The organism is Enterobacter sp. 198 (assembly GCF_009025585.1).
Classification (GTDB): Bacteria; Pseudomonadota; Gammaproteobacteria; order Enterobacterales; family Enterobacteriaceae; genus Enterobacter; species Enterobacter ludwigii.
The window spans coordinates 115,344-173,014 of record NZ_WCIM01000011.1 but is presented as its reverse complement, the minus strand read 5'-3'; the positions used below and the strand labels follow the sequence as shown (position 1 = coordinate 173,014).

Genomic DNA, 57,671 nt, shown 5'->3' with positions numbered 1-57,671 from the left:
TCTGTATCTGCGATATCTCGATGCCGGATCTCTCAGGACTCGAGCTGCTGAGCCAGTTGCCGAAAGGGATGGCGATCGTGATGCTCTCGGTCCATGACAGCCCGGCGCTGGTGGAGCAGGCACTGAACGCAGGCGCACGCGGATTTCTTTCCAAGCGCTGCAGCCCGGACGAACTGATCGCTGCCGTGCGCACGGTCTCCACCGGCGGGTGCTACCTGACGCCGGATATCGCCATCAAGCTGGCGGCAGGGCGACAAGACCCACTCACCCGACGCGAACGTCAGGTGGCAGAAAAACTGGCACAGGGGATGTCGGTGAAAGAGATTGCCGTGGACCTGGGGCTGTCGCCAAAAACCGTTCACGTTCACCGCGCTAATCTGATGGAAAAACTCGGCGTCAGTAATGACGTTGAGCTGGCGCGCCGCATGTTCGACAGCTGGCAATGAACCCGCTGTTTTCACGGCTGATCGCCGTTGCTGCCAGTTTTTCCATTTTCTCCGCCGCCTGGTTCTGCCTGTGGAGCATCAGCCTGCATCTGGTTGAACGCCCGGAGCTGGCGGTGCTGCTTTTCCCGTTTGGCCTGCGTCTGGGGCTGATGCTGCAATGCCCGCGCGGTTTCTGGCCGGTACTGCTGGGCGCCGAATGGCTGATGCTGGTCTGGCTGGCGCAGGAGGTGGCGCTGGCGCACTTGCCTTTACTGGTGACGGGCAGCGTACTCACGCTGATCCCGGTGGCGCTGATCTCCCGTTATCGTCACCAGCGCGACTGGCGCACGCTGCTGCGTCAGGGGGCTGCGCTGATTGCCGCCGCGCTGTTGCAGTCCCTGCCGTGGACCGGCGAGGAGGAGATGCTTAACGCCCTTCTGCTGACGCTGACCGGCGGTCTGACGCTGGCTCCCACCTGCCTGGTTATCTGGCACTACCTCACCAGTAACGTCTGGCAGCCGCTCGGACCGGCGCTGGTCTCTCAGCCGGTAAACTGGCGCGCCCGGCATCTTATCTGGTATCTGCTGCTGTTTGCGATCAGCCTGTGGCTGCAGCTTGGCCTGCCCGATGAGCTGTCGCGCTTTACCCCGTTTTGCCTGGCGTTGCCGATTATTGCCCTTGCGTGGCACTACGGCTGGCAGGGCGCGCTGATTGCCACCCTGATGAACGCTATCGCGCTGATTGCCAGCCAGACCTGGCACGATCACCCCGTCGATTTACTGCTCTCCCTGCTGGCCCAGAGCCTGACCGGGCTGCTGCTGGGGGCCGGGATTCAGCGCCTGCGTGAACTTAACCACTCATTACAAACCGAGCTGGCGCGTAATCGCCGTCTGGCAGAACGCCTGCTGGAAACGGAAGAGAGCGTCCGGCAGGAGGTGGCCCGCGAGTTGCACGATGACATCGGCCAGACCATTACCGCCATTCGCACTCAGGCGGGCATCGTTCAGCGTCTGGCGGCCGAAAACGCCGGCGTAAAGCAGGGCGGGGCACATATCGAACAGCTCTCTCTTGGCGTGTATGACTCGGTGCGGCGACTGCTTGGCAGGCTGCGACCGCGCCAGCTGGACGACCTTACGCTTGAGCAGGCGGTACGGTCTCTGATGCGCGAGATGGAGCTGGAAAGCCGCGGGATCGTCAGCCATCTTGACTGGCGCATCAATGAATCTTTGCTGAGCGAGGGTCAGCGCGTCACGCTGTTCCGCGTCTGTCAGGAAGGGCTGAATAATATTGTTAAGCACGCGAGCGCCAGCGCGGTAACGCTGCAGGGATGGCAACAGGATGAACGCCTGATGCTGGTGATTGAAGATGATGGCTGCGGTCTGCCGCCGGGCTCCGGCCAGCTGGGTTTTGGCCTGGCGGGCATGCGTGAGCGCGTTAAGGCGTTGGGCGGCACCCTGACGATCTCCTGCACCCACGGCACGCGCGTCAGCGTCAGTTTACCGCTGAGGAGTCAGCATGTTTAAAACCCCGGCGAATGCCGCCCCGCTAAACGATAAACGTGAAATTGACGCCCGCTATCGTTACTGGCGTCGCCATATCCTGATCACCATCTGGCTGGGGTATGCGCTTTTTTACTTTACCCGCAAAAGTTTCAACGCCGCCGCGCCGGAAATCCTCGCCAGCGGGGTGATGACACGCACCGATATTGGCCTGCTGGCGACGCTGTTTTACATCACCTACGGCCTGTCGAAGTTCTTCTCCGGTATCGTCAGCGACCGCTCGAATGCCCGTTATTTTATGGGCTCTGGACTCATTGCCACCGGCGTGGTGAACATTCTGTTTGGCTTCTCCACCTCGCTCTGGGCCTTTGCGCTGCTGTGGGCGTTGAACGCCTTTTTCCAGGGATGGGGCGCGCCGGTGTGTGCCCGTCTGCTTACCGCCTGGTACTCGCGCAACGAGCGTGGCGGCTGGTGGGCTATCTGGAACACGGCGCATAACGTCGGGGGGGCGCTTATTCCGATGGTGGTCGGGGCGGCGGCGCTGCACTACGGCTGGCGCACGGGAATGATGATTGCCGGCGGGCTGGCGATCGTTGCCGGGCTGTTTCTTTGCTGGCGACTGCGTGACAGGCCACAAACCGTGGGCCTGCCCGCGGTAGGCGACTGGCGGCACGACGAGATGGAAGTCGCTCAACAGCAGGAAGGTGCAGGGCTGACGCGTAAAGAGATCCTCACCAAATATGTGCTGTTAAATCCCTATATCTGGTTACTCTCCCTCTGCTACGTGCTGGTCTACGTGGTGCGTGCGGCGATCAACGACTGGGGCAATCTGTATATGTCCGAAACCCTGGGCGTCGATCTGGTGACCGCCAACTCGGCGGTGACGATGTTCGAGCTGGGCGGCTTTATCGGCGCGCTGGTGGCGGGATGGGGCTCGGATAAGCTCTTCAACGGTAACCGCGGGCCGATGAACCTGATCTTCGCCGCCGGGATTTTACTTTCCGTTGGTTCGCTATGGCTGATGCCGTTTGCCAGCTACGTGATGCAGGCGGCGTGTTTCTTCACCACCGGCTTTTTCGTCTTTGGCCCGCAGATGCTGATCGGCATGGCGGCGGCGGAGTGTTCACACAAAGACGCCGCGGGAGCAGCGACGGGCTTTGTCGGGCTGTTTGCTTACCTTGGCGCTTCGCTCTCCGGCTGGCCGCTGGCGCGGGTGATCGACGTCTGGCACTGGAGCGGTTTCTTCGCCGTGATCGCCATCGCGGCAGGAATTTCGGCCCTGCTGCTGCTGCCGTTCCTGCATGCGCAGGCACCGCGCGAGGCACACGAAGCGTGATGTGCTTCACCTTTTCATCCCGAATGGCGCAAAACTAAGAAATTTTCCTGGTTTCACCTGGACGCTGTCTCAGGCGTCGCTCCCGGCTGGTTTTTACAATGCTGCAAAAATCAGCTCAGGAGTAAACCAATCATGCTGGCCTTCTTAAATCAGGTGCGCAAACCGACCCTGGATCTGCCGCTCGATGTGCGGCGTAAAATGTGGTTCAAACCGTTCATGCAGTCTTACCTGGTGGTCTTTATCGGCTACCTGACCATGTACCTGATCCGCAAAAACTTTAACATCGCGCAGAACGACATGATCTCAACCTACGGGCTGAGCATGACGCAACTGGGGATGATTGGCCTGGGCTTCTCTATCACTTACGGCGTGGGTAAAACCGTCGTTTCCTACTACGCGGACGGCAAAAACACCAAGCAGTTCCTGCCGTTTATGCTGATCCTCTCCGCCATCTGTATGCTCGGCTTCAGCGCCAGCATGGGCGCGGGCTCCGTCAGCCTGTTCATGATGATCGCCTTCTACGCCCTGAGCGGTTTCTTCCAGAGTACCGGCGGGTCGTGCAGTTACTCCACCATCACCAAATGGACCCCTCGCCGCAAGCGTGGTTCGTACCTCGGCATGTGGAACATCTCCCACAACCTCGGTGGGGCAGGTGCGGCAGGCGTGGCGCTGTTCGGCGCAAACTACCTGTTCGACGGCCACGTGATCGGCATGTTTATCTTCCCGTCGATTATCGCCCTGATCGTCGGCTTTATTGGCCTGCGCTACGGCAGCGACTCACCGGAATCGTACGGCCTCGGCAAAGCCGAAGAGCTGTTCGGCGAGGAGATCAGCGAAGAGGACAAAGAGACCGAAGAAAACGAGATGTCCAAATGGCAGATCTTTGTTGAGTACGTGCTGAAAAACAAAGTGATCTGGCTGCTGTGCTTCTCAAACATTTTCCTGTACGTGGTGCGCATCGGCATCGACCAGTGGTCGACCGTGTATGCCTTCCAGGAGCTGAAGCTCTCCAAAGAAGTTGCGATTCAGGGCTTCACCCTGTTCGAAGTGGGCGCGCTGGTCGGCACGCTGCTGTGGGGCTGGCTCTCGGACCTCGCCAATGGTCGCCGCGCGCTGGTGGCCTGCGTCGCGCTGGCGCTGATTATCGCCACGCTCGGCGTCTACCAGCACGCCAGCAACCAGTACGTTTACCTGGCGTCCCTGTTCGCGCTCGGCTTCCTGGTGTTTGGTCCACAGCTGCTGATCGGCGTGGCAGCAGTCGGCTTCGTACCGAAAAAAGCGATCGGCGCTGCCGATGGAATTAAAGGCACCTTCGCCTACCTGATCGGTGACAGCTTCGCCAAGCTGGGTCTGGGTATGATCGCCGACGGTACGCCGATTTTCGGCCTCACCGGCTGGGCGGGCACCTTTGCCGCGCTGGATGCCGCCGCCATCGGCTGTATCGTCCTGATGGCGATGGTCGCGGTGCTGGAAGAACGTAAGATCCGCCGTGAAAATCGGATGCAGAAATTAAAAGTAGCCTGAGTGTGCAGGTAACTTCTTTGCCCGGTTGACCGCCGGGCTTTTTTTTACATTCCACCTTTACCCCCCTTTACAGACCCGCTCCCTGCAATGCTCTACATTTTAATTTTGCTGCCGCACCCCGCGGCTTTTGTCCGTTTTGTTATGGAGAGCTTGCATGGTAAACCGACGACTATCCTGTCTTGCGCTATTGGTGGCGCTTGCCTCCCCCGCTCTGGCGGCGGATGCGCCGACGTACGGCGAGAAGCTGGAGGGGTTTGATTACGCCTGGCCGGTTAAGCATTTCACCTTTACCTCGCAACATCAGCCGCTTGATATGGCCTATCTGGACGTTAAGCCAGAAAAACCCAACGGCCGCACCGTGGTGCTGATGCACGGTAAAAACTTCTGCGCCGGAACGTGGGAGGGGACTATCCGCGCACTTTCCGCCAGCGGATACCGCGTGGTGGCACCAGACCAGATTGGTTTTTGTAAATCCACCAAACCCGAGCATTACCAGTACACCTTCCAGCAGCTGGCGGATAACACCCACGCGTTGCTTAAGCAGCTCGGCGTCGATCGCGTGACGGTTATTGGGCACTCGACCGGCGGCATGCTGGCGACCCGCTACGCGCTGATGTGGCCGCAGGAAGTGGAACAGCTGGTGATGGTTAACCCGATTGGTTTAGAAGACTGGAAAGCCCGCGGCGTACCGCATATTACGGTCGATCAGTGGTATCAGCGTGAACTTAAAACCAGCGCCGATGGCATTCGTCAGTACGAGAAAAATACCTACTATGCCGGGGAGTGGAAGCCGGAGTATGAGCGTTGGGTGACGATGCTGGCCGGGCTGAACAATGGGCCGGGCAAAACGCGTGTCGCCTGGAACTCAGCCCTGCTCTACGACATGATTTATACCCAGCCGGTGATCTACGAATTTGGTGAACTGAAGATGCCGGTATTATTGATGATCGGCACCAAAGACAACACCGCCATCGGGAAAGACCTCGCCCCGCCGGCGATCCGCAAGACGCTGGGCAACTATGCAGTACTGGGTAAGGAGACGGAAAAACGCATTCCGCATGCGACGCTGGTTGAGTTTAACGACATGGGCCATGCGCCGCAGATGCAGGACCCTCAGCGCTTCCATGACGCGCTGCTGAAAGGGCTGCAGGCACGCTGACCGGTCTAAAGCAACAGCCCCGCAGCCCGTTCTGCGCGGGCTGTCTTCGGCGCACTACACGCCAGCATGCCAGGCGCTGCCCTCATAACGATTTTCCACCTTTTTTCACTGCACTATTATGGCCTTGACCGCTGTCGACGCCGCGCGTTTCCCGCTATGATGAGCGGCTGACGTAGAGGAGAACGCATGGTCTGGATAATGCTGGCAACGCTTGCCGTGGTGTTTGTGGTGGGATTTCGGGTCCTGACCTCAGATTCACGTCGCGCAATTAAACGCCTGAGCGAGCGGCTGGGGATCACCCCGGTTCCTGTAGAATCGATGATCGATCAGTTCGGTAAAACGCCCGGCAATGAGTTTATCCGCTACCTTGAACGCCCGGACGAGGCGCATCTGCAAAACGCGGCGCAGGTGCTGCTGATCTGGCAGGTCTGCATTGTTAATGGCAGTGAAGAGAATTTGCTTGCCTGGCACCGTATGCTGCGTAAAGCCCGTCTGGCCGCGCCGATCACGGACGCGCAGGTCCGTCTGACGCTGGGTTTTATGCGTGAAATGGAGCCCGATCCGCAGGAGCTAAACGCCTTCCAGTTACGCTATAACCAGCTTTTCCTGCCGGAAGAGGGCGTGTTTTACCTGCATTAAGCCGTTTTCCCGCATAACACATTCTGTGCGTTAAGAATCTCCTCTCTATTTTCATTGAGGCGAGTGGCGGCATAGATATCTATGTTTAACCTTTTTGCCTCGGCGTCCGTGAGTTCACGGTAGCAAAGTCCTTCCTGATTAAAGGTGCATTTCGACTGAGGCAGTAGCGCAAATCCTTTCCCTCTTGCGATACGGCTTAGCATCACAAGGGTATCATCCGGCTCTTTTATCCGCTTCAGAGGCGTTTTCAGCGTATCAAAGTAGCTTTCGCATTTGTCGTAAAATGACGGGTTGGCACTTCTGGAAAACCAGAAAATGGGAAGATCGCTAATATCCTCCAGCGCGACTTTCTCTTTCAGGCTGGCAGGGTGTAAAGAGGGCATTGCGATGAGCAACGGTTCCTGGCAGACCCAGCGGTATTGAACAATGTCTTCATGACCCGTTCCTTTTTCACCGGTCAGCACCAGATCCAGCATGTTTTTAGACAAGCTTTGCAGCAGTTGGGCTGACGTCAGGTCCGGCGTTTCGACATCATCTCCCGCGTTCATTTTGTGAAGCTGGGTATTCACGGGTTCAATATATTCAAAATTAAGGGTCCGTGTGAGTCCAATACGCAGGCTCGTTTCAGAAGAGAGAGGATCTTCTTTTAGGTTACTGATGTCTTTGAGTATTTTTTCAGCCTGAACAACCAGCGCACGGCCTGCTTCTGTGAGGCTAACGTCATGCGTGTTGCGGCTGAACAACTGACGTTTCAGAACCGCTTCAAGGCATTTTATCTGACGCGTCAATGGCGGTTGAGTCATGCGTAGGCGTTCGGCAGCCTTACGGAAGTTCAGTTCATGTGCGACAGCGAGAAAGCATTGTAATTGTTTGATACTGGGCAGGTTATTGCTGATTAAATGTTCTGCTGTGGCCATACGTGGGTCCTGAATGCGAAAAGGTATTTCGTCTTTTTTCCATTTCGATATTACACGCTAAATGCTGGCAGTAAACCCATTTCAACAGTAATACCAAAAATATATTACAAATTTAACAATTCCAATTGTTTCCTATATTGATAAATTTCTACCCGAATCCTCACTCAATCAATATTCGGAGTAATTATGTCGTCTAAATATGTACTGGTATCACGCTTCCCGTTAAAAAATACTTTTACAGAGAAAGATTTTACCTCCTTAAAAAGCAATGAAAACGTTCGCTAGTTTTCCTGTGAAGAAAACGGTGTTAATGAACTGCTGGAACTGCGCGCTTTCAATGACATTAAAGAAATTGCGTGTGCTGAGAGTGAAATGGAATCCATGTTCCATCGTTTCTCTGCTGTTCTTTCTGCCGATATTCGTCGCGAACTGCTTAAGTTTGTTGAATCCCCAATCGATAATAAAAAGAGTTTACCCGAATCTAATTATATTCAGTTTCGTCACGTTGAGGTGCCCGCCCATAACTATCAATAGTATCGTCAGTGGCGCGATGAAACCACGCCGCATTTTTTGACGTTGATGAGACGCTAATAAATATTAAAAGCATGTTTGATTTCTATGACTTCTGGTGCAGGGAAAATAATCAAAACGATCGTCTTCAACGCTATATGTCTCGTTTTCGCGTCGACGTAAAAAACGGTGTGCCAAGGGAGACGCTGAACAGAGAGTATTATCGCCAGTTTAAAGGTGTGTCTTGTCGTTATCTGGAAGAAATGGGCGATGAATGGTTCAGGCGTAAGCCAGAAAACGAATTTTTTATTGAGAGTGCCGTTTCAGCACTTAAAAGCCATCAGAGACAGAACATGTACATCGTATTTATATCGGGCTCTATGCTTCCGATTCTGTCACCCATTGCGAAATATCTTGGGGTAACGGACATACTCTGTGCTCCGTTAATAATAAATGACGCAGGCGAGTTGACGGGGGAAATCGGCCTGCCCGAAACAATTGGAGCGGGTAAAAAAGACGCCCTGATGACGTTTTGCCGGGATAAGGAGATTAATCCAGCGGATTGTTATGCCTAAGGTGACGATCTTTCGGATATTCCAATGCTCGAAGCCATTGGGCATCCCGTCTGTGTGGGAGAGCATTCCGCGCTTACCCGATATGCAGCAGAAAAAAATTGGCACATTATTTAAACCATTATTGAGGTAAGTAGTATGACTTCAGAACTCTCTCCGCAAAATATGATGTTAAGGTCATGGCTTGCGTTATTCATTCTGGCTATTTCAACGTTTACTATTGTCACTACCGAACTGGCGCCGGTCGGATTATTAACGCCAATCGCAGAGGGATTACGGTCTTCGGAATCCGCGGTGGGCATGACCGTGTCGCTTTATGCCTGGGTGGGGGCGTTGAGTGCGCTGTTTGCCTCCGTCTTTTTAGGCAATGTGGCTAAGAAGCGGCTTTTACTCGTGCTCACCGTGGTGCTTCTGATCTCTAACGTCATGGCCGCGACGGTAAACACCTACGGAATGCTGCTTAGTGCCCGCGTGCTGGGCGCGCTTGCTCACGGTGCATTCTGGGCGATGATCGGCGCAACGGCGGTTGCCGTGGTTCCTGCCAGATATATTGGTGCGGCGACGTCAATCGTATTTGGTGGCGTTTCCGCAGCAAGCGTTTTTGGCGTACCGGTTTCCAACTACATTGGTATCCACTTCGGCTGGCGGCAGGCATTTTGGCTGATGGCCGCGCTGAGCGTAATTGCCTTTGTGGGTATTAGCGTGCTTGTTCCCCAGATCGCCAGCAAAAGCGCGCTTGGCCTGGATGCGCTTAAGGGTGTGCTGAAATCGTCTACCCTGTGGAAAATTTACTCAGCAACCCTGCTGGCTGTTACGGCGCACTTTGCCGCCTTTACGTACATTGAACCCTGGCTTCACACGCAGAGTTTACTGTCCACCGCCTTTATTCCCGCCGTGCTTTTTGTTTACGGCATCGCGGGTCTGGCCGGTAATTTCCTGACCGGCGTGATGATTGATAAGTATCTCAAGCTGACGGTTTCGCTGTCTGTACTGCTGATCTGTGCAGTGCTGCTGTTTCTGGGCCTGTCAGGTTCCTCGCTCTCTGCTGCGCTGATATTCACCAGCATGATTATCTGGGGCGTTGCCGTGTCAGGAATATTTGTCGGCTTCCAGACGTGGGTTTTACGTATGGCTGAAGATAAAGCCTTCCCGGCCTCCGCAATCTACGTTTCGTTTTTCAATACCGCCATTGGTATCGGCGCGTCGGTCGGTGCCTGGATGGTTTCATCATTTTCAATGCCGCTCCTGTATATCGTCGCCGGCACGGCTATCGGCCTGTCCGTTCTGCTTGTCGCGGTTATTCCTGCAACCTTGACCGCAAAACAATCCCGTATGGAGAAATCTTATGAGTCAAATTAATGACCGCACGCGCTATGGCAGAGAGATCATGGACCGTCTTGAAGCAGGGCTCGCGGATAAAGTCACCCGCCGCCTGAGCGAACTGGACCCGGGCCTGCCCGCCCTGATAACCGACTATGCGTTCGGGGATGTGGTGGGACGTCCGGGACTGGAACTCAAAACGCGCGAAATGCTGACTGTCGCCTCGCTTGTGACGCTGGGTAATGCTATGCCGCAGCTGGAACTGCACATGAGAGGCGCGCTCAACACCGGCGTGACGCCGGAAGAGCTGCTTGAAATTGTGATACAGATGGCGGTGTATGCCGGCGTTCCCGCCTGTATGAACGGTCTTACCGCCTACCGCGCGGCAATCGCTGCGACGGGTCATACGTTGCCGGGACTGAAAGGGAGTCATGCATGAGCGAGGTTGTCATTATTGCAGCCCGCCGCACGGCGACGGGCGCATTTCTGGGCGCGCTTGCTGAGCATTCCGCCGCTGACCTGGGAAGCCGGGTCATTCAGGCGCTCCTGAAAGAATCTGGCGTAGAGGCCAGTAATATCTCTCAGGTCATTATGGGTCAGGTTCTTACGGCGGGGCAATCGCGCTTTGCCGGATTTTGGTGACGCTGGTTCATGCCCTGGTCCGTAATGACGGCAAGTGTGGCGTCGCCGCGCTGTGCGTAGGCGGTGGGGAAGGCGTCGCGTTGAGCGTTTATCGCTAACGGCACGGCGTATCCGATATAAAAAAACCGGGAAAACCCGGTTTTTTTTATTTTCATGATGAGGTATCAGGCGTTCACGCCCTTCATACCTTCGGCAGAATAGCGATCGCCTTTAATTGCTATCCGGCGATGCAGGTTGTTCAATGATTCAATATCGCTCTTCTCAAGCTCAATGTTGGCAGCGTGCGCGTTCTCGGCCAGATAGCCGGTGTGCTTAGTGCCCGGGATGGGAACCAGCCGATCGTATTGCGCTAACAGCCAGGCAAGGGCAATCTGACCCGCGGTACAGCCGTATTTCGCCGCCAGCGGGTGGATGACATCGAGCAGCTGGCGATTATGATCGAGGCTGGACTGCATAAAGCGCTCGTTATTTTTACGGAAATCACCCTCTGCAAATTCGCTATTGTTCAGGTATTTTCCCGTCAGGAAGCCTCTGCCAAGAGGCGAGTAGGGCACCAGACCAATGCCTAACGCTTTCACGACCGGCAGAATGCTTTCCTCGATATCGCGTGTCCACAGAGAATATTCCGTTTGCAGCGCGGTGACCGGATGTACCGCATGGGCCCGTTGCAGCGTTGACGCCGACACTTCGCAAAGGCCTATGTGGTTGATCTTACCCTCTTTCACAAGGGTGCGCAGACAATCCATACTCTCTTCGACCGGGGTGGTGTTACTCAGTCTGTGTAGATAAAAGAGGTCGATTCGCTCCACGCCAAGCCGCTTGAGGGACTCATTACAGCAGCGGATGATATAGTCAGGCGTATTGTTGATGGTGCGGGCATAAGACTCGTCGGGAGAGCGATCGATGCCGCATTTCGTGGCTATTTTGAACTGCTCGCGAGTGCTTTTATCCAGCCCGGCAAGAAAATGACCGATTAGTCTTTCATTATGACCACGGCCATATAAATTTGCGGTATCAATAAACGTCACGTTCAGATCGATGAGGCTATGCAATACCCGCAGCGAGGCGTTGTCATCAGTCTGGCCATAAAATTCACTCAGACCCATGGCACCGTAGCCGACGGCACTGACGGTAAGATTTTGAGATAAATTACGTGTTTTCATAGTTTCTCCTTTTCAGACGCTATGATTGTTTCACCTCAAATGTGGATACTGAATTTTCATTTTCGTTATGCAGAAAAGGTATCAGTCGACGACGCGCTCTCTTCAGGCTCATTAAAAACGACAAAAGTTGTCAAATCGTTAAATCCGTCACACTTTTGATGATAAACTGCGCGACTTTTCCGCACGTTTTTATCTCAGGTGACGCCATGACAGAACACATTCAGCCCACACCCAGACCGCAGACCCTGGAGGTCACTCGCCCCAACTGGTCGGCGGTTTTCTCCGTGGCATTTTGCGTTGCCTGCCTGATTACCGTTGAGTTTCTGCCGGTGAGCCTGCTGACGCCGATGGCGCAGGATCTGGGCATTTCCGAAGGGGTGGCGGGGCAGTCTGTTACCGTGACTGCGTTTGTGGCGATGTTCGCGAGCCTGTTTATTACCCAGGTGATCGGCACCATCGACCGCCGTAAAGTGGTCATTCTGTTCAGCGTGCTGCTGACGCTCTCCTGCCTGCTGGTCTCTTTTGCCAATAACTTCACCCTGCTGCTGCTGGGTCGCGCCTGTCTGGGGCTGGGATTAGGCGGCTTCTGGGCGATGTCGGCCTCGCTCACCATGCGTCTGGTTCCCGCGCGCACCGTGCCGAAAGCCCTCTCCGTGATCTTTGGTGCTGTTTCGATTGCGCTGGTCATTGCTGCGCCGTTGGGCAGTTTCCTTGGCGGGATCATCGGCTGGCGTAACGTCTTTAACGCTGCCGCGGTGATGGGGGTGCTTTGCATTCTCTGGGTCTGGAAAGCGCTGCCGTCCTTACCGGGGGAAGCGGCACACCATAAACAGAATATGTTCAGCCTGCTGAAGCGCCCGGGCGTGCTGGCGGGGATGACCGCCATCTTTATGGCATTTGCCGGACAGTTTGCCTTCTTCACCTATATCCGCCCGGTATTCATGAACATGGCCGGGTTTGATGTGGATGGCCTGACGCTGGTGCTCCTGAGCTTCGGTATCGCCAGCTTTGTCGGTACCTCGCTGTCGTCCCCGTTCCTGAAGCGTTCCCTGAAAGTGGCGCTGGCGGGTGCGCCGCTGGTGCTGGCAATTAGCGCTGCGGTGCTGGTGCTGTGGGGCAGCGATAAGTGGGTTGCGTCGGCGATTGCGATCATCTGGGGCTTTGCTTTTGCGCTGGTGCCGGTGGGCTGGTCGACGTGGATCACCCGCTCGCTCGCCGATCAGGCGGAAAAAGCCGGGTCGATTCAGGTCGCGGTGATCCAGCTGGCGAACACCTGCGGTGCGGCGATCGGCGGCGTTGCGCTGGACCATTTGGGGCTGACGTCACCGCTGGTGATTTCCGGTACGCTGATGCTGCTGACCGCGCTGCTGGTGGCGGGGAAGGTTAAGGCGAAGTAATGCTTTTCTCCCTCTCCCGTGGGAGAGGGATGGGGGGAGGGCATCAGGCTATGCCGATGTCTGAACCCGTCTTCTCGAATCCATCGAAATCAGCACCACCGACGACACAATCAACAGCGTGCCCAGCCAGTCCGGCAGCGTAAACGCCACCCCAAGCAAAATCACCGACAGCAGGGCGCTGCTCAGCGGCTCGGCACAGCTCAGAATGCTCGCCTTCGGCCCGCCAATCATCTGCGCGCCTTTCAGATACAGGCTGAACGTCAGCGCTGTGCCAATCACCACCAGATAGAAAAACGCCAGCAGCAGGCTGCCATCAATCACGAAGGTGGTCCCGCGTCCGGCGTAGAACGGCGTCAGCACGACCCCCGCGATTAACATACTCCAGCCAACAATCGGCAGCGTGCCGTAGCGGGCGATAAGCGTCGACGGGTAGGTTGTATAAAACGCGGCGGCAAAGGCCGAGGCGATACCGAAGAACAGGGCGGCAGGGGAGATGGAGAGCGAGGTCGGATCGCCGTGGGTGACCAGCAGGAAGGTGCCGACAAGTGACGTCAAAATGGCGGATAAAACAAACACGCCGGGACGTTTTTTCCTCGCCAGCGCGAACCAGGCGACGATGATCGTTGGCGAGAGAAACTGCAGCACGGTGGCCGTCGCCGCGTTGGATTTTTCAATCGTCAGCAGGAAGGTGAGCTGGACGGTGAGCGCACCAACCAGCGAGAAAAACAGCAGGCTGAGGGCGTCTTTACGATGTTTGATGACTGAGAAAATCTTGTCGCCATGAACGAAGGAGAGGGTCAGCAAGATGACGCCGGTAAACAGCAGGCGAATCATCGTCAGGTAAGGGGACGAGATCTGGCTTTTCTCCATGATGTACTGTGCGCAAACCCCTGAGCTGCCCCATAAAACGGCGGCGATCAGAACGTTGAGCATTCCTTTACGTGTGGAACCCATGTTCTCCCCTGTTATGTTGGTTTTTGTGTAGCATAACATGGGTCTTGCCGGGTGCGGTGTGGCCTGATGCCCTCACCCCGGCCCTCTCCCACAGGGAGAGGGTGCAAACACGAAAAACGGCAACGTGCGTTGCCGTTTTGCTTTTACCTTGCTTAGAACCACGCTTCCCACATCGCGCCGACGTTGAAATCATCCAGCGTCTCATCTTTTGTACCGTTCACACGGGCGGTGCGTTCGTTATCCACTTTGCCGCCGGTCACGTAGAAGCGCAGCATTGGGCGGAACTCTGGCCCCATGGCGATAGACATGTTCTGCGACAGGGTCAGCTTCCAGCCTTTGTTATCACCGCCATTGTCGTAATCCACGTGCTGCCAGCCCGCTTCCAGCCAGGTGGAGTGAACGTCGTTCCACCAGTGCATCGGGCGCACGATGGCGTTGTAGTTCTTACGGTTGTCGGTTTTATCGCGGCTGTTGTCGTAGTCGTGGAAGGCGAGGATGTACTCCACCTGCGTGGCCTGGGTGAATTTGTACAGCCCTTCGAAGCTGGCGTAGACCGTGGTCAGATCCTCGGTTTTGTTGAATACGCTGTTATCCGCGTTATCAGAATAACGGGCAATCACCTTATTCACGCCGCTGTCGTTGGTGTGGCTCAGCACCACGCCGCCCTGCCAGGCCTTCAGACGCTCTTCACTCTCAATGGCTTTGGAGTCAAAACCGTAGTTCGCGTACAGCTCCAGATCCAGCGGGCCGACTTTCATGCCGTGGATTTTTGAGGTCGCAGCGTAGTTACCTTTGTCGCCCGTGCCGGAACCGCCGGTACAGGTAATGCGCGACGGGTTCGCCTCATCTTCCATCACTTCCGGACTACAGGATTCCACCGCGGCCACCGCGGCAACGTCAAACTGCACGCCGCCGATGTCGAAGTTCTTCACCCCGGCACCCTGGCCGTCGTGGTTCATCCAGAAGTAATCGTTGATACCCTGCTGTGGACGCTGGTGGAAGTCACGGCCGGCCCAGAAGTAGGCGTTCGGGTTGGAGGCCATAATGTTGGTCACACCGGCATAGGCTTTTTTCAGGTTAACCTCGTCGCCCCAGTGGTCGATCATCACGTTGATGTCCCAGATGGCACCGTTGTCGCCCTTGAAGGCTTTGGAGAGCTGGAATTCACCGCCGTTGCCTTCGTTACCCAGACGACCGATTGCGGATGCACCGTTATAGGAACCGTCTACCGCCACGTATTTCTGATCGGCTGCCTGGAAGTGCGCGCCGTAGCGGGCATAGCCGGTAAATTTAACCCCAAACGGAATCGCGAGGTCCGGTGATTGCGCCGCGCTTTGCGGTTCGGTGACCACGTCCGCTTTTTTCGCGACGGCGGCGTCCATTTTGGCCTGCCGTTCGGCCAGCGCTTTGTCTACCGCTTTCGCCACGATGGCGTCGATTTGCTCTTGCGTAAATTCTTGTGCGAGTACAGAAATTGGGCAAAGCGCGGCGACAACCGCCATGGTTAATGGAAGTTTTTTAATATAATTCATGGTTATCTCAATATAGTTTAATTTTATTCAGACAATAACCATCCCGCTCCGATCTGACAGAGTTTGTCGCTATCATCAGAACAAGTGGATTTCTATTTTAGGTACAGAGTGATTACATTAACGTTTTTTCGCCATACATTATCTCTGATATAAATGGATTATTTCTTCGGATAATTCACGTGCCAGCAGGGAATTCATTAAATGATCCTGCGCGTGAACCATTATTAAGGTCATCGGCTGGCGGGCTTCGCCCGCATCCTGTTCGATCAGTTTGGTCTGCATTTTGTGCGCCTGGCGCGCGTAGCCATCGGCTTCGCGCAGCAGGCTTTTGGCTTCGTCAAGGTTGCCCTGACGCGCCGCGTGCAGGGCTTCAAAGCACAGGCTACGCGACTGACCGGCGTTGACGATAATTTCCATTACGGCTTCTTCTAATGCGATCATTACACTGACTCTCTGTCAAAACTGTTATTTAATGCGGTGGCGGCAAACCACTCGCCGCTTTTCTTGATGGTGCGCTGCTGGGTAGTTAAATCGAGCTGGATAAATCCGTAGCGATTTTTATACGCATTACACCACGACCAGTTATCAATAAAGGTCCACATATGGTAGCCAAGACACTGGCACCCTTCGCTAATACCTTTATGCAGCCAGGCCAAATGTTCGGAAATAAAATCGATGCGGTATTGATCGTTTATCTGACCATTCTCAATAAAGCGCTGTTCATTTTCGACACCCATACCGTTCTCAGAAATAAAACAGGGTGGGTTACCGTAATTGTCGCGCAGGTTAATCAGAATATCGTAAATACCCGGCTCATAAATTTCCCAGCCACGGTATGGATTCATCTTGCGGCCAGGCATTTCGTAATTATCAAAGAACCACTCCGGCATAAACGGTGCCTGTGGGTTCACCGCACTGTCACGGCATTTCACGCGACGCGGCTGATAATAGTTAATGCCGAGCAGGTCGATTTTTCCTTCCGCAATCAGGAAACTGTCTTCCGGTTTGCAGGCGGGGAGCTGATCGTAAGATTTCAGCAACGCCACCAGATCCGCCGGGTATTCACCGCGCAGGACGGGGTCAAGGAAGCTGCGGTTAAACATCAGGTCCGCAATGTGTGCCGCTTTGACGTCAGCCGGGTTTTGCGAGCGCGGATAGGACGGCGTCAGGTTCAGTACGATACCGATCTCCCCGGCGTAGTGCCCGGCACGGTAAGCGCGTACCGCCTGCGCATGCGCCAGCACGGTGTGATACGCCACGGTGGCCGCACGACGAAAATCCACCACGTTGGGATAGTGGAAATCGTACAGATAGCCGCCTTCCACCGGCACAATCGGCTCGTTGAAGGTAAACCAGTGCAGCACGCGATCGCCAAACAGATCGAAGCAAATCTGCGCATAACGGGCGTAAGCGTCCACCACGTTGCGGTTTTCCCAGCCGCCAATCTCCTGCATCGCCATCGGCATGTCGAAGTGGAACAGGGTGATAAACGGGGTAATACCCTGTTCAATCAGCTCATCAATGACCTGATGATAAAAATCGACCGCTTCCGGGTTCACTTCACCGATACCGTCGGGGATCAGGCGCGCCCAGCTAATCGAGGTGCGAAAGCTGTTGTGGTTCAGCTGCTTTAACAGCTGAATGTCCGTTTTCCAGTGTTGATAAAACGTGGAGGTGTGCTGCGGTCCCACGCCATTATGAAAACGGTTCGGCTCGCGGGCAAACCAGTAATCCCAGGTGGTTTCACCCTCTCGTGTCCCTTCGGTCTGGAGGGCGGAGCTTGCGCTGCCCCACCAGAAATTATCGGGAAATGCGTATTTCATGACCTTTCCTCTTTGACTTAATGACTTGCTGTTTCAGCGGCACCGACGGTTGCCTGGGCTTTCTGCTCTTCGTTTTTCATCAACGTACGCTCGTAAGCACGCAGGAACGGCAGGTACATCAGCGCTGACATCACCATACACACCAGACACATCACCACCGGGCTCAACGCCCAGTTTGCCGCCCACGATGCGCCAATAGGGGCCGGGGTCGTCCACGGGGTTAACGACACCACCTGTGCCAGCCAGCCCATTTTGGTGGCGCCGTACGCCAGGCAGGCGTTCACCAGCGGAACAAACACGAACGGGATAAACAGCATCGGGTTCATGATGATTGGCGCGCCGAACAGAATCGGTTCGTTGATGTTAAAGAAGCTGGGCACAACGCCCATTTTGCCGATGGTGCGCAGGTGTGTGACGCGGCTGCGCAGCAGCAGGAAGGCCAGCGGAAGCGTGGAGCCGACGCCGCCAATCAGCAGGTAGTGGTCCCAGAAACCCTGCAGGTAAACGTGTGGCAGCGCCGCGCCAGCCGCCAGTGCCGCCTGGTTTGCGGACAGGTTGGCCATCCAGAACGGGTTCATGATGCCGGTGACAATCAGCGAGCCGTGGATACCGGCAAACCAGAAGATCTGGCACAGCAGCACGGAGAGCAGAATGGCAGGCAGGGAGTCAGATGCAGAGACCAGCGGTTCCAGCAGGTGCATAATCGCCTGCGGGATAATCATCCCGGTTTGTGCTTCGATAAACAGGTTCAGCGGGTGCAGGGTACCGATCACCACCATGACCGGGATCAGGATCTCAAACGAACGCGCCACACCGGTCGGCACTTCTTTCGGCAGACGGATGGTCACGTTGTTCTGCTTCAGCCACGCATACACGCGGGTGGAGTAGATGGCGGTAATCAGCGCGGTGAAAATCCCCTGGCCGGAGAGGTACTGGGTCGAGATCTTGCCGTCGGCATACGGAGCCGCCACCAGCAGGAAGGCCATAAAGGCCAGCAGACCGGACATCACCGGATCGAGGTTAAACTGACGCCCCAGGCTTGCACCAATCCCCACCGAAATGAAGAACGTCATCACGCCCATGCTGAGGTTGAACGGCAGCATCAGCTGTTCACGGTAAGTCTGGGAGAAATCCAGCCAGCCGCGGGCAAAGCTGTTTGTCGTATCCGCGGAGAAGGGCGGGAAGATGAACACCAGCATAAACGAGCCGATGATCATAAACGGCAGCGCGGCGGTAAAGCCGTCGCGGATGGCAATCACATACTTTTGCTGGCCGAGCTTCGCGGCCAGCGGGGTAATTGACTGCTCAATAACCGCGACCATTGATTGATATAACGAACTCATGTGAACACCTTTTAGTGTGCCGCTTCGATGAGCGACAGAGCATAGTCCAGTACTTTATCGCCACGTTGCATACCGTAATCCATCATGTCGATGGGTTGGACCGGGATGCCCTTTGTAGCCGCCTTGTCTGAGAGTGTCTGTAACATGTACTTCACCTGGGGTCCGAGAAGGACAACCTGGTACTGCGGAAACTGCGTATCAAATTCGGAAACGCCATACGCGTCTATTTTTACCGGCAACCCGCGCTCTTTCGCGACATCGACCATTTTGCTGACCAGCAGGCTGGTGGACATCCCGGCAGAGCAACACAGCATAATCTTGAACATCGACAACCATCCTCTAAATGTAAAAAGTTATTGCGAGGATGATTGGACATTATACGGAAACCGGTTTCCATTTATAAAAGACAGAAGTGTGACAACCATCAAGATCCACTACTTATGACGCTAATTAACCAGATGCATGTCACATAATTTGCGCGTTTTGACATCATTTTGAGTTGAAATGGAAAATCGGTTTCCATGAAAAACGGAAAAGGATATACTCCATTCTGGCTATAATATGAGCCGTAGCGGTGATGGAATTTGCAGGTGCGAAGTAAGCCTGCCAGGGGAAAGAGATGTCGACAATCAATGATGTATCACGTCTTGCCGGGGTGTCTAAAGCCACGGTATCGCGAGTGTTGAGTGGGTCGCGTGGCGTAAAGGAAGCCAGCCGCCAGGCCGTTTTAAAAGCGGTTGATGAACTGAACTACCGGCCCAATGTAATTGCGCAGTCGCTGCTGAGCCAGTCGACGGGGTGTATTGGGGTGATTTGCGCGCAGGAGAATATTAACCAGACCACCGGTTATCTTTACGCGCTGGAAAAGCACCTCAGCCAGCATCAAAAACATCTGCTGTTGCGCTTCGCGCATACCAAAGCGGAAGTGATGCACGCCCTGGAAGAACTTTCCTGTGGGTTATGTGATGACATCCTGGTGATTGGCGCGCGTTTCCCGCTGGACGTCGAGATGGACAATGTCATTCTCGTTGACTGTATGGAGTCCGATAATTCCAACAGCATCCAGTTCGATCACGCCTTTGCCGCCGAAACCGCCTGTAACTATCTGACCAGCCAGGGGCGACGCCAGATAGCCCTGATCCATCCGCAAGGCAGCGGTTTCGCCGACCAGGTGTTGCTGGGCTATAAACACGCGCTGGAGAAAAATTTCCTGCCCTTTAATCGCAACCTCGTCTTTATGGATGCCACCTCCTCATCCGTTGCGCTGCAGGAGTTGCTTAACAATGCGAGCACGCTGAATTTTAACGCGCTGCTGGTGGCGGACGAACAGGAAGCTCAGCGGGTGATCCCGCAGCTGCAGGCATTTAATAAATCCGTGCCGGACGACATTATGGTCTTTAGCCTTGCCGGATCGCTGCATCTGCCGGGTATCCCGGTGATCCCGGCCATTGAATACTCGATGGATGCTATGGCGGCACGTATTGTGGGCTGGCTGACGGAGAAAACGCAGATGCTCGGGTCCTATGTTCTGCGCGGGGATTTGATTATTCCGGATGTACGAAAGCGCTAAAAAAAAGCGTGAAGCCCGGCTTCACGCTTAATAATCTTCCATACAATCCACCTGACTGACCGCGTCCCAGTAAGCATCCAGATTGTCGCGCTTCACGGCCGTGATGGCGTTTTTGATCAACAGTTGATTGGCCTCAGACGACAAAATCATCGCCTGCCAGGCTTTATCGCTCTGCTTTTTCTGGGGCGTACAGGCCTTCTTCACATCTTTAAGGATCTGCTGCTTTATCTGGGCCTCTTTCACGGGATCGTCTTTTTCCTGGGCATGGACAAACGCGGCGAAGAGCAGACAAACGAGCAGGCAAACCAGGTGTGCAGCTTTCATCAAAATCCCCTTTAGACGTCACAGGCTTCCCATGAAATATATCGTTACATTCAGTGTAGCGACGCCAGCCGAAAGTATGAATTTTTGTCTTCCTGCGTATGAGAATCCTGCACCTGCACCTGCACCTGCACCTGCACCTGCACCTGGACCGGCGGTTATTGAATCCCTCCCCCCAGCGACTGCCACAGCGTAATACGGTTTTCAAAGTCGGTCTGCTGCAGGGCAATCAATGATGCCCGTGCCGACCACAGGGCGCGCTGCGCGGTGAGAACGGTCAGGTAATCACCCGCACCCACCTGATAGCTGCGCGTTGCCACATCCAGCGTTTTTTGCTCTGCCGCCACGTATTCACGTTGCGCGTCAAGCTCTTCACTCAGGGTTTCGCGGCGCGCCAGCGCATCGGCTACATCTTTGAACGCGCTCTGGATGGTTTTCTCATAGGTGGCAATCAGCCCTTTTTTCTCCGCTTCGGCATAGCGCAGTTGCGCCATGTTATTGCCGCCGCTGAACAGCGGCAGGGAGATGGACGGTGCGAACGACCAGACCTTCATGCCGTGGCTGAACAATGACGAGAGCGAATCGCTGCCGACCCCGGCGCTGGTGGTAAGCGACATCGTCGGGAAGAAGTTGGCGCGCGCAGCACCGATGTTGGCATTCGCGCTCAACAGGTTATGTTCAGCCTCCTGAATATCCGGGCGACGCAGTAGCGTGGCGGAGCTAACGCCCGCCGGGATCAGGGTGATGGCGTTATCGCTCAGGCTCTCCAGCGTACCGGGTAGCAGGTTTTCCGGTACCGTCTCGCCCGCCAGCAAATTCAGGGCGTTTTTGTCCTGCATCACCAGCGTCTGATAGCTGGCGACGCTGGCGCGGGCCTGCTGATAAACCGCCATTGCTTCGCTGACATCCGTTGCGGCGGCGACCCCGACGTCCTGCTGACGCTGCACAATCTTGAGCGAGTTCGCTGCGCTCTCCTGAGTGGATTTTGCCAGCGCCAGATTGCTGTTATCTGCCGCCAGAGTAATCCAGGCGGTGGTCAGCTCGCTGACCATTGTCAGGCGCGTGTTCTGCGCCGTGAACTCGCTGGCAAGCCAGGTTTCACGCGCGGCGCGCGAGAGGCTCTGGTTACGACCAAACAGATCCAGCTCGAAGCTGGAGACGGCGCCGTTAGCCTCATCGCTGGTGCTCACGCCGCTGGCCAGCGTGCGGCTGCGGGTATGGCTCAGGCTGGCATCCACCGACGGGAACAGAGACGAGCGCGTCTCACCATACTGGGCGCGGGCGGCGTCGATATCAGCAATCGCTTTTTGCACATCGCGGTTGCCGGTGAGTGCCATTGTTACCACCTTGTTCAGGCGGTGATCGTTCATCACCTGCTGCCACTGGCTGACCACGGCGGTGGCTTCGCCGTGGGCGCCCGGCAACGTGGCCGGGACGGGCGCGTCAGGACGCTGATAGGTAGGGTCTAACGAAACACAGCCTGCGCTCAGCAGCGCTAACACTAAAACAGATACACGAAACATTATGACCTCCGGTTTGCGTGCTTACCGGAGAAGAGACGTTTCACCAGTACGAAGAATAATGGAACAAAGAAGATGGCCAGCAGCGTTGCCGCGAGCGTCCCGCCGATGATGCCGGTCCCAATCGCCACGCGGCTGTTGGCGCCTGCACCGGTGGCGACGGCCAGCGGTGTTACCCCGGCGATAAACGCCAGCGACGTCATGATGATCGGACGCAGTCGCGTCTGAGCCGCACGCAGCGCGGCACGCGTCAGGGAGTAACCTTCCGCGACTTTCGCCTCCGCAAACTCAACGATCAAAATGGCGTTTTTTGACGACAGGCCGATGGTGGTCAGCAGCGCTACCTGGAAATAGACGTCGTTGCTCAGCCCGCGCAGCGAGGCGGCCAGCGCCGCGCCCAGCACCCCAAGCGGGATCACCAGAATGACTGAAATCGGCACCGACCAGCTCTCATACAGCGCGGCCAGGCACAGGAATACCACCAGGATGGAGAGGGCATACAAGCTCATCGCCTGACCGCTCGCCAGTTTCTCCTGTAACGACAACCCGCTCCACGCCCAGGTTGTGCCGGCCGGCAGGTTGTTCGCCAGCTGTTCCATCCGGGTCATCGCCGTACCGGAGCTGGCACCACTGGCGTTCTCGCCCTGAATTTCATAGGCCGCCGAGCCGTTGTAGCGCACCAGACTCTCCGGGCCATACTCCCAGCGCGTAGTGGCGAAAGCGGAGAACGGTGTCATGGTGCTGTCGCTGCCGCGTACGTACCATTTGTTGAGATCGGAAGGCACGGCGCGGTAATCGCTGTCTCCCTGGATGTAGACCTTTTTCACGCGGCCCCGATCGATAAAGTCATTCACGTAGGTTCCGCCCCAGGCGCTGGAGAGGGTATCGGTGACGTCGCTCAGGGAAAGCCCCAGCGATACGGCTTTGTTGTTGTCGATATCCACCTGCAGCTGCGGCATCTGCGGCAAATCATTGGCGCGAACGGCATGCAGGGAGGTGTCCTGATTCGCCTGGCCGATTAGCTGATTACGCATCTTCAGCAACGTGTCGCGATCGGTGCTGCCGCTGGCCATGAGCTCGAAGGTAAAACCGTTGCTCTGGCCGAGGCCGTCTACGGCCGGGGGCGTCATGGCAAAGACGGTGGCATCGCGAAGGGAGCCGAGTTCCTGAGTGGCGCGCAGGGCAATCGCCTGAGCGGTGTTCTCATCGCCTTTACGCTCGGACCAGTTTTTCAGGGAGACAAACGCCATCCCGGCATTCTGGCCGCTGCCGCTAAAGCTAAAGCCCTCGACCGTAAAAATCACATCGGTGTTGGCTTTCTCTTTAGTGAGGAACCATTCGCGAACCTGACGACTGATCTCCGCGGTACGTACCGCTGTCGCACCGGCAGGCAGGGTGTACTGCACCATGATTTCACCCTGGTCCTCCGTGGGCAGGAAGCTGCCGGGCAGCTTCAGCATTGCCACGGCCATCGCGCCACAGAGCAGGGTGTAGACCACCAGCATGCCCGCGGAGCGGCGCAGCGCGCGCAGGACTTTATTCTGGTAGCCATGCTCGGTCTTACTGTAGAAGCGGTTAAACGCGCCGAAAAACCCTTTTTTGTGAGGAGGCGTATGGCGCAGTATCGAGCCGCAGAGCGCGGGTGTCAGGGTCAGCGCCACCACCACCGAGAGGATCATCGCTGAGATAATGGTGACCGAAAACTGGCGGTAGATGACGCCGGTTGAGCCGCCGAAGAAGGCCATCGGCAGAAACACGGCGGAAAGCACCAGCGCAATGGCGACCAGCGCACCGGAAATTTCGCCCATCGATTTTTCGGTGGCTTCGCGGGCGGGCAGACCTTCATCGCGCATAATGCGCTCGACGTTTTCCACTACCACGATGGCGTCATCGACCAGCAGACCTATCGCCAGCACCATCGCAAACAGCGTCAGGGTATTAATGGAATAACCGAACAGCGCCAGCACGCCAAAGGTGCCCAACAGAACTACCGGCACCGCCAGCGCGGGGATGAGCGTGGCGCGAATGTTCTGCAGAAACAGATACATCACCACCACCACGAGGATAATGGCCTCAAACAGCGTCTGAATCACATCTTCCACCGAGATCTTAATGAACTCGGTGCTGTCTTTCGGATAGGCCACATCATAGCCTTCCGGCATTGCCCGTTTGAATTCGGCAATTTTATCTTTCACCGCGGTGGCGGTATTGAGCGCATTTGCGCCCGGCGAGAGCATCACCGCCATACCGGCTGCCGGGTGACCATTCAGCCTGGCGGTAGCCGTGTAATCCTCGCTGCCCATCTCCACGCGCGCCACGTCGCCGATACGCACCACTGCGCCGCTGGACTGGCTCTTAACGATGATATTTTTAAACTGATCGACCGTCTGCAGGCGCGACTGGGCACGCACGGTGGCGGTCAACTGCTGGGTACCGGACGCGGGTAACGCGCCGATTTTACCGGCGGAAACCTGCACGTTCTGCGCTTCAATAGCGCTCTGAACGTCGGATGGCATCAGCGAGTACGACGCCAGCTTTGCCGGGTCAAGCCAGATGCGCATGGCGTATTCCGCACCAAACACCTGCAGGCTGCCGACGCCCTCTACGCGTGCCAGCGGATCCTGCATATTACTCACCAGCCAGTCGGCGATATCCGAACTGCTGGCATGGTCGGTTTTATCGTACACGCCCATGATCAGCAGGAAGTTACTCTGCGATTTTTGCACCGTAATGCCGGCCTGCTGTACCTCGGTCGGCAAGCGCGACTCGGCCTGCTGAACCTTGTTCTGCACCTGAACCTGCGCGGTATCCGGGTCGGTTCCCTGTTCGAACGTGACGGTGATGCTTACCGAGCCGTCCGAACTGCTGGTGGAGGTAAAATAGAGCAGGTTATCCAGCCCGGTCAGCTGTTGCTCAATGACCTGGGTGACGCTGTTTTCCAGAGTCTGTGCCGACGCGCCAGTATAGGTGGCAGAGATTTTTATCGACGGCGGAGCGACGTCGGGATACTGCGCGACGGGCAGGGTACGGATCGCCAGCACCCCGGCGAGCATAATCAGAATAGCAATCACCCAGGCAAAAACCGGGCGACGCACGAAGAAGCGGGAAAACATCAGGCGTTTCCTCCCGCGGTTTTCATCTCTTCGGCGTTAACTTGCTGACCGGCGGTCACTTTATCGGTGCCTTCCACAATCAGCTTATCGCCAGCCTTCAGTCCACTCAGCACCAGCCATTTGTCGCCGTAGGTGTCACCCGTTTCCAGCTGACGTTGTTCCACCTTATTGCCGGCCCCCACCACCAGCGCGGTGGCGTTGCCTTTGGCATCACGGGTAATTCCCTGCTGCGGGGCGAGGATGGCCTCGCTCATTACCCCTTCATCCACTCTGGCGCGAACAAACATCCCGGGCAGAAGCTGATGCTGCGGGTTGGGGAAGACGGCGCGCAGTGTGACCGACCCGGTGGATTCGTCCACTGCCACTTCAGTCAGGGCCAGACGGCCTTTTTCCTGATAGGTGCTGCCATCTTCAAGGATCAACGATACGCTCAATGTCTCGCTGTTGCTGGCAAGCGTTTGTTTGCGTAATCGCAGAAGATCGGCGCTGGAGCGGGTTAAATCGACGTACATATTGTCCAGACCGCGAATGGTGGCGAGCGCGGTCTCTTGCTGGGCAGTGACCAGTGCGCCGGGGGTGACCGAAGAGATGCCAATACGTCCGGCAATCGGGGCGGTCACCGTGGTCCAGTTGAGGTTAATGCGCGCGCTTTCCTGGGCTGCTTTTTTCGACTCCACGCTGGCCTTGTCCTGCGCGCAGGTGGACTTTGCATCTTCGGCATCCTGACGCGATACGCCGTCGTCTTTCACCAGATGTGTATAGCGTTGAGCTTTCTGGCAATCGGCCTGCACCAGCGCCTGCGCCTGTTTCAGGGCCGCGGCGGCTTCATCGTAGGCGGCGCGGTAGCTGGAGGGGTCAATTTGATACAGCGCCTGTCCGGCTTGCACGGTATCGCCTTCGGTAAAGAGCCGTTTCTGAATAATGCCGCCCACCTGAGGACGCACTTCCGCGCTCATGGCGGCCGTGGTGCGTCCGGTCAGTTCACTGACCACGGAAACGGGTTGGCTCAGGAGCGTAACAATCCCCACTTGCGGGAGGGGATGTTGAGGAGCAGATGTTTGTGCATTATCGCACCCCGTCAGGAGGAATAATGCTGCGATGGAGGTTGTTATGGCTTTCATAATTTTTTCCAGGGTGAACGATGCCTGCCCTGTTAATGGCTTAACAAGGAAGGGGGCTATTTAAAGGCACAGCGATACCGCATCTCCGGCAGAGCCGGAAATGTTAATAAGGGAATAACGTCTTCCCGCTAATTATTCACATGCGATTACTTCGCAGAGAAAAGCATATTTAAAATATTTTGATAAAGAGGCTCTAATTGTTCAGAGGGTACGTTTAAGGGGGTGAGTCGGCGGTAAATAGACCCCTCAATCATTACCGCAGTAATCTCCACGCAGCAGCGAATATGATCATCACTCAGGTGGGGAAACTGTTTTTTCAGGTGTGCGCAGGCATTAGCAAACATCCGCTTTTCCGCTTCGACCAGCATGGCCGCCACCTGGGGATTACGCGTGGCTTCAGCCGACATCTCAAGCATCAGCGCATCGTCATCTTCATTCAGGGTCTGTCGCCAGGCGAGCGCCTGAGGCATCCCCTCGACCAGCGTTTTACCCTGAATCTCTTCGATGCGTGAGTCGATGATACGGCGAATCATCTCTTCAATAATCGCATCTTTGTTACTGAAATAACGGTAGATTTGCCCGACGCTGAGCTTTGCCTCACTGGCGATCTGCGACATGCTGGCCGCATGAAAACCGCTGGCGCGAAAGCACTGACGCGCGGCAGCGATGATGTCGTCCTGACGCTGTTTTTGGCGTTCTTCCAGTTTTGTGCTCATCGTCGGTTACCCTATAAAAGTGAGAATGATCGTTCTCATTATACGTTTCAGGTGCGTATTGGAAAGACTTTTTTTAAGTACTTATTGAATGAATATTTCAATGTTTAAAGAATGGAGAAAAAAAGGAGTTTTGATGAAGGAAAGGCTGTGCAATATTAAGATTGCACAGAAAATAAGGAGAAAAATATGCATCTGAGCACGACGGATAACGTCACACACGATGAAAAAGAAGAATTATTAACAGGGCTTCGCGCCTACAACGGACAATTTTTAGATCTCTCAAACTTTAGCGGCGACATTGGCGTTTATGTGCGAGACGATAAGGGCGTGATGCTGGGCGGGTTAATTGGCGTGCGCAAAGGCGACTGGCTAAACATCGATTTTCTGTGGGTCAGCGACACCGAGCGGGGATCGGGCGTCGGCAGCCAGCTTATCAAAACGGCAGAAGACGAAGCCCGACGCAAAGGCTGCACCCATGCGCTGGTGGATACGGTCAGCTTCCAGGCACGTCCATTCTATGAAAAGCAGGGCTATCAGCTGCAGATGTCGTTGCCGGATTACCCGTACCCGGGTATGCAAAGGCATTATCTGACCAAATCCCTTTAACCACCTATGCCGTTGCCCATCACGGCCAGCGCATGACGCACAATGATCTCTGGCGAGAGGGCGTGTAGCCTCTCGTCGTTGCGCATTCTTGAGAACGGCACCAGCACCAGGCTTAGCAGCGTGGTGAACAGCAGTTCTGGCGCGAGTGCCCGGTTCAGTTGCCCTTCCTGCTGCCAGCGTTTAAGGGTGGCGAGCGTTGCCTGGTATTTGTCGTCACCAAACCGCGCGTGCAGATGCGTGCGCAGTACAGGCATCTCCCCGATGACCTCCTGCATCCACAGCGGGGCAAACCAGCGGTGCTGCTCCGCCAGCTCGGCCAGTACCTTCACCATTTGCGTTAATGCGTTGACCGGCGAGTCGGGGTTTTCGGCGAAAATTGCGCCGATCCGATTACGTAAGGGCAGGAAGCGCTCCTCAATCATCGCGTCGAGCAATTGTTCTCGTGAATTGAAGTAGTAATGCAGCATCGCTGGCGTTACGCCCGCTTCTTTGGCGATGGCGTTCAGCGAGGTTTGAGCGATCCCCTGGCGGGAAAAGAGGCTCAACGCAATATCCAGCAGCTGTTCGCGGCTGGCGGTTGCCCGCTTTCCGCCGCGTGGTCGACCGGGGCGGCGCGGTTCAGAATTGTCCTTATGTGCTGGCATAGTCGCAGGATCTCTTGATCTTATTCATCACTTACTTAAATATTAATTATCTAGTTAATTAATTTCAAGCGATCTCTTATGGAGTCCGACGTAATGACTCAACCTGCGCAAAACGCGCCGTCGATAAAGCTGCTGTTCAGCGCGCTGCTGCTGGTGATGCTGCTTTCGGCGCTGGACCAGACGATTGTTTCCACGGCGTTGCCCACCATCGTTGGGGAACTGGGTGGCCTGGATAAGCTCTCCTGGGTGGTGACGGCCTATATCCTCAGCTCGACCATTGTGGTGCCGCTGTACGGAAAATTCGGCGATCTGTTTGGGCGTAAAATCGTCCTTCAAATCGCTATTGTGCTGTTTCTGGCGGGGTCGGTGCTCTGCGGTCTGGCGCAAAACATGACCCAGCTGGTGCTGATGCGCGGCCTGCAGGGGCTGGGCGGTGGCGGTCTGATGGTCATCAGTATGGCCGCTGTGGCGGACGTTATTCCGCCTGCGGAGCGTGGCCGCTATCAGGGGCTGTTTGGCGGCGTATTTGGTCTGGCGACGGTGATCGGGCCGCTTATCGGCGGGTTTATCGTGCAGCATGCCTCCTGGCGCTGGATTTTTTATATCAATCTGCCGCTCGGTCTCTTTGCCCTGCTGGTGATAGGCGCGGTGTTCCACGGCAGCGCACGGCGCAACAAGCACGAAATTGATTATCTGGGGGCGATTTACCTCAGCATGGCGCTGCTGTGTATCATCCTGTTTACCACTGAAGGCGGGACGATACGCCAGTGGAACGACCCGCAGCTGTGGTGCATTCTGGCCTTTGGCCTGACGGGTATCGCCGGGTTTATCTATGAGGAGCGTCTGGCCTGGGAGCCAATCATTCCGCTCTCGCTGTTCCGCGATCGCAGCTTTCTGCTCTGCAGCCTGATTGGCTTTATTATCGGGATGTCGCTCTTTGGCTCGGTCACCTTCCTGCCGCTCTATCTGCAGGTTGTGAAAGACGCCACGCCGACTCAGGCCGGTCTGCAGCTGATCCCGCTGATGGGCGGACTGCTGCTAACCTCGATCATCAGCGGGCGGATTATCAGCCGTACCGGAAAATACCGTCTGTTCCCGATCGCCGGTACGCTGCTTGGCGTGGTGGGCATGGTGCTGCTGACGCGCATCTCGATCCACTCGCCGACCTGGCAGCTGTACATTTTTACCGGCGTGCTGGGGATGGGTCTGGGGCTGGTCATGCAGGTACTGGTGCTGGCCGTGCAAAACAGCGTCTCTGCCGATCAATACGGGGTGGCGACTTCCGGGGTCACGCTGTTTCGTTCCATTGGCGGGGCCATCGGCGTCGCGCTGTTTGGCGCGGTCTTCACCCACGTTTTGCAATCGGGTCTAATGGACCGTTTACCGCAAGGGGCGGAGTTACCGCATGAGCTCAATCCTGCGGCCATTCACCGGCTGCCAGAGGCCCTGCGGCTCGATTACCTTGATGCGTTTGGCTCAGCCATTCACGCGGTGTTCCTGCTGGCGGCAAGCATTATGGTGCTGGCGTTTGTACTGTCGTGGTTTTTACGTGAAACGCCGTTACGCCGTGCGGGCATGCTCAGGTCGGATCAATAGCGCCCCCGCACATATAACTTATCCGTCTTATTGATGCTTTTTCGTTTTTTAGCCAGCCGTACCGTTGTCGATATAGTCACTGAAACGTTTATCAAAAGGATATGTCTCGTGAAACTTCGATTGGGTGCTCTGGTTCTCGCGGGCCTGCTGCTGGCAGGTTGCGATCAAGGCGGCAGCGATGCCAAACACATCAAAGTCGGCGTGATTAACGGCGCTGAGCAGGATGTCGCGGAAGTCGCTAAAAAAGTGGCGAAAGAGAAATACGGTCTGGATGTGGAACTGGTGGGGTTCAGCGGCTCGCTGTTGCCCAATGATGCCACCAGTCAGGGCGATCTTGATGCCAATGTCTTCCAGCATCGCCCGTTCCTGGCAGAAGATAATAAGGCGCATCACTACAAGCTGGTTGCTGTGGCGAACACCTTTGTTTTCCCGATGGCCGGCTACTCCCGCAAGATCAAATCCGTGTCTGAGCTGAAGGACGGCGCGACCATCGCCATTCCAAACGATCCGACCAACCTTGGCCGCGCACTGCTGCTGTTGCAAAAAGAGAAGCTGATTACCCTGAAGCCGGACGTTGGCCTGCTGCCGACGGCGCTGGATATCACCGCCAATCCGAAGCATTTGAACATTATGGAGCTGGAAGGGGCGCAACTGCCGCGCGTGCTGGATGATCCGAAAGTGGATGTTGCCATTATCAGCACCACCTATCTCCAGCAAACCGGGCTGTCGCCGGTGCATGACAGCGTGTTTATTGAAGATAAAAACTCGCCGTATGTGAACATCGTGGTGACGCGGGAAGACAACAAAGACGCGGAAAACGTGAAGGAATTTATCCAGTCGTATCAGTCGCCGGAAGTGGCGAAGGCCGCAGAGACCCTCTTTAACGGTGGCGCGGTGCCGGGCTGGTAGTCAGGACAAAGGCGTATAACAGGGTGTTATACGCCTTACCGGGTTATTTCAGGTTGGCTTTAAAGAACGAGGCCAGTTTTGCAAACGGGATCAGATCCGTGCGGTCATACAGGTCAACGTGGCCTGCATTCGGCACGATATACAGCTCTTTCGGTTCACCGGCGCGTTTATAGGCATCTTCGCTAAACTCTTTCGAATGCGCTTTATCACCCGTGATAAACAGCATCGGACGCGGTGAAATGGTTTCGATATCGTTGAACGGATAGAAGTTCATAAACTTACCGATGCTGCTCATCATCGGTTTCGTCGTCAGCGCCTCTTTCTCGCCCTGTGGCGTGTACCCGCCGCGTTCGGTGCGATAAAAATCGAAGAACTCACGCTGGATAGCCGGCGTAGAATCATCCAGCTTATTTACCGTCCCGGGAATGTAGGCTGTCTCTGCACCCTGATACTCTTTCAGACGCTGCTCAGCGGCAGAGGCAATCATCGCTTTACGCTGTTCAACCGTCACGGAATGGTTGAGGCCGTTGCGGAAGGCGGAGCCCATGTCATACATGCTGACGGTGGCGATCGCTTTCATGCGCGGGTCAATTTTCGCCGCGCTAATAACGAAGCTGCCGCTGCCGCAAATGCCCAGTGCACCGATGCGCTGTGGATCGACAAAAGACTGAGTGCTCAGATAATCCACGGCCGCGCTGAAATCATCGGAATAGATTTCTGGTGAGATCAGATGCCCCGGTTTACCTTCGCTTTCCCCCCAGAATGAGAGATCAATCGCCAGGGTGACAAAGCCCTGTTCCGCGAGCTTTTGCGCATAGAGACTGGCGCTTTGCTCTTTCACCGCGCCCATCGGATGGCCGACCACGATCGCCGGCAGTCTGGCGTTTTTATCCGCCTCTTTTGGCCGATACAGATTGCCGACGACGTTCATCTGATACTGGTTTTTAAAGGTCACCTTCTGCTGCGTAACCTTATCGCTTTTATAGAAATTATCTGCGCCCCGGGACATATCGGCAGCGCTGGCGGCGAAGGCGCTGACTAACAGCCCGAGCGCCATGGTGAATCTTCTCATGATTAACTCCTGTGAAGTGTGTCGTTGTGTGAGGTGTAAAACGTGAACATGGCAGCGGCGATAAGCAGTACACCGCTGAGTGCAAAGGTGCTTTGCCAGCCGCTGTGGTCAAAGGCCAGGCCACCGAGCGTGGAGCCGAGCGCAATGGAGAGCTGCACCATTGCCACCATCAGTCCGCCACCCGCTTCGGCATTTTCAGGAAGCGTTCTGGCAACCCAGGTCCACCAGCCGACGGGGGCGGCCGTCGCGACCAGTCCCCAGAGGCCGAGCAGGGCGGTGACGGCGGCAAGGTGATGGCCGAAGGCCATCAGTGCCGCGGCAATCAGCGCCATCACCACGGGAATGGCGACCAGCGTGGTGTAAAATCCGCGGCGCAGAAACGTGCCGATCAGCAGGGTGCCGATAAAACCCGCCACGCCAATGACCAGCAGGATTAACGATAACTGCGTCGCGCTGGCGAAAGTCACGGTTTCCAGGAACGGACGCACGTAGGTAAACAGCGCGAACTGCCCCATGAAAAAGACGCCGCACGCGACCATTCCTTTTGCCACCAGTGGGGTCTTCAGCAGGCCGAAGGCGCTGGTGGACGACGCGGTGCGCTTTTCCACGGGCATGGAAGGCAGGCTGAACCACTGCCAGATAAACGCGAGCAGGCTCACGGGCACCAGGCAGTAAAAGGCACCGCGCCAGCCGATTGTCGCCCCCAGCCAGCTGCCGAGCGGAGCCGCAACGACGGTCGCCAGGGCGTTGCCACCGTTAAAAATGGCGAGCGCACGTTGAACCTGATGCGGTGGCACAAGGCGAATTGCGGTCGCCGCGGAGAGCGACCAGAAGCCGCCAATGGCCACGCCAAGCAGTGCGCGTCCCAGCATATAAAGGGGATAGCTCTCAGCCACGGCGATAATCAGACCGGAGACGGCCATCAACGCCGTCAGGCCCAGCAGCAGCGATTTGCGGTTAATGCCTCCCGCAAGAGAAGAGAGAAACAGGCTGGTCAATACGGCCAGCGCGCCGGATATCGCGATCCCGAGGCCCGCCAGGCCTTCACTGACGGCGAGATCCCGCGAAACGGGCGTCAGCAGACTTACAGGCATAAATTCTGAGGCGACCAGCGTAAAAGCGCAGAGGGTCATTGCCAGCACGCCGCTCCAGCAGGCACGGGACTGGCGCGCTGATGTTTCGTTCACCATAGCGGACATCGTGTTTACCTTGTTATTCGTTCGGCCAGATTCGGACAAGCCGGGGCCGGGCGCTATTCACGGGAATAACGCATGCAGATGAAAGGTTGGAATGTGGTTGACGTCAGGTCACAGTGAAAATTTTACACGGCGGGTGTATTCTGACTAGCTAATCAATGCTTAATGAGCTTATAAGTTTGGCTTATAAATGAGGGTGCGATGAAGCGTAACCTGAACGATCTTTTTGCTTTTGTCACCGTGGCGCGTGAGGGCAGTTTTACCCGTGCCGCGGCACAGTTGGGCGTGACCCAGCCCGCGTTAAGCCAGGCCATAACCGGGCTGGAGAACCGGATGCAGATCCGCCTGCTGACCCGCACCACCCGCAGCGTTTCCCCCACCGCAGCCGGCGAACGCTTGCTTAACGCCATTGGCAACCGTTTCGATGAAATCGAAGCGGAGCTGGACATGTTGACGGAGCTTCGCGACAAACCCGCCGGCACGGTGAGGATCACCTGTGGACCCGATGTGTTATCGCGCACCCTGTTGCCTAAGTTGACGCCGCTTTTGCGGCAATACCCCGATATTCACATTGAGTTCGACGCCAATCACGGTTTTCGCGATATCGTTGCCGACCGCTTCGATGCGGGCGTTCGTATGGGAGATACCATCGATAAAGACATGATCGCGTTGCCGATAGGCCCGCAGTTGCGTATGGCCGCGGTCGCCTCGCCGGACTACTTCGCCCGTCATCCTGTTCCGCAAACGCCGCATGAGCTGACGCAGCACCAGTGCATTAACCAGAGGATGATTAAATCCGGCGGGATTTACGTCTGGGATTTTGATCAGGACGGTGGCGATCTGAACGTGCGCGTGAATGGCCAGCTGACCTTCAATACTTCCTGGCATATTGTCGAAGCTGCCCTGGCGGGATTCGGGATTGCTTTCCTGCCCGAAGACGAGTTTGGCGATCATATTGCTGAAGGCCGGTTAATCCGCGTGCTGGAACCCTGGTGTCTGCCCTTCCCGGGGTATTATCTCTACTACCCGAGCCGAAAGCAGCCGTCTCCGGCCTTTTCGCTGGTGGTGGATGCGTTGCGGATGCGATAACGTTGACCCGATTTCATCGATCATCGCCCTGTGGCCCACATCGTTACGCGCGGCATCGGGCTATTCTCCTCTTCACACTATGAGGAGAATACCCATGAACATCACCCAGATTCGTAATGCCACTCAGCTGATTACCTACGCCGGGAAACGCTTTTTAATCGACCCAATGCTGGCCCCGAAGGGCGCTTATCCGGGCTTCCCCGGCACGGCGCATGCGGAGATCCGCAACCCGATGGTCGAGCTTCCCGTTGACGTCAACACGTTGCTTGAGGCGGATGCGGTGATCGTCACCCATACACATGACGATCACTGGGATCGCGCCGCAGTCGAACTGATCGGCAAAGATAAACCTGTCTTTGTGCAGAACGACAGCGACGCCGCGCTGCTGCGCAGCCAGGGATTTACCCACCTGACGGTAATGACCGAGGAGACGGCGTTTGGCGATATCCGGATCGCGAAAACCCGCGGCGGCCAGCACGGTACCGATCGTGCTTACGCCGTGCCGGAGCTGGCGGAACGGCTGGGTGAAGCCTGTGGCGTGGTTTTACGTCATCCTGATGAGAAGACGCTCTACATTGTCGGGGATACCATCTGGCGTGATGAAGTGGCAGCCGATCTGCATAAGCATCAGCCGGATGTGGTGGTGCTTAACGCGGGCTATGCTCACGTCATCGGGTTTGGGCCGATTATCATGGGCCAGGAAGATGTGCTCAACGTCCACTTCCTGCTGCCGCAGGCGAAAATTGTGGCGACCCATATGGAGGCCATCAACCACTGTCTGTTGACCCGCCATGCGCTGCGTGAGTACGTTGACGCGAACCTGATTGGAGATGCGGTGAGCATTCCCGAGGATGGTGAAACCGTTATATTCTGAGCATCACCAGGGGAAAGGAGAGATACATGGCGCTAATCAACGTCGCGATTGTTGCGGTAGACGGGTTCAGCCCGTTCCACTACTCCGTTCCCTGCATTTTGTTTGGTGATACGGTATCCGGCGAAAAGCGCTTTAGTGTGTTGATCTGCGCCGAAAAACCCGGATTACTGACATCCAAAGACGGGTTTGCGCTTAACGCGACTCACGATTTCTCCGCCATCGGCCAGGCAGATATCGTCGTGGTGCCTTACTGGCAGCATGTTCAGCAACGCCCGCCCCAGACGCTTCTCGACAGCCTGGTCCAGGCCAGAGACAACGGGGCGGAGATCGTCGGGCTTTGTCTGGGGTCGTTTGTGCTGGGTTATGCGGGCATTCTCGACGGTAAACGCGCGGCCACGCACTGGGAGTTTGAACATCAGTTTCAGACGCTTTTCCCGGACGTAAAGCTGGATATCAATGCGCTATACGTCGATGACGGCAATATCATCACCTCTGCGGGTACCGCTGCCGCGCTTGACTGCTGCCTGTACATCATCCGCCAGCGCTTTGGCAGCGTGGTCGCTAACCAGATTGCCCGCCGTATGATCGTGCCGCCACACCGCGAGGGGGGGCAGGCACAGTTTATTGCCCAGCCGGTACCGAAAGATACCCGTGACGGACGAATCAACTCCCTGATTGACTATCTCCAGCAGCACATTGCCGAATCGCATAATCTGGACTCGCTGGCAGAGGTGGTATCGATGAGCCGCCGCACGCTTACCCGCCATTTTGTAAAAGCCACCGGGATGAGCGTGGCCGACTGGCTGACCACCGAGCGCCTGCGGCGCAGCCAGATATTGTTAGAAGCCGGGAATATGCCCATTGAAAGCGTGGCAGAGCTGGTAGGGTTTAACTCTGCGGTGACCTGGCGCCAGCAATTTAAGGCGCGTTTTGGCGTGAGTCCGGCAGAATGGCGTAAGACTTTTCGGCTTCGTCATTAATTTATTACTGCTTCCTCGGCGATGCGGCGTTCGATACCCGCTATGTTTCCAACGTGGTACTCGACCAGACCGATAACCGCTACCTGAACGGTATCGGCTCCGATCTGGATCGGATGCGCTATCTGATGGATAACGCCGCGGCGGCGCAGCAGTCGCTGGGCCTGCTGTTTGGCGTCTCGCTGACTGAGGATCAGATTGCTGCGCTCGACCACAGCTTACTGTGGTGGGAGAAGGCCACCGTCAACGGCGAAACGGTTCTGGAGTCATTGAGTTCTGAATATTTCGGAAGCAAAGGACAGGCTGCCAATGAGGCTATACAAAACAAATTAAGCGAGAAAAATAATGTTTACTACGAGGATAAAATTATTCCTATTGCTGGTAGCTGTTTGGATCGCTGGCATTTTTGCCACGCTTTTGTGCGGCCGTTTGCTGATAGCCTTTGTTACCTATTTTTTCATCGGGCAATTTGATTTTCCAATGAGTGATCTTGTTGAAGCTGTTAACCTTTCCATTAGTGGTGGGGTAATCATTGGAGGAATACAATGCTTTATGTCGAAAGAAAAGAATCCACCCCGGTGAACAGGAGATGAGGATATAGAGTTACTCCAGCCTGTCCACCCTCGTCTCCCCCTCCGCCATCGACAGCTCATACAATGAAAACGACCGCTGCTTCTCAATCAACTTCGCCAGCTCCGGCGAGTGGCTGGTGAGCCAGATCTGCGAGTAGCGGCTGGCCTCGGCGATTAAGCTCGCCAGCGCGGGCAGCATCTGCGGGTGCAGGCTGTTTTCCGGTTCGTTCAACGCGATAAAGGCCGGTGGGCGTGGGCTTAACAGCGCTACCGCCAGGCACAGGAAGCGCAGCGTCCCGTCGGAAAACTCCGCCGGTTCCAGCGGCCTGCTCAGCCCCTCGCGCTGCATCATCATGCGAAAGCGGCCGCCGGTGTTGTCGCTGTAAAACTCGCAGCCGGGGAAGGCCTGGTCGAGAATGCGCATCAGCAACATTTCATCACCAATCTCGACAATTGTCTGAAATGCGGCCGCCAGGTTGGCGCCGTCGCTGGCCAGTACCGGGGAGCGGAAACCGACCTGCGGGGCACGCATCGCCGAGCCGGACGAGACGGAAAATTCATGATAAAAGCGCCAGTTACGCAGGGACTCGCGCATCTGCGACACTTCCGGGTAGAGATGCGGTTCACCGAGCTGCCCGAACACCGATTCGTTTTCATACAGCGTGCCGCTGTGAGTCACTTTTTCGTGGTGCACGTTGTTGAGAAATACCGCCTGATTCCTGCGCTTCATCAGCTGTGATGAAGGGCGACGGCGCTGACCGGTAAGCCAGATGGACTCTTCTTTAATGACCGGATCGAGCTGAAACTGGGAGGGATAGGGCAGTTGCTCGACAAAGCCCACCTGCAGCTCGTACTCGTAAGTGTCCGTTTCCACCGCGAGGTTCATCCGCCGGAGCTGGTCGCTACGGGTCTTACCTGCCCAGAACACCTTCAGAATACCGCCTTCATTTGCCAGCGCCTGGGAGAACTGCCCCTGCGCCGCGCTGTGCATCAGGTGTATCGCCTTGTAGATATTCGATTTCCCGGTACCGTTGGGGCCGAAGACGATATTGAGCGCTTCCAGCTCCAGCGACATGTCGCGAATCGAGCGGTAGTTTTGGATATGCAGGCTTTTGATCACAGGCAGGCTCCTTTTTTGCACTGTAGGCCTGTATATAATTACAGTCTTTAAGGTTAAATGCAAAAAAGAGACGACAGTGAGGGTGTCGTCTAAACGGGGTACTGCTTTGGGCCTCTGAGGGTCAATGGGGCCTTCGCATTTTTATGATCACTTGACTGCCAGACGCAGACCCAAATCATCAGGATAGGGATCAAAGTAGTTTTGCGTCATCAGATACCGGTCAGGGTATTCGGCCAGGTAGTGCTTCAGCAGCGTGATCGGCGCGAGGATGGGCAACTGCCCGTTACGGTAGTGCAGGATCACGTCGCGAAGTTCGCCGCGCTGGCGGCTGTTTAGCTGGTTACGGAAATACCCCTGAATATGCATCAACACGTTAGTGTGATTTTTCCGCGAGGCAGGTTTCTTCAGGATGGTCATCAGCTTTTCGCGGTACGCCACAAAGAAGGCGTCCAGATCTTCCCACTCGTGCAGCGTGGCAACGAACGGGCCGATTTCACGATAACCTGCCTGATGGTGCGCCAGCAGCTGAAGTTTGTAGCGGCTGTGGAAATCTAATAGCGCACGGCGCGTCAGACCCTGGGCGCGCAGTGTGTTCAGTTCATGAAGCGCGAAAACACGCTCAACAAAGTTTTCCCGCAACACCGGATCGTGCAGGCGGCCATCTTCTTCCACGGGTAACCACGGCAGGGTTTCAAGGAGGGTGGCAGTGAACAGCCCGACACCCTCCTTGCGGCCCCGGTTGCCGTTTTCATCATACAGCCGCACGCGTTCCATGCCGCAGCTGGGGGATTTTGCACAGACGATAAAACCTGCCAGATCGCCGATTTTAGGCAGATAATCTGCCGTAAAGTCAGCCATCTTTTGCGTAACGTCTTCGTGCGGGGCGTGGCTAAAACGCATCTGGGTTTCACCGCTGTCCGTCACGATAAGACGCAGTGCAGGGCGTGGCGTCGGCAAGCCGATGGCCATCTCAGGGCAGACGGGCCTGAAATTCACCCACTGGGCCAGTTCGTCCATGACAAAGCCCATACGCTTATGTCCGCCGTCGAAGCGAACGGCGGAACCGGTCAAACATCCGCTAATACCGATTACAGGTTTCATTGTCATGGTGTGTGTCTCCAGTTCGTATATCTAAAACTTACACAACATGAGTAATTTGTCCAAGTATTGGCGGAGTTATTTTTTATTATCCTTTAAAATCAATGTTTCTTAACTGCCCTTGTAGGTCGAGTATCCGTACTGGCTCAGCAGAAGCGGGATGTGAAGTTTCTCGTTGGTTCGGGTCACGGTAAATAGCACTGGGATCTCCGGGAAGAAGGTGTCCAGCTTTTTGCCGTGGAAGTAATCAGCGGTTTTAAAGGTCACTTTATACACGCCTGGCTGCATGTCCTGATCCTGCGGATAGAGTGATTTGATACGTCCGTCGTGGTCGGTTTTGCCGCTGGCAATCTGGGTCCATGTGTTCTGCTGCTGCTTCTCCAGCGTGACGGTAACGTCAGATGGCGGCATCCCGGTTTGCTGGTCGAGAATATGTACGCTCAGGGTGCCGGCAGGGGCGCTAAACGCGGCAGGGGTAAAGGCCATGGCGGCCAGCATCAGCAGAGGGGGCGTTTTTTTCATTGTGTTTTCCTGTGGGGTTGTCAGTCACAGGAAAACGTTAGCATTTGCGGGACGGAAAAATATTCAACTTTTCGTGAAGTTTACCGCAGGAGAAAATAATCAGAGGATAATCACTTCAAGGGATACCTGCTGCTGCCACTGTGCCACCTGCTTTTTCCGTGCGGCGGTCAGTTTACCGCTGGTCACCAGAAGCCATTTGCGCTCGGGGAAAATCTCAGGCGCCAGTGACGTGGAGGGAGTAGGCAAAATATCGATACGGTGCCCTTGTCCGGTACGCGTCAGGGCCTCGAGCCAGATTTCACACGGGTCATTCAGGTACCAGCCACTAAGCAGGATGTTATCACCCGGCGCTTTTTTGTCGCCCTCAAGGCAGAACGAGGCATAGGCGATGATAATACCGTCGAGGATCTCGCGCAGGGTCATGGCGGCAGGGATGTTGGCTGACATCTGGCTGCGCAACGGACGCAGCACATTTGCAACCAGCTCTGGCCTGGGGTATTCGCGGCCAGCGTCGTAAATCATCTGGCGCAGGGATTCAATTTTCCCGTCCTGCAGGCGTTGCAGCATGGTCTCAAGCAACGTTTGCCAGTTGTTGGTACGGCGCGGGACGGGGCGTTCCAGTAGCGGTTTGACCTGGCCGATGGGCACGCCTTTTTTCACCCAGTCGAGGATTTTCAGTGCCTGCTGGACGTCCTCATCACTGTACTGGCGATGGCCGCCCTCCGTGCGCTGTGGCTTGAGTAAACCATAGCGACGCTGCCATGCCCGCAGCGTCGTGGCGGTGATCCCGCTGAGTCTGGCGAATTCGCCGATGGAGTAAGCCATGTCCGTGTCCAGAGTGGAGGAATACTCTCAATATACTACGAATTTTCCCTCACGGGATGAAGCGCCGTAACGGTGCACTACACTTTACTTCCAACCGTGCAAATGAAAGGAATTCTCATGAAACTATGGCCTGTTGTGACGGGTGTCGCCATTGCCCTGACTCTGGTGGCCTGCAAATCCCCTACGCCACCGAAAGGCGTAAAGCCCATTTCAAATTTTGAAGCCAGCCGCTATCTCGGCAAGTGGTATGAAGTTGCCCGCCTGGAAAACCGCTTCGAACGCGGGCTGGAGCAGGTGACCGCCACCTACGGCGAGCGCAGCGACGGTGGCATCAGCGTGCTTAACCGGGGTTTCGACCCGGTTAAAAACAAGTGGAATGAGAGTGAAGGCAAAGCGTACTTTACCGGCGAACCGACGACGGCAGCGCTGAAGGTGTCGTTCTTCGGCCCCTTCTACGGCGGCTATAACGTGATCAAGCTGGACGATAAGTACCAGTATGCGCTGGTGAGCGGGCCGAATCGCGACTATCTGTGGATCCTGTCTCGTACGCCGACGATTCCGGATGCCGTGAAACAGGACTACCTGAATACCGCACGCAGTCTGGGCTTCAAGGTTGATCAGCTGGTGTGGGTTAAGCAGTGAAGATCGTGCTTTCTTCGTAGGGTTTTACTGGCTCGCCTGGATAGACTTCCGTTAAAAGCTCAACGGGAGACGACGACATGAACTGGCAGCCTTTTCGCGGCGACGCACCGGAAAATATGACCATTTTCAGTGCGTCATTTCCGGATATTAGCGACCAGTGGCCGATGAAGGACGACACTGCCCGTGAGATCAATTCGATTAACCGGGCGCTGAAAGCCGATCCGGCGCTTCGTCCTCCGCTGATTGAATACGAAGAGGGGGGACAGGCCGTGCTTGTCCCACAGAACCGTTATTCCGGGCAAGCCTACCGCAATCGTCCGGCGCTCACCGCGTGGCGTACCCGGCTGGTTCCCTCTGCGCTGGCGCTTTTTGTGGTGCAAAACCCGCTGGAGGAGCGCCTGCCAGACGGAACCCGAATGGACAGCGACAGCCGCCAGTGGTTTATCCATGCGAACGATGCCATTGGTGTGCGCTCCCGTGCAAAAGTACTGGCTGCGATGGTGGATAAATACATCCGCAACGGGAACGATAACAATTGGGTGAGCCTGGCGAGCGGGGCTGCAATTCCCGTGCTGGAGGCGCTGCGCGAGGCGAAGCTCGACGGCCAGCAGGTGTATCTGACGCTGGTGGATAAAGACCCTGTGGCGCTCAGTTGGGCCGAAACCATGGCGGCGCAGGAAGGCATTATCGTGGGTGAACAGCTGACCCTGCTCAGGCGCAACTTGCTCCATACGCTGGTGCGTAACGAAGATTTACTGCATGAGCTGGGCGAGCATCAGGCCGAACTGGTGGATGCGCTGGGGATTTTCGACTATTTCAACGATGCCGATGCGGTGATTTTTCTCCAGCGTGCGCTGCGGCTGATAAAGCCCGGCGGGGCGGTGATTGTCTCGAATATGCTGGCCAGTAGCCCACAAATCGATTTTATTTTGCGCTGTATCGGCTGGGAGGATATTTACCCGCGGACGCTCCGGCAGCTGCAGGATATTCATATCGCGGCAGGCGTGCCGGTGGAAAATGTCACCGTGGTGGTCCCGAAAGACGGGGTGTATGCGGTGATGGAGATTAAGGTGGGGGATGACAAACCGCACGGCCAGTTCCCTCTCACGGAGGGAGAGGGCTAGGGTGAGGGGGGACAGGGCGCTAGAATATTTACCGTTCCTCAGTTGTTCGGTTTACCCGAACAACTACCATGAAGGATTAGCTGGTTTCTTTATTCTCAATGTCTGTTGGGGATTCTTGCTTTTCATGCTCTATCTGCTGACCTGTCTCCTGAACCAACTTCCGGGCCATTTCCTTGATACGCTCTCGACTTTCACAGGTTCGAGAGTTTATTACTTCATTTAAAGTCTTCATTTTATTGCCTCCATGCTTCTGGATACTTGATTTAATCGCTGTGCTCTATAATGATCCCCCTCATGAAAATCGAAACCGCACACCCCTCACACTTCGAACGCCTCGTCACAGTCTGGGAGTCTTCCGTTCGTGCCACCCACCATTTTTTGCAGGAAAGTGATATTGCGGCGCTGCGCCCGTTATTGCTCAATGCCTATCTGCCCAATCTCAAGGTTATGATTGCCCGCGATGAAGCGGGTGTTATTCATGGCTTTTTAGGCGTCGATAAAAACCGCATTGAAATGCTGTTTGTGGATGATGCGAGCCGGGGAAAAGGCGTGGGGAAATTACTGCTGAACTATGCCATTGCGCATTTTGGTGCGAATGAAGTGGATGTAAACGAGCAAAACCCGCAGGGCGTTGCGTTTTATCAGCATATGGGGTTTGTGCAGGTGGGGCGCTCAGAACGGGACGGACAGGGGAATGCGTTTCCGTTGCTGCATATGTGGTTGGGTGAGTGAATGCTAACTTAACGCAGATATCCTACTCGTTAGATATGAAATGCAACGCATTTTGCCGTTCAGGAATTGTACCTCACGATTAAAGTTTGGCTATTATGATATCCGAAATATAACCGAACAAATCAATATCAACGTAATTAATTATTTGAAACACATGGGTAAAGTTTAAGGCCTGAATATTTGTGGGTGAGAAAACTAAAAAAGATGACTTAGACATTACTAGAAAGCAGAAGAGTCACATAAAAAATTTTAGTGAATAGATTAAATTATTACTTGGGTTTAATGGTGGAACAAATATGAGAATAATCTCTTCAAAGAATTTTGGCGGAAGATCACAGGAGTCGAACCTGCCCGGGAACGCTGGCGTCCCCAACTGGATTTGAAGTCCAGCCACCTCACCGGAGATGACGATCTTCCGCGCCTGCATTGCTACATGGAGGCGGGGCGCATTATAGCTACTTTCAGGCATTTACCACATACCCCGGCACACTTTTTTCACCTCTCTTTTGACCTTAACACCCCTGTTTCAGTTAATTCCTAAGAAAATCCTCAGGTTAGCATTTCGTGCTCGTCAATATTTACCGCGATCACAAAAAACAAGAAACGTAACCAGCTAACCAGAAAACGCAATACCCGCTCCTGAAACAATGGTTTAAAAATCTGTAACCGGTCTCAGCGCCCCCTACAGCGTGAAGGATAAAAAAATGAGCGACGTATTGTCAGTAAAAGAGAAGATTGGCTACGGCATGGGTGACGCCGCCAGCCACATCATCTTCGATAACGTTATGTTGTACATGATGTTTTTCTATACCGATATCTTCGGCATTCCTGCCGGGTTTGTCGGCACGATGTTCCTGCTGGCACGTGCGCTGGATGCGATTTCGGACCCGTGCATGGGCCTGATCGCTGACCGCACCCGCAGCCGCTGGGGTAAATTCCGGCCGTGGATACTGTTCGGTGCTATCCCGTTCGGCATTGTCTGCGTGCTGGCCTACACCACGCCGGACCTCAGCCTCAACGGCAAAATGATTTATGCCGCCATTACCTACACGCTGCTGACGCTGCTCTATACCGTGGTTAACATCCCTTATTGCGCCCTGGGCGGTGTGATCACCAACGACCCGACGCAGCGTATCTCCCTGCAGTCCTGGCGCTTTGTGCTGGCGACCGCGGGCGGCATGCTCTCGACGGTACTGATGATGCCGCTGGTTAACCTGATTGGTGGCGATGACAAAGCGTTCGGTTTCCAGGGTGGGATAGCCGTGCTGTCGGTGGTCGCGTTTCTGATGCTGGCGTTCTGCTTCTTCACCACCAAAGAGCGCATCCAGGTGCCGCCGAGCACCACCTCCATGCGCGAAGACCTGCGAGATATCTGGCATAACGACCAGTGGCGTATTGTTGGTGTGCTGACCATTCTTAATATCCTCGCCGTCTGCGTGCGTGGCGGCGCGATGATGTACTACTGCACCTGGATCATGGGCTCGCCGGAAATCTTTGTCGCGTTCCTCACCACCTACTGTGTCGGGAACCTGATTGGCTCTGCGCTGGCGAAACCGCTCACCGACTGGAAATGCAAGGTCAGCATCTTCTGGTGGACCAACGCCGCCCTGGCGGTGGTCAGCGTGGCGATGTTCTTCGTTCCCATGCATGCCACGGTGGTGATGTTCACCTTCATCTTTGTGATTGGGGTATTGCATCAGCTGGTGACGCCGATCCAGTGGGTCATGATGTCCGATACCGTCGACTACGGCGAATGGACCAACGGCAAGCGTCTTACCGGCATCAGCTTCGCGGGCACGCTGTTTGTGCTGAAACTCGGCCTGGCGCTGGGCGGGGCAATGATCGGCTGGATGCTGGCAGGGGGGGGTTATGACGCCGCAGCTAAAACCCAGAACAGCGCGACCATCAGCATCATTATCGGCCTGTTCACCCTGGCCCCGGCGGTTTGCTATGTACTGAGCGCCATCATCGCCAAACGCTACTACACCCTGAAAACGCCTTTCCTGACCAAAATCATGAGCGAGCTGGCGCAGGGTGCGCGCCGCAATCAGCAGGAGTTTGACAACCTGCCGGTCAGTAAAGAATTACAGAACTAAGAGGACGAGAGTATGAAAATCAGTGATGGAAACTGGCTCATTCAACCGGGCCTGAACGTCACCTGCCCGGTTCAGGTGTTCGATGTAGAGCAGCAGGGCAATGACCTTGTGGTATACGTGGCGCCGCGTGATGTACGAGAACGTACCTGGCAGCTTGATACTCTGATGTTCACTGTCCGTCTTTTCTCCCCGCAGGAAGGGATTGTCGGCGTGCGTATCGAGCACTTCCAGGGCGCGCTGAACAACGGTCCGCACTATCCTCTGAATGTCATCAAAGAGGTGAACGTTGAGATTGAAAACAATGCCGAATTTGCTGAGCTGAAAAGCGGTCACCTCAGCGTGCGCGTCACCAAAGGCGAGTGCTGGGCGCTGGATTTTCTGCGCAACGGACAGCGTATTACCGGCAGTCAGCTGAAAAACAACGGTTACGTGCAGGATACCCGTACCGATCGTCATTATGTTTTTGAGCGTCTGGATCTGGGCGTAGGTGAAACGGTCTACGGCCTCGGCGAGCGCTTTACCGCGCTGGTGCGTAACGGCCAGACGGTCGAGACCTGGAACCGCGACGGCGGCACCAGTACCGAGCAGTCATACAAAAATATTCCGTTCTATCTGACCAACCGCGGCTACGGGGTGCTGGTGAACCACCCGGAAAACGTCTCGTTTGAAATTGGCTCCGAGAAGGTCTCCAAAGTGCAGTTCAGCGTAGAAGGTGAATATCTCGAGTACTTTGTGATCGACGGCCCGACGCCAAAAGAGGTGCTCAACCGTTATACGCGATTCACCGGACGCCCGGCGCTGCCGCCCGCGTGGTCATTCGGCCTGTGGCTGACCACGTCGTTCACCACCAACTACGACGAAGCGACGGTTAACAGCTTTATCGACGGCATGGCCGAGCGCGATCTGCCGCTGCATGTCTTCCACTTCGACTGCTTCTGGATGAAGGCCTTCCAGTGGTGTGATTTTGAATGGGACCCGGTGACTTTCCCGGATCCGCAGGGGATGATCCGCCGCCTGAAGGAGAAAGGGCTGAAGGTTTGCGTGTGGATTAACCCGTACATCGGCCAGAAGTCGCCGGTATTTCGCGAACTGAAAGAGAAGGGCTACCTGCTCAAGCGCCCGGACGGCTCCCTGTGGCAGTGGGACAAATGGCAGCCCGGTCTGGCGATTTATGACTTCACTAACCCGGACGCGTGTCGGTGGTATGCCGACAAGCTGAAAGGCCTGGTGGATATTGGCGTCGACTGCTTTAAGACCGATTTTGGCGAGCGCATCCCGACGGACGTCCAGTGGTTTGACGGTTCCGATCCGCAGAAGATGCACAACCACTACGCATACCTTTATAACGAACTGGTGTGGAACGTACTGAAAGAAACGGTGGGCGCGGATGAGGCGGTGCTGTTTGCCCGCTCGGCGTCGGTAGGTGCGCAACAGTTCCCGGTGCACTGGGGTGGCGACTGTTACGCCAACTACGAATCGATGGCGGAAAGCCTGCGCGGCGGGCTGTCGATTGGTCTGTCCGGCTTTGGCTTCTGGAGCCATGACATCGGTGGATTTGAGAACACCGCGCCGGCACACGTCTACAAACGCTGGTGCGCGTTTGGGCTGTTATCCAGCCACAGCCGCCTGCATGGCAGCAAATCTTACCGCGTACCGTGGGCGTACGATGATGAGTCCTGTGATGTGGTGCGTCACTTCACTCAGCTGAAATGTCAGATGATGCCGTATCTCTATCGCCAGGCTGCCCTGGCTCGCGAGTATGGCACACCGATGCTGCGGGCGATGATGCTGGAGTTCCCGGACGATCCGGCATGCGATTACCTCGACCGTCAGTACATGCTGGGGGAGTCGGTGATGGTAGCCCCGGTGTTTTCTGAGGCCGGTGACGTGCAGTTTTATCTGCCGGAAGGGCGCTGGACCCATCTCTGGCATAACGATGAAATCGAGGGCAGCCGCTGGCATAAACAGCAGCATGAATTCCGCAGCCTGCCGGTCTATGTGCGCGATAACACCCTGCTGGCGTTGGGCAACAATCAACAGAAACCGGACTACGCCTGGAACGAAGGGACAGCTTTCCAGCTGTTTAACCTGGGCGATGGCGCGATGGCGGTGAGCGAAGTGCCCGCGGCGGACGGTTCTGTGGCATTTACGCTGAAAGCCACACGCAGCGGCGACACCGTGACCATTACCGGCACAGGTGACGCGCGAAACTGGTCGGTCTGCTTGCGCAACGTGCAGAAACTGAGTGGTGTAAAAGGCGGCTCAGAGGCCGGAAGCGAGTGGGGCGTGGTGGTGAAAGCGGAGGGTAATGAGGTGGTGGTACACCTTTAATTTTCCTCACCCTAACCCTCTCCCCAACGGGGGGAGGGAAGGGTTTGCTTCTTCTTCCTTTCAGGGAGAGGGCTGGGGCGAGGATAGTGTCGACACCTCTCCCCCCGTCATCGTCTGTTGCACCTGCTGTTTATCCATATTTACCGCGTTCAGTTTCCCGTTAACCGTCGGTTTCAGCGGTGCGTTGGCCTGCACGCTGCCGCTGGCGGTTAGCTGGATATTGCCATCACCGCCAATGGGTAGCGCCGGCCAGCCCCACGCCTGCAGCACGTTGAGCGGCACGCCGCGTCCGTTCAGGCTGATTGTCGTCTGCCGTGGCGGAAGCTGTGATACCGTCGCCGTGGCTTCCAGAATGCCTTTTTCGGTGAAAGCGCTCAGGTCGGTAATGTTTACCGTTGAGGCGTTAGCGTTCAGCGCCAGCGACGGACGACGCACGTCCACGCGGTTAAAGGTCGCCGCCGCGCCGTTCAGCGTTGCGCTGCCACCCCATACGCCCCACTGGCGATCTTTCGCCAGCTGCAGGTTCGCGCCATAGCCATCAAGAGAGGTGATTTGCCACGGGAAGGCCGGGTCGATATCGATAACCAGGTTGCGGCTCAGGCCGAATTTTTTCAGCGTCAGGCTGTTCAGCCATTCCGGTAACGGCTCCATCCACAGCGTTTTCCAGTTCTGCGGCAGGGCGTATTCCAGCCCGGCGATGGCAACATCATCCAGCACCAGCGCGTTACCCTCGCGCAGCCAGTTGCCGGAAGCGCGTACCATGCCGCCCTCCCAGCGGGAGGTAAACTGGCGCAGCGCCACGCCTTGCGGGGAGAACTCCGCATTCATGATCGGGTCGAACAGATGCAGAGAGCCATAAATAAACTCGCTGGCGTTCATGGACAAACGCCCCTCCTGACTTTGCCAGTCGCCTTTGCTGAGTGTCAGGTTGCGCAGGCTTAAATCGAGATCGGTCACCGCCCAGTCCGGCCCCTGCAGGCGTGCGTCAGTCACTTCCAGACGGCCAATCTGCAGCGAGGGAATGGTGGTCAGAGGCGCGAAGAAATCCACCAGTGACTTATCGCTTTGCAGGCGGATCTCATTCAGACGCATGGTGTCGATAATCCAGCTGCCGTCAGCGTTGCGCAGGGCGGACCCGGTGAGCGAACCGCGCGCCATATCGGCACCAATGGTGTTCAGCACCACCTCTTTGCCGTTGAGTTGTCCCTGGATCAGCACGTTGGTGGCCGGCACGCCGTTCAGGGTAAGCGAGCCTGCGCTCACCTGGATCTGTGCGTTTTTACCCAGCACATTGCCTGCTTCTGGCTGCCACGGGCTGACGCCGCCCGTCACTTTCTGTGCGCTGAGATCCCATTCCGTATTGGGGCTGTTAAAGGCCATGTTGTTCAACTGCAAACGGTCCGCCTGGAACGGGAGCGGTGCCGTCTGAGGAGAAAGATTAAGCGTGCCATCGAACAGGGTAATGGTGTCCATGTGCAGCGGATCGGTGACCTGTCGGCTACTCAGACCAATATCGACTTTCCTGGCCACCAGCGTGGCGGGTTTACCGTCGCGGCCAAACGTGACGTTTTCCAGAATGATGTGGGAAGGTGACGAAAAGCGGTGATCCATCAGGTCGAAATTGAGTTCGTAATCGGTATTCACCGTTATCCAGTTGCTGGCCTGAGATGCTCCCCAGCGGGTCTGGAGCAGAATATAGAGCGCCAGCACCACAATGAGCAGGGCTACCAGAAGATAGACGAGTACCTTTCCAATAAATTTCATGGTCTTCCATCCCGCGAAACGCACATAAGGGAGTTATGCACGATTTATGCGCAATGCTCAAGGCGGGAATGGTGTAAAGAGATGTCACGGCAGGCGTTGACAGCCTGCCGTGAGGGCGATCAATTTTTCTCAGGCGGGAAAACGAGGTTCAGAACAATCGCGGTGATACCGCCTGCCGCAATGCCGGAAGAGAGCAGGTTTTTCACCCAGTCCGGGGCAAACTGCAGGATCAGCGGTTGCTGTGAAACACCCAGACCCACGGCCAGCGACAGGGCAATGATCATGATGGCGCGGCGGTTCAGCGGTTCGCGAGAGACGATACGTACACCGGAAGCCGCGATGGTCCCGAACATCACCAGCGTTGCGCCGCCCAGTACCGGTTCAGGTATATGCTGCACAAAACCGCTTACCGCCGGGAACAGGCCGAGGACGATCAGCATCAGCGCCACCACAAAACCGACGTAGCGGCTGGCAACGCCAGTCAGCTGGATCACGCCGTTGTTCTGGCCGAAGCAGGAGTTCGGGAAGGTGTTGAAGACCGCAGAGACAAACGAGTTCAGGCCGTTCGCCAGCACGCCGCCTTTCAGGCGTTTCATATACAGCGGGCCGGAGACCGGCTGCTCGGAGACATCAGACGTGGCGGTGATATCGCCAATCGTCTCCAGCGAGGTGATCATAAAGACCAGCATCAGCGGCAGCAGCAGACCCCAGTCAATGCCCAGGCCGTAGTACAGCGGCGTTGGAATGGTGATCAGCGCACTGTTGGTCTGCGGGGTGTTCTCCGGTAGCATACCCAGCGCCCAGGCCAGCAGATAACCGGCCGCCATGGCGATCACCAGCGATGCCACACGCAGATACGGGTTACGCTGACGGTTAAGCAGAATAATGATTGCCAGTACCACGCCGGCCAGCAGCAGGTTTTTCGGTGCACCAAAAGTGTGGTCGCTCATTGCCGCATAACCGCCACCGATGGAGGTCAGGCCAACCTGAATCAGCGACAGGCCAATGATCATCACCACCACGCCGGATACCAGCGGCGTGATCACGCGACGCGCCAGGTGCAGTACCCGGGAGATCACCATCTCGGTGCAGCTGGCCAGCATCAGCGTGCCAAACAGCGCCGCCATCATGGTCGGAACATCCGCGCCGCCGGTTTTGAGGGCTGTACCGCCCATGATCAGCGGTGCGACGAAGTTAAAACTGGTGCCCTGGATCGACAACAATCCAGACCCCACCGGGCCCCACGCTTTAATTTGAATAATGGACGCTACGCCGGAGGCAAAGAGGGACATACTGATGATGTGCTGTGTATCCTGAGCCGGTAAACCAAGCGCCTGGCAGATCAGCAGCGCCGGGGTGATCACCGCAACGAACATAGCCAGCAGGTGTTGGCAGGCGGCAAAGAGCGTCTGAGGAAGAGGCGGACGGTCTTCAAGGCGGTAAATCAGTTCGCTATTTTGCTTCTGCGCAATCGGTTGCGCATCGGGAGACTCAAGGGTGTTAACGGACATCGGCGGCAATCCCACGGTGGAAAAGCGGGCATTTTATCTGACCACCTGGTAAAAGCAAACGATTGCCAACAAAAAAAGACAAGAAAATCTGCCGCTGTGAGCAGGTTTTCTACAACCCATGGGGAAAAAAAATTACACTTTTTGCGCCGGCGGCTCATGACGAGCGCAAGCCGGCCCAGGATAACGCCGCGTGTGTATGGAACACGCGCATAACAGGAGCCTTTTATGATTCATCTCGATACGTTGTCGACCCTTGTTGCCGCAACGCTGGTCTTACTGCTTGGCCGTAAGCTCGTACACAGCGTTTCCCTTCTGAAGAAATACACCATTCCTGAACCTGTTGCCGGCGGACTGCTGGTGGCGCTGGCCCTGCTGGTGCTGAAGAAAAGCATGGGCTGGGAAATTGATTTTGATATGTCCCTGAAAGATCCGCTGATGCTGGCCTTCTTTGCCACCATTGGCCTGAATGCCAACCTGGCGAGCCTGCGGACGGGTGGCAAAGTGCTCGGCGTATTTCTGATCGTGGTGGTAGGGCTGCTAGTGATGCAAAACGCCATTGGTATCGGGATGGCCACGTTGCTGGGGCTGGATCCGCTGATGGGGCTGCTGGCCGGATCAATCACCCTCTCTGGTGGCCACGGTACCGGGGCGGCGTGGAGCAAGCTGTTTACTGAGCGCTACGGCTTTGAAAACGCCACCGAAGTGGCGATGGCCTGTGCCACCTTCGGTCTGGTGCTGGGCGGCCTGATCGGCGGGCCGGTGGCGCGGTATCTGGTGAAGCACTCTGGTACGCCAGACGGAAGACCGGACGATGAGCTGGTACCCACTGCCTTTGAAAAACCCGACGTCGGACGCACCATCACTTCGCTGGTGTTGATTGAAACTATCGCGATGATTGCCATCTGCCTGACGGTGGGCAAAGTGGTTGCGCAATGGCTGGCAGGTTCAGCGTTCGAGCTCCCGACGTTTGTGTGCGTGCTGTTTGTCGGGGTGTTGCTGAGTAACGGTCTGGCGCTGATGGGCTTCTACCGCGTATTTGAACGTGCCGTATCGGTGCTTGGCAACGTCTGCCTGTCGCTGTTCCTGGCGATGGCCCTGATGAGCCTCAAGCTCTGGGAGCTGGCCTCACTGGCACTGCCGATGGTGGCTATTCTGGCCGTTCAGGCGCTGTTTATGGCGTTCTACGCCATGTTTGTGACCTGGCGCATGATGGGCAAAAACTACGATGCAGCAGTGCTGGCGGCGGGGCATTGTGGGTTTGGTCTGGGGGCAACGCCGACGGCTATCGCCAACATGCAAGCGATCACCGAACGTTTTGGGCCTTCGCATATGGCGTTTCTGGTGGTCCCGATGGTCGGAGCGTTCTTCATTGATATCGTCAACGCGCTGGTGATTAAGCTTTACCTGATGCTGCCGATGTTTGCCTGAGATCAGGCGTTGGAATAGCGTTCAGTTTCCGGCATCCAGCGCTCAATTAACGCTGCCGCCTGTTCGGGGTAGCGCTCATGAATATGGCGTGCGAGGCGCTGAACTTCGGGGATCATGGCCTGATCGCGCAGTAAATCCGCCACTTTGAATTCGGCATTACCCGTCTGACGCGTGCCCAGCAGTTCGCCTGGGCCGCGGATCTCCAGGTCTTTTTGTGCAATCACAAAACCGTCGTTACTGTCGCGCAGCACCTGCAAACGCATCTGTGCGGTTTTCGAGAGCGGTGCTTTGTAGAGCAGCACGCAGTGAGAGGCGACAGCACCGCGGCCAACGCGGCCGCGCAGCTGATGGAGTTGCGCAAGGCCAAGACGTTCCGGGTTTTCGATGATCATCAGGCTGGAATTGGGCACGTCTACGCCGACTTCAATCACCGTTGTGGCAACCAGCAAATGCAGTTCACCCTGTTTGAACGACTGCATCACCGCCTGTTTCTCAGTAGGCTTCATCCGCCCGTGAACCAGACCCACGTTCAGCTCGGGCAGCGCCAGCTTCAGCTCTTCCCACGTCGCTTCCGCGGCCTGCGCTTCAAGCAGTTCAGACTCTTCAATTAACGTGCAGACCCAGTAGGCCTGACGGCCTTCGTGAGTGCAGGCGTTGCGCACGCGGTCGATGATATCGCTCCGGCGTGTGTCCGGAATGGCGACCGTGGTGACCGGTGTACGGCCCGGCGGCAGTTCGTCGATGGTCGATGTATCGAGATCGGCGTAGGCGGTCATTGCCAGGGTGCGCGGGATAGGTGTGGCAGTCATGATCAGCTGATGCGGGTGGAAGCCCTGCTGCAGCCCTTTCTCCCACAGCGCCAGACGCTGGTGTACACCGAAGCGGTGTTGTTCGTCGATAATCACCAGGGCAAGACCATTAAACTGCACCTGCTCCTGGAAAATCGCGTGCGTGCCGACAATCATCTGTACCTGACCGTTGGCAATGGCATCCTGTTGTGCCTGACGCGCTTTACCTTTTTGCTTCCCGGCAAGCCAGCCCACTTCAATCCCAAGCGGGGCAAACCACGCGCGGAAGTTATTAGCGTGCTGTTCAGCCAGCAGTTCGGTGGGGGCCATTAGCGCCACCTGCCTGCCGTGGGCAATTGCGCGCAGGGCAGCCAGGGCTGCAACCAGCGTTTTACCGGAACCCACATCCCCCTGAACCAGGCGCATCATGGGCACATCAAGCGCCATATCGCGTTCAATCTCGGCCGTGACGCGTGCCTGTGCACCGGTGGGTTTAAACGGCAGTGAGGCCAGCAGCTTATCTTTGAGTTCATCTCGCGGGCTTAAGGGCTGGGCATGAAAACGCTGCGCGCCCGCCCGTACCGCCAGCATGCTCAGGTTATGAGCCAGTAATTCCTCAAGGATAAGACGCCGTTGAGCGGGGTGTTTGCCGCTTTCCAGGTCGCTAAGCTGCAGGGTTGGCGGCGGGCGGTGCAGGGTGCGCAGCGCCTCGGGCAGACTCATCATGCCCTGAGCCAGCTCAGGCGGCAGTAGCTCGGTAATGGCGCAGGTATCCAGCAGTTCCAGCGCCTGGTCAGTGAGTTTACGCAGCGTTGCCTGCTTGATGCCTTCGGTCGTCGGATAAACCGGGGTTAGGGTCTCCTGCAGCTCCGGCGTGCTCAGATCTCCCTGAACGCGATACTCCGGGTGGATCATCTCTGCGCCGTATTTCCCGCGTTTGGCTTCACCATAGGCCAGCACCCTGCGACCGGTCGCAAGGCTGTTTTTCATGGCCGCATTGAAGTTGAAAAAGCGCAGGGTGAGAATGCCGGTGCCGTCGCTGATCTGACAGGTCATCATCCGGCGTCCGCCAAAGGTGATATTGCAGTTCAGTACTTCGCCTTCAACGGTGGCGTAAATGGCAGGCAGCAGATCGCCAATCTTATAGAGTTGGGTGCGGTCTTCATAACGCAGGGGGAGATGGAGCAGGAGATCCTGCACGGTGTGCAGGCCAATTTTTGCCAGTTTACTGCTTTGCGCCGCACCTACGCCCGTCAGGCTATTGAGCGGTATGGCATCCAGCAGACGGCCTTTCATCGGTTATCCTGCGTACTGCATGGTGGCCCACCACTCGGCATCGGCTTCAATTTCGCCCTGCGCGTTGACGTGGGGGTAAGGCAGTTTTTTTTGTTTCGCGACGCGAGCCAGCACCGGGTAACCACCTTCGAACAGCAGGCGCTGCTGCTCCTCTTCCGGCAGCATGCTGTTGCTGCGCTTGTACATGCCCGCGTTCTGACGCTGGCGCTGCGCTTCATAGAGAATGAGCGCAGAGGCCACGGAGACATTGAGAGACTGCACCATGCCGATCATGGGGATGATGATATCCTGATCCGCCAGATCCAGCGCTTCCTGGGTGATCCCGGTTTTCTCCTGACCCATCAAAATACAGGTCGGGCGGGTGTAGTCGATCTCACGAAAATCGACGGCTTTTGCGGACAGGTTAGTGGCCAGGACCTGCATACCGCGACCTTTCAGGTGCGATACGGCTTCGCCAATAGTCTGGTGGGTTTTGACGGACACCCAGCTGTTGCTGCCTGCGGCAGTTGAAGCCATGGTTCGCATGCGGGCACCCGGCCAGACGGCGTGCACTTCATGCACGCCTACGGCGTCTGCGGTACGGACAATTGCAGAGACGTTATGAGGTTTGTGGACCTGCTCCATGCAGACCGTCAGGTCAGGCTGACGCCTGGCGAGCATTTCGCAGATACGCTCGTAACGTTTTGAATTCATAAGTCTAGTTTCGGTTACGGGTGACTTTAATCACGTCCGGCATCACGCGGATCTTGCGCATAATGTTCGCCAGATGCACGCGGTCACGGGCGGTCAGACGAATAAAGGCGCTGTAGACGCGGCCATCTTTCTCTTCCGTGTTCAGGCTCTGAATGTTGGAAGAGGCCGTATTGATTGCTGCCGTCAGGTTCGCCAGGGCACCCTGGTGGTTGAACATATCCACCTTAATTTCGGTGATAAATTCCTGTGCCGTCTCTTTATCCCACTCGACTGCCATGAACTTCTCCGCCTCTTTTTGATAGCCGCGGATGTTACGACAGGATTCGTGGTGGATAACCAGACCTTTACCCGGACTGACGTGCGCAATAATCGGGTCACCCGGGATAGGACGGCAACATTTCGCGAAGGTGATAAGTACGCCGTCCGCGCCTTTGATCGGCAGATGACCGTGGCTTTGCGTCGTCGTCGGGATCGCCGTGGTATCACCCTGCTGCAGGTTCTTCGCCACGACCACGCTCATGGCGTTGCCGAGGCCGATTTCTGCCAGCAGGTCATCAAGCGAGGCGAGCTTCATGCGCTCCAGCTCACGCTGAATGTTCTCTTTCGGGATTTCAGCCAGCTTACGGCTACCACCCAACGCATGGTTGAGCAGACGACGCCCCAGGCTGACGGAATCATCGCGCTTGAGGTTTTTCAGCAACTGGCGGATTTTGGCACGTGCTTTGGAACTCACGACAAAGTTCAGCCAGGCCGCGTTCGGACGTGCGCCCGGTGCGGTAATAATTTCCACCGTCTGGCCGCTGGAAAGCGGCTGAGAGAGCGGATAAGGCTGCCTGTCGACACGCGCGCCCACGCAGGCGTGGCCGATATCGGTATGCACGGCATAAGCAAAGTCGACCGGCGTAGCGCCTGCAGGCAGTTCGACAATGCGGCCTTCTGGGGTGAAAACGTAAATCTCATCCGGGAAGAGATCGGATTTAACGCTCTCGATAAATTCAAACGAGCTACCCGCACTCTGCTGCAGTTCCAGCAGGCTTTGCATCCAGCGCTGGGCGCGGATTTGTGCGGTTGTACTGCTTTCGCCACCGTGCTCTTTATAAGCCCAGTGTGCAGCCACACCCATCTCCGCCATCTGGTCCATGTCTTCGGTGCGGATCTGCACTTCAACAGGCACGCCGTGCGGACCGATCATCGAGGTGTGCAAAGATTGATAGCCGTTCGCTTTTGGAATGGCGATGTAATCTTTCATGCGCCCTGGACGCGGTTTGTACAGGCTGTGCATCTGGCCCAGCACGCGGTAGCAGGTATCAGAGTCGTGGACGATCACGCGGAACGCGTAGATGTCCATGATCGAATGAAAACGCTGCTCTTTGAGCACCATTTTGCAGTAGATGGAGTACAGATGTTTTTCGCGACCGCTGACGCGGCACGGAATTCCCGCTTCCTGTAAACGTCCTTCAATTTCAGAGAGGATCTTTTGAATCATCTCTTTACGGTTGCCGCGTGCGGCTTTCACCACCTCTTTAATCACGCGATAGCGGTTCGGGTATAACGCTTCAAAACCCAGCTCTTCCAGCTCGGTTTTAATGTGGTGGATACCTAAACGGTGCGCCAGCGGACTGTAAATTTCGAGGGTTTCACGGGCAATGCGGCGACGTTTGTCCGGGCGAAGTGAGCCCAGCGTGCGCATATTGTGGGTACGGTCAGCAAGTTTGATAAGAATGACGCGGATATCCTGCACCATCGCCATAATCATCTTGCGAAAGTTTTCGGCTTGCGCCTCTTTCTTGTCGCGGAATTTCAGCTTATCAAGCTTAGAGACCCCTTCCACCAGCTCGGCAACGCTTTTGCCAAACAGCTGTTCCATATCCTGGTAGGTGGCAGGGGTATCTTCGATCACATCATGCAGCAGGGCGGCCATCAGCGTTTCGTAGTCGAGTTTCATCTCGGCCAGAATACAGGCCACCGCTACCGGGTGCGTGATATAGGGTTCACCGCTTGAACGTGCCTGGCCCTCGTGAGCGTCACGTGCAACGAGATACGCCTGCTGAAGACGCTTAATCTGGTCTTCAGGCAGGTAAGTTTGAATCAGTTGATTCAGGCTTTCAAACAGATACAAGGGCGACCCGCAGGTTTAATTAACGACGACCTTCAGCAATGGCGGTTACGGCCTGCAGTTCTGCGGCTTCCTGCTCTTGCTGCTCCTGGCGCTCACGTACGTCGAGGATCTGATTGTTGATCAGACCTTCTTCGATTTCGCGAAGTGCAATAACGGTAGTTTTATCGTTTTCTTCCGGTACCAGCGGATCTTTACCGCCTACCTGCATCTGACGAGCGCGACGCGCGGCGACCAGCACCAGGTCAAAACGGTTACCAATTTTCTCTACAGCGTCCTGAACAGTTACGCGTGCCATACTTAAAATGCTCCACAGGTGAAGAAATGACTGGGCATGATACTGAAAGTGGGTTCAGTCTGCCAACAGTTTGGTGATTAATGCGTCATGTCGCTGCTTCTGGCGGCTCATACGCAAGCGTTCTGCGCGAAGAATGGTTTTGAGATCGCTCAGCGCGGCATCAAAATCATCATTCACAATAAGGTAATCATATTCCGCGTAATGGCTCATTTCTGCAACTGCCTGCTCCATACGCCGGGCGATCACTTCCTCGCTGTCCTGACCGCGGCCACGCAGTCGGCGATCCAGCTCATCTTTCGATGGCGGTAAAATAAAGATACTGCGTGAATCAGGCATTTTCTTGCGAATCTGCTGTGCGCCCTGCCAGTCGATATCCAGGAACACATTTACGCCCGTGGCCAGAACCTGCTCAATGGTTTCACGCGAAGTGCCGTAGTAGTTACCGAAAACTTCTGCGTGTTCAAGAAACGCGTCTCTGCCAATCATCGCTCTGAATTCATCGTGATCAACAAAGAAATAGTGTTCACCGTGCACTTCACCCGGACGCGGTTTACGCGTGGTGTGAGAAACAGAAACCTGTGTGTCGTACAACGGTTGGGTTTTTAACAGTGCCTGAATAAGGCTGGATTTACCCGC

At 56.0% G+C, this 57,671-nt stretch carries 50 protein-coding genes, 1 tRNA gene and 4 pseudogenes (2 of these 55 cut by a window edge); 26 read left to right on the top strand and 29 right to left on the bottom strand.

Annotated features, from left to right (window positions below; genetic code table 11):
- The 6 genes from uhpA to F8561_RS05285 form a co-directional block, all read left to right on the top strand.
- Positions 1-446, top strand: partial view of a transcriptional regulator UhpA gene (gene uhpA / locus F8561_RS05310; protein WP_014167987.1) — the 3' portion only. It extends 148 nt beyond the left edge of the window; only the last 446 of its 594 coding nucleotides appear in the window; its start codon lies beyond the left edge, outside the window; the stop codon is at positions 444-446.
- On the top strand, positions 443-1,948 hold the full coding sequence (gene uhpB, locus F8561_RS05305) for a signal transduction histidine-protein kinase/phosphatase UhpB (protein WP_014167988.1): 1,506 nt from the start codon (positions 443-445) through the stop codon (positions 1,946-1,948). Before uhpA ends, uhpB begins: the two co-directional genes overlap by 4 nt.
- Positions 1,941-3,260: an MFS transporter gene (locus tag F8561_RS05300; protein ID WP_014167989.1), complete on the top strand. Its 1,320-nt coding sequence runs from the start codon at positions 1,941-1,943 to the stop codon at positions 3,258-3,260. The genes uhpB and F8561_RS05300 overlap by 8 nt, the downstream gene beginning before the upstream one ends.
- Before the next feature lie 132 nt (positions 3,261-3,392).
- Positions 3,393-4,784 (top strand): hexose-6-phosphate:phosphate antiporter, encoded by a 1,392-nt coding sequence (gene uhpT / locus F8561_RS05295; RefSeq protein WP_020882733.1) that lies wholly within the window; start codon positions 3,393-3,395, stop codon positions 4,782-4,784.
- A 154-nt stretch (positions 4,785-4,938) separates the two neighbouring features.
- On the top strand, positions 4,939-5,943 hold the full coding sequence (locus F8561_RS05290; RefSeq protein ID WP_020882732.1) for an alpha/beta fold hydrolase: 1,005 nt from the start codon (positions 4,939-4,941) through the stop codon (positions 5,941-5,943).
- Between the two features lie 186 nt (positions 5,944-6,129).
- Positions 6,130-6,582, top strand: coding sequence for a DUF1198 domain-containing protein (locus F8561_RS05285; RefSeq protein WP_020882731.1), 453 nt, complete (start codon positions 6,130-6,132; stop codon positions 6,580-6,582).
- Here F8561_RS05285 and F8561_RS05280 read toward each other — a convergent pair.
- Positions 6,579-7,499, bottom strand: coding sequence for a LysR family transcriptional regulator (locus F8561_RS05280; RefSeq protein ID WP_020882730.1), 921 nt, complete (start codon positions 7,497-7,499; stop codon positions 6,579-6,581). The two genes, F8561_RS05285 and F8561_RS05280, sit on opposite strands and share 4 nt — an antisense overlap.
- A gap of 572 nt (positions 7,500-8,071) precedes the next feature.
- Here F8561_RS05280 and F8561_RS05275 point away from each other — a divergent pair.
- The 5 genes and pseudogenes from F8561_RS05275 to F8561_RS05250 all read left to right on the top strand — a co-directional run.
- A pseudogene (locus tag F8561_RS05275) lies at positions 8,072-8,584 on the top strand (HAD family hydrolase); the annotation flags it as partial.
- Between the two features lie 135 nt (positions 8,585-8,719).
- Positions 8,720-9,940 carry an MFS transporter gene (locus F8561_RS05265; RefSeq protein ID WP_014167998.1) on the top strand — a complete coding sequence of 407 codons (1,221 nt, stop codon included), beginning with the start codon at positions 8,720-8,722 and terminating at the stop codon, positions 9,938-9,940.
- Positions 9,927-10,340 (top strand): carboxymuconolactone decarboxylase family protein, encoded by a 414-nt coding sequence (locus tag F8561_RS05260; RefSeq protein WP_014167999.1) that lies wholly within the window; start codon positions 9,927-9,929, stop codon positions 10,338-10,340. The genes F8561_RS05265 and F8561_RS05260 overlap by 14 nt, the downstream gene beginning before the upstream one ends.
- Positions 10,337-10,516 (top strand): annotated as a pseudogene (locus F8561_RS05255) (acetyl-CoA acetyltransferase); the annotation flags it as partial. The gene F8561_RS05260 and the pseudogene F8561_RS05255, both read left to right, overlap by 4 nt.
- A pseudogene (locus tag F8561_RS05250) lies at positions 10,510-10,641 on the top strand (acetyl-CoA C-acetyltransferase); the annotation flags it as partial. The pseudogenes F8561_RS05255 and F8561_RS05250, both read left to right, overlap by 7 nt.
- A 66-nt stretch (positions 10,642-10,707) precedes the next feature.
- Here F8561_RS05250 and F8561_RS05245 read toward each other — a convergent pair.
- Positions 10,708-11,706, bottom strand: coding sequence for an aldo/keto reductase (locus F8561_RS05245; RefSeq protein ID WP_047742718.1), 999 nt, complete (start codon positions 11,704-11,706; stop codon positions 10,708-10,710).
- 206 nt (positions 11,707-11,912) lie between these two features.
- Between F8561_RS05245 and nepI the strand changes: the two genes are divergently transcribed.
- Positions 11,913-13,103: a purine ribonucleoside efflux pump NepI gene (nepI, locus tag F8561_RS05240; RefSeq protein WP_151887221.1), complete on the top strand. Its 1,191-nt coding sequence runs from the start codon at positions 11,913-11,915 to the stop codon at positions 13,101-13,103.
- 48 nt (positions 13,104-13,151) lie between these two features.
- On the opposite strand, the gene F8561_RS05235 is transcribed toward nepI, so the two are convergent.
- The 6 genes from F8561_RS05235 to F8561_RS05210 form a co-directional block, all read right to left on the bottom strand.
- A complete protein-coding gene (locus F8561_RS05235; protein WP_020882723.1) occupies positions 13,152-14,057 on the bottom strand; it encodes a DMT family transporter in 906 nt (301 codons plus the stop codon).
- Between the two features lie 152 nt (positions 14,058-14,209).
- Entirely contained in the window at positions 14,210-15,589 is a 1,380-nt protein-coding gene (locus tag F8561_RS05230; RefSeq protein ID WP_014168005.1) for a carbohydrate porin, read from the bottom strand.
- Between the two features lie 138 nt (positions 15,590-15,727).
- A complete protein-coding gene (locus F8561_RS05225) occupies positions 15,728-16,030 on the bottom strand; it encodes a PTS lactose/cellobiose transporter subunit IIA (RefSeq protein ID WP_014168006.1) in 303 nt (100 codons plus the stop codon).
- Positions 16,030-17,412 carry a glycoside hydrolase family 1 protein gene (locus tag F8561_RS05220; protein ID WP_151887220.1) on the bottom strand — a complete coding sequence of 461 codons (1,383 nt, stop codon included), beginning with the start codon at positions 17,410-17,412 and terminating at the stop codon, positions 16,030-16,032. Before F8561_RS05220 ends, F8561_RS05225 begins: the two co-directional genes overlap by 1 nt.
- A 17-nt stretch (positions 17,413-17,429) precedes the next feature.
- Positions 17,430-18,755, bottom strand: coding sequence for a PTS cellobiose transporter subunit IIC (locus F8561_RS05215; protein ID WP_014168008.1), 1,326 nt, complete (start codon positions 18,753-18,755; stop codon positions 17,430-17,432).
- Positions 18,756-18,766: 11 nt separating this feature from the next.
- Complete coding sequence (locus F8561_RS05210; protein ID WP_014830072.1) at positions 18,767-19,081, bottom strand: PTS sugar transporter subunit IIB; 315 nt, start codon at positions 19,079-19,081, stop codon at positions 18,767-18,769.
- Positions 19,082-19,374: 293 nt separating this feature from the next.
- Here F8561_RS05210 and F8561_RS05205 point away from each other — a divergent pair, with 293 nt between their 5' ends.
- Positions 19,375-20,325, top strand: a complete 951-nt coding sequence (locus F8561_RS05205; protein WP_014168010.1) for a LacI family DNA-binding transcriptional regulator — start codon at positions 19,375-19,377, stop codon at positions 20,323-20,325.
- Between the two features lie 27 nt (positions 20,326-20,352).
- Here the strand turns inward: F8561_RS05205 and F8561_RS05200 are convergent, their stop codons facing one another.
- The 5 genes from F8561_RS05200 to F8561_RS05180 form a co-directional block, all read right to left on the bottom strand.
- Positions 20,353-20,649, bottom strand: a complete 297-nt coding sequence (locus tag F8561_RS05200; RefSeq protein ID WP_020882719.1) for a YicS family protein — start codon at positions 20,647-20,649, stop codon at positions 20,353-20,355.
- Between the two features lie 155 nt (positions 20,650-20,804).
- The gene (locus F8561_RS05195) at positions 20,805-22,169 is read right to left on the bottom strand and encodes an efflux transporter outer membrane subunit (RefSeq protein ID WP_151887219.1); all 1,365 of its coding nucleotides are present in this window, start codon (positions 22,167-22,169) and stop codon (positions 20,805-20,807) included.
- Positions 22,169-25,279, bottom strand: coding sequence for an efflux RND transporter permease subunit (locus tag F8561_RS05190; RefSeq protein WP_151887218.1), 3,111 nt, complete (start codon positions 25,277-25,279; stop codon positions 22,169-22,171). Before F8561_RS05190 ends, F8561_RS05195 begins: the two co-directional genes overlap by 1 nt.
- Positions 25,279-26,400: an efflux RND transporter periplasmic adaptor subunit gene (locus tag F8561_RS05185; RefSeq protein ID WP_151887217.1), complete on the bottom strand. Its 1,122-nt coding sequence runs from the start codon at positions 26,398-26,400 to the stop codon at positions 25,279-25,281. Before F8561_RS05185 ends, F8561_RS05190 begins: the two co-directional genes overlap by 1 nt.
- A 146-nt stretch (positions 26,401-26,546) precedes the next feature.
- Positions 26,547-27,116 carry a TetR/AcrR family transcriptional regulator gene (locus tag F8561_RS05180; protein ID WP_014168015.1) on the bottom strand — a complete coding sequence of 190 codons (570 nt, stop codon included), beginning with the start codon at positions 27,114-27,116 and terminating at the stop codon, positions 26,547-26,549.
- A 186-nt stretch (positions 27,117-27,302) separates the two neighbouring features.
- On the opposite strand from F8561_RS05180, the gene F8561_RS05175 reads away from it, so the two are divergent.
- Complete coding sequence (locus tag F8561_RS05175) at positions 27,303-27,722, top strand: GNAT family N-acetyltransferase (protein WP_047355957.1); 420 nt, start codon at positions 27,303-27,305, stop codon at positions 27,720-27,722.
- Here the strand turns inward: F8561_RS05175 and F8561_RS05170 are convergent.
- Positions 27,719-28,366, bottom strand: coding sequence for a TetR/AcrR family transcriptional regulator (locus F8561_RS05170; protein ID WP_025206509.1), 648 nt, complete (start codon positions 28,364-28,366; stop codon positions 27,719-27,721). The two genes, F8561_RS05175 and F8561_RS05170, sit on opposite strands and share 4 nt — an antisense overlap.
- 78 nt (positions 28,367-28,444) lie before the next feature.
- On the opposite strand from F8561_RS05170, the gene F8561_RS05165 reads away from it, so the two are divergent.
- Positions 28,445-29,962, top strand: a complete 1,518-nt coding sequence (locus F8561_RS05165) for an MDR family MFS transporter (RefSeq protein WP_014168018.1) — start codon at positions 28,445-28,447, stop codon at positions 29,960-29,962.
- A gap of 108 nt (positions 29,963-30,070) precedes the next feature.
- A complete protein-coding gene (gene nlpA / locus F8561_RS05160; protein ID WP_020882712.1) occupies positions 30,071-30,871 on the top strand; it encodes a lipoprotein NlpA in 801 nt (266 codons plus the stop codon).
- 43 nt (positions 30,872-30,914) lie between these two features.
- Here the strand turns inward: nlpA and F8561_RS05155 are convergent, their stop codons facing one another.
- Both F8561_RS05155 and F8561_RS05150 read right to left on the bottom strand, forming a co-directional pair.
- A complete protein-coding gene (locus F8561_RS05155; protein WP_025206508.1) occupies positions 30,915-31,943 on the bottom strand; it encodes an alpha/beta hydrolase in 1,029 nt (342 codons plus the stop codon).
- 2 nt (positions 31,944-31,945) lie between these two features.
- Positions 31,946-33,142 carry an MFS transporter gene (locus tag F8561_RS05150; RefSeq protein ID WP_151887216.1) on the bottom strand — a complete coding sequence of 399 codons (1,197 nt, stop codon included), beginning with the start codon at positions 33,140-33,142 and terminating at the stop codon, positions 31,946-31,948.
- 198 nt (positions 33,143-33,340) lie between these two features.
- Between F8561_RS05150 and F8561_RS05145 the strand changes: the two genes are divergently transcribed.
- From F8561_RS05145 to F8561_RS24595, 4 genes and pseudogenes are all read left to right on the top strand, one after another.
- Positions 33,341-34,228 carry a LysR family transcriptional regulator gene (locus F8561_RS05145; RefSeq protein WP_020882709.1) on the top strand — a complete coding sequence of 296 codons (888 nt, stop codon included), beginning with the start codon at positions 33,341-33,343 and terminating at the stop codon, positions 34,226-34,228.
- Positions 34,229-34,322: 94 nt separating this feature from the next.
- On the top strand, positions 34,323-35,102 hold the full coding sequence (locus tag F8561_RS05140) for an MBL fold metallo-hydrolase (RefSeq protein ID WP_041162352.1): 780 nt from the start codon (positions 34,323-34,325) through the stop codon (positions 35,100-35,102).
- Between the two features lie 26 nt (positions 35,103-35,128).
- Complete coding sequence (locus F8561_RS05135) at positions 35,129-36,082, top strand: GlxA family transcriptional regulator (RefSeq protein ID WP_151887215.1); 954 nt, start codon at positions 35,129-35,131, stop codon at positions 36,080-36,082.
- Between the two features lie 5 nt (positions 36,083-36,087).
- A pseudogene (locus F8561_RS24595) lies at positions 36,088-36,342 on the top strand (hypothetical protein); the annotation flags it as partial.
- Between the two features lie 340 nt (positions 36,343-36,682).
- Here F8561_RS24595 and F8561_RS05125 read toward each other — a convergent pair.
- The 4 genes from F8561_RS05125 to F8561_RS05110 form a co-directional block, all read right to left on the bottom strand.
- A complete protein-coding gene (locus tag F8561_RS05125) occupies positions 36,683-37,771 on the bottom strand; it encodes an AAA family ATPase (protein ID WP_151887214.1) in 1,089 nt (362 codons plus the stop codon).
- Positions 37,772-37,918: 147 nt separating this feature from the next.
- Positions 37,919-38,878, bottom strand: coding sequence for a YbgA family protein (locus tag F8561_RS05120; RefSeq protein ID WP_020882705.1), 960 nt, complete (start codon positions 38,876-38,878; stop codon positions 37,919-37,921).
- A gap of 102 nt (positions 38,879-38,980) precedes the next feature.
- Positions 38,981-39,391 (bottom strand): hydroxyisourate hydrolase, encoded by a 411-nt coding sequence (gene uraH / locus F8561_RS05115; protein ID WP_151887213.1) that lies wholly within the window; start codon positions 39,389-39,391, stop codon positions 38,981-38,983.
- Between the two features lie 99 nt (positions 39,392-39,490).
- A complete protein-coding gene (locus F8561_RS05110; RefSeq protein ID WP_014168030.1) occupies positions 39,491-40,216 on the bottom strand; it encodes a MerR family transcriptional regulator in 726 nt (241 codons plus the stop codon).
- A 117-nt stretch (positions 40,217-40,333) separates the two neighbouring features.
- Here F8561_RS05110 and F8561_RS05105 point away from each other — a divergent pair, with 117 nt between their 5' ends.
- Together F8561_RS05105 and F8561_RS05100 are read left to right on the top strand one after the other, a co-directional pair.
- The gene (locus tag F8561_RS05105) at positions 40,334-40,858 is read left to right on the top strand and encodes a lipocalin family protein (protein WP_020882704.1); all 525 of its coding nucleotides are present in this window, start codon (positions 40,334-40,336) and stop codon (positions 40,856-40,858) included.
- 77 nt (positions 40,859-40,935) lie between these two features.
- Positions 40,936-41,982 carry a class I SAM-dependent methyltransferase gene (locus F8561_RS05100; protein WP_049023102.1) on the top strand — a complete coding sequence of 349 codons (1,047 nt, stop codon included), beginning with the start codon at positions 40,936-40,938 and terminating at the stop codon, positions 41,980-41,982.
- 76 nt (positions 41,983-42,058) lie between these two features.
- Here F8561_RS05100 and F8561_RS24170 read toward each other — a convergent pair whose 3' ends face one another.
- Positions 42,059-42,214: a hypothetical protein gene (locus F8561_RS24170; protein ID WP_153852750.1), complete on the bottom strand. Its 156-nt coding sequence runs from the start codon at positions 42,212-42,214 to the stop codon at positions 42,059-42,061.
- Positions 42,215-42,276: 62 nt separating this feature from the next.
- On the opposite strand from F8561_RS24170, the gene F8561_RS05095 reads away from it, so the two are divergent.
- A complete protein-coding gene (locus tag F8561_RS05095; RefSeq protein ID WP_049023103.1) occupies positions 42,277-42,714 on the top strand; it encodes a GNAT family N-acetyltransferase in 438 nt (145 codons plus the stop codon).
- Between the two features lie 322 nt (positions 42,715-43,036).
- Here the strand turns inward: F8561_RS05095 and F8561_RS05090 are convergent.
- Positions 43,037-43,131, bottom strand: a tRNA-Sec gene (locus tag F8561_RS05090).
- Between the two features lie 287 nt (positions 43,132-43,418).
- Between F8561_RS05090 and F8561_RS05085 the strand changes: the two genes are divergently transcribed.
- Entirely contained in the window at positions 43,419-44,810 is a 1,392-nt protein-coding gene (locus F8561_RS05085; protein WP_049023104.1) for a glycoside-pentoside-hexuronide family transporter, read from the top strand.
- A 12-nt stretch (positions 44,811-44,822) separates the two neighbouring features.
- Positions 44,823-47,141: an alpha-xylosidase gene (gene yicI / locus F8561_RS05080; RefSeq protein ID WP_151887212.1), complete on the top strand. Its 2,319-nt coding sequence runs from the start codon at positions 44,823-44,825 to the stop codon at positions 47,139-47,141.
- 60 nt (positions 47,142-47,201) lie between these two features.
- Here yicI and F8561_RS05075 read toward each other — a convergent pair whose 3' ends face one another.
- The gene (locus F8561_RS05075; RefSeq protein ID WP_151887211.1) at positions 47,202-48,905 is read right to left on the bottom strand and encodes an AsmA family protein; all 1,704 of its coding nucleotides are present in this window, start codon (positions 48,903-48,905) and stop codon (positions 47,202-47,204) included.
- Positions 48,906-49,024: 119 nt separating this feature from the next.
- The gene (gene xanP, locus F8561_RS05070) at positions 49,025-50,416 is read right to left on the bottom strand and encodes a xanthine/proton symporter XanP (RefSeq protein ID WP_032679316.1); all 1,392 of its coding nucleotides are present in this window, start codon (positions 50,414-50,416) and stop codon (positions 49,025-49,027) included.
- 225 nt (positions 50,417-50,641) lie between these two features.
- Here xanP and gltS point away from each other — a divergent pair, with 225 nt between their 5' ends.
- Positions 50,642-51,844 (top strand): sodium/glutamate symporter, encoded by a 1,203-nt coding sequence (gene gltS, locus F8561_RS05065; protein WP_014168040.1) that lies wholly within the window; start codon positions 50,642-50,644, stop codon positions 51,842-51,844.
- Positions 51,845-51,846: 2 nt separating this feature from the next.
- Here the strand turns inward: gltS and recG are convergent, their stop codons facing one another.
- The 5 genes in view from recG to gmk are tightly spaced (at most 54 nt apart) and all read right to left on the bottom strand, a layout consistent with a single transcriptional unit that may run on beyond the window.
- Positions 51,847-53,928 (bottom strand): ATP-dependent DNA helicase RecG, encoded by a 2,082-nt coding sequence (gene recG / locus F8561_RS05060; RefSeq protein ID WP_151887210.1) that lies wholly within the window; start codon positions 53,926-53,928, stop codon positions 51,847-51,849.
- 3 nt (positions 53,929-53,931) lie between these two features.
- Entirely contained in the window at positions 53,932-54,621 is a 690-nt protein-coding gene (gene trmH, locus F8561_RS05055) for a tRNA (guanosine(18)-2'-O)-methyltransferase TrmH (protein ID WP_014168042.1), read from the bottom strand.
- Between the two features lie 4 nt (positions 54,622-54,625).
- Entirely contained in the window at positions 54,626-56,740 is a 2,115-nt protein-coding gene (gene spoT / locus F8561_RS05050; protein WP_014168043.1) for a bifunctional GTP diphosphokinase/guanosine-3',5'-bis pyrophosphate 3'-pyrophosphohydrolase, read from the bottom strand.
- Positions 56,741-56,759: 19 nt separating this feature from the next.
- Complete coding sequence (gene rpoZ / locus F8561_RS05045) at positions 56,760-57,035, bottom strand: DNA-directed RNA polymerase subunit omega (protein WP_000135058.1); 276 nt, start codon at positions 57,033-57,035, stop codon at positions 56,760-56,762.
- Positions 57,036-57,089: 54 nt separating this feature from the next.
- Positions 57,090-57,671, bottom strand: the 3' portion of a protein-coding gene (gmk, locus tag F8561_RS05040) for a guanylate kinase (protein WP_014168044.1). It continues 42 nt past the right edge of the window; only the last 582 of its 624 coding nucleotides appear in the window; its start codon lies off the right edge, out of view — the gene reads right to left on this strand; the stop codon is at positions 57,090-57,092.

Excerpts from the sequence above, each read along its gene's own strand:
- F8561_RS05245 (WP_047742718.1), bottom strand. The coding sequence starts at position 11,706 with ATGAAAACACGTAATTTATCTCAAAATCTTACCGTCAGTGCCGTCGGC.
- F8561_RS05290 (WP_020882732.1), top strand. The coding sequence starts at position 4,939 with ATGGTAAACCGACGACTATCCTGTCTTGCGCTATTGGTGGCGCTTGCC.
- trmH (WP_014168042.1), bottom strand. The coding sequence starts at position 54,621 with ATGAATTCAAAACGTTACGAGCGTATCTGCGAAATGCTCGCCAGGCGT.
- F8561_RS05075 (WP_151887211.1), bottom strand. The coding sequence starts at position 48,905 with ATGAAATTTATTGGAAAGGTACTCGTCTATCTTCTGGTAGCCCTGCTC.
- F8561_RS05085 (WP_049023104.1), top strand. The coding sequence starts at position 43,419 with ATGAGCGACGTATTGTCAGTAAAAGAGAAGATTGGCTACGGCATGGGT.
- uraH (WP_151887213.1), bottom strand. The coding sequence starts at position 39,391 with ATGAAAAAAACGCCCCCTCTGCTGATGCTGGCCGCCATGGCCTTTACC.
- F8561_RS05110 (WP_014168030.1), bottom strand. The coding sequence starts at position 40,216 with ATGGCTTACTCCATCGGCGAATTCGCCAGACTCAGCGGGATCACCGCC.
- uhpT (WP_020882733.1), top strand. The coding sequence starts at position 3,393 with ATGCTGGCCTTCTTAAATCAGGTGCGCAAACCGACCCTGGATCTGCCG.
- rpoZ (WP_000135058.1), bottom strand. The coding sequence starts at position 57,035 with ATGGCACGCGTAACTGTTCAGGACGCTGTAGAGAAAATTGGTAACCGT.
- recG (WP_151887210.1), bottom strand. The coding sequence starts at position 53,928 with ATGAAAGGCCGTCTGCTGGATGCCATACCGCTCAATAGCCTGACGGGC.
- F8561_RS05260 (WP_014167999.1), top strand. The coding sequence starts at position 9,927 with ATGAGTCAAATTAATGACCGCACGCGCTATGGCAGAGAGATCATGGAC.
- F8561_RS05155 (WP_025206508.1), bottom strand. The coding sequence starts at position 31,943 with ATGAGAAGATTCACCATGGCGCTCGGGCTGTTAGTCAGCGCCTTCGCC.
- yicI (WP_151887212.1), top strand. The coding sequence starts at position 44,823 with ATGAAAATCAGTGATGGAAACTGGCTCATTCAACCGGGCCTGAACGTC.
- F8561_RS05190 (WP_151887218.1), bottom strand. The coding sequence starts at position 25,279 with ATGTTTTCCCGCTTCTTCGTGCGTCGCCCGGTTTTTGCCTGGGTGATT.
- F8561_RS05300 (WP_014167989.1), top strand. The coding sequence starts at position 1,941 with ATGTTTAAAACCCCGGCGAATGCCGCCCCGCTAAACGATAAACGTGAA.
- F8561_RS05165 (WP_014168018.1), top strand. The coding sequence starts at position 28,445 with ATGGAGTCCGACGTAATGACTCAACCTGCGCAAAACGCGCCGTCGATA.
- F8561_RS05220 (WP_151887220.1), bottom strand. The coding sequence starts at position 17,412 with ATGAAATACGCATTTCCCGATAATTTCTGGTGGGGCAGCGCAAGCTCC.
- F8561_RS05230 (WP_014168005.1), bottom strand. The coding sequence starts at position 15,589 with ATGAATTATATTAAAAAACTTCCATTAACCATGGCGGTTGTCGCCGCG.
- F8561_RS05200 (WP_020882719.1), bottom strand. The coding sequence starts at position 20,649 with ATGAAAGCTGCACACCTGGTTTGCCTGCTCGTTTGTCTGCTCTTCGCC.
- F8561_RS05210 (WP_014830072.1), bottom strand. The coding sequence starts at position 19,081 with ATGTTCAAGATTATGCTGTGTTGCTCTGCCGGGATGTCCACCAGCCTG.
- F8561_RS05095 (WP_049023103.1), top strand. The coding sequence starts at position 42,277 with ATGAAAATCGAAACCGCACACCCCTCACACTTCGAACGCCTCGTCACA.
- F8561_RS05140 (WP_041162352.1), top strand. The coding sequence starts at position 34,323 with ATGAACATCACCCAGATTCGTAATGCCACTCAGCTGATTACCTACGCC.
- F8561_RS05105 (WP_020882704.1), top strand. The coding sequence starts at position 40,334 with ATGAAACTATGGCCTGTTGTGACGGGTGTCGCCATTGCCCTGACTCTG.
- nepI (WP_151887221.1), top strand. The coding sequence starts at position 11,913 with ATGACAGAACACATTCAGCCCACACCCAGACCGCAGACCCTGGAGGTC.
- F8561_RS05120 (WP_020882705.1), bottom strand. The coding sequence starts at position 38,878 with ATGACAATGAAACCTGTAATCGGTATTAGCGGATGTTTGACCGGTTCC.
- F8561_RS05235 (WP_020882723.1), bottom strand. The coding sequence starts at position 14,057 with ATGGGTTCCACACGTAAAGGAATGCTCAACGTTCTGATCGCCGCCGTT.
- gltS (WP_014168040.1), top strand. The coding sequence starts at position 50,642 with ATGATTCATCTCGATACGTTGTCGACCCTTGTTGCCGCAACGCTGGTC.
- F8561_RS05135 (WP_151887215.1), top strand. The coding sequence starts at position 35,129 with ATGGCGCTAATCAACGTCGCGATTGTTGCGGTAGACGGGTTCAGCCCG.
- F8561_RS05180 (WP_014168015.1), bottom strand. The coding sequence starts at position 27,116 with ATGAGCACAAAACTGGAAGAACGCCAAAAACAGCGTCAGGACGACATC.
- F8561_RS05215 (WP_014168008.1), bottom strand. The coding sequence starts at position 18,755 with ATGAGTTCGTTATATCAATCAATGGTCGCGGTTATTGAGCAGTCAATT.
- xanP (WP_032679316.1), bottom strand. The coding sequence starts at position 50,416 with ATGTCCGTTAACACCCTTGAGTCTCCCGATGCGCAACCGATTGCGCAG.
- F8561_RS05285 (WP_020882731.1), top strand. The coding sequence starts at position 6,130 with ATGGTCTGGATAATGCTGGCAACGCTTGCCGTGGTGTTTGTGGTGGGA.
- F8561_RS05265 (WP_014167998.1), top strand. The coding sequence starts at position 8,720 with ATGACTTCAGAACTCTCTCCGCAAAATATGATGTTAAGGTCATGGCTT.
- F8561_RS05150 (WP_151887216.1), bottom strand. The coding sequence starts at position 33,142 with ATGTCCGCTATGGTGAACGAAACATCAGCGCGCCAGTCCCGTGCCTGC.
- uhpB (WP_014167988.1), top strand. The coding sequence starts at position 443 with ATGAACCCGCTGTTTTCACGGCTGATCGCCGTTGCTGCCAGTTTTTCC.
- F8561_RS05225 (WP_014168006.1), bottom strand. The coding sequence starts at position 16,030 with ATGATCGCATTAGAAGAAGCCGTAATGGAAATTATCGTCAACGCCGGT.
- F8561_RS05185 (WP_151887217.1), bottom strand. The coding sequence starts at position 26,400 with ATGAAAGCCATAACAACCTCCATCGCAGCATTATTCCTCCTGACGGGG.
- F8561_RS05205 (WP_014168010.1), top strand. The coding sequence starts at position 19,375 with ATGTCGACAATCAATGATGTATCACGTCTTGCCGGGGTGTCTAAAGCC.
- F8561_RS05170 (WP_025206509.1), bottom strand. The coding sequence starts at position 28,366 with ATGCCAGCACATAAGGACAATTCTGAACCGCGCCGCCCCGGTCGACCA.
- F8561_RS05280 (WP_020882730.1), bottom strand. The coding sequence starts at position 7,499 with ATGGCCACAGCAGAACATTTAATCAGCAATAACCTGCCCAGTATCAAA.
- F8561_RS05100 (WP_049023102.1), top strand. The coding sequence starts at position 40,936 with ATGAACTGGCAGCCTTTTCGCGGCGACGCACCGGAAAATATGACCATT.
- F8561_RS05175 (WP_047355957.1), top strand. The coding sequence starts at position 27,303 with ATGCATCTGAGCACGACGGATAACGTCACACACGATGAAAAAGAAGAA.
- F8561_RS24170 (WP_153852750.1), bottom strand. The coding sequence starts at position 42,214 with ATGAAGACTTTAAATGAAGTAATAAACTCTCGAACCTGTGAAAGTCGA.
- F8561_RS05195 (WP_151887219.1), bottom strand. The coding sequence starts at position 22,169 with ATGTTTCGTGTATCTGTTTTAGTGTTAGCGCTGCTGAGCGCAGGCTGT.
- F8561_RS05145 (WP_020882709.1), top strand. The coding sequence starts at position 33,341 with ATGAAGCGTAACCTGAACGATCTTTTTGCTTTTGTCACCGTGGCGCGT.